At 44.6% G+C, this 46,419-nt stretch carries 45 protein-coding genes and 3 tRNA genes; 45 read left to right on the forward strand and 3 right to left on the reverse strand.

Translation table 11 applies throughout. The features are described from left to right. Nucleotides 1-191: 191 nt before the first annotated feature. Nucleotides 192-264 (reverse strand) — tRNA-Val (locus ABI430_03495). Between the two features lie 83 nt (nt 265-347). Here ABI430_03495 and ABI430_03500 point away from each other — a divergent pair. The 33 genes from ABI430_03500 (at nt 348) to rplK (ending at nt 32,873) form a co-directional block, all read left to right on the forward strand. After that, nucleotides 348-623: an acylphosphatase gene (locus tag ABI430_03500; GenBank protein ID MEO8637938.1), complete on the forward strand. Its 276-nt coding sequence runs from the start codon at nt 348-350 to the stop codon at nt 621-623. 8 nt (nt 624-631) lie between these two features. After that, a complete protein-coding gene (locus ABI430_03505; GenBank protein ID MEO8637939.1) occupies nt 632-1,501 on the forward strand; it encodes an RluA family pseudouridine synthase in 870 nt (289 codons plus the stop codon). Between the two features lies 1 nt (nt 1,502). Beyond that, a complete protein-coding gene (locus ABI430_03510; GenBank protein ID MEO8637940.1) occupies nt 1,503-2,306 on the forward strand; it encodes a rhomboid family intramembrane serine protease in 804 nt (267 codons plus the stop codon). Nucleotides 2,307-2,382: 76 nt separating this feature from the next. Continuing rightward, nucleotides 2,383-2,826 carry a 50S ribosomal protein L19 gene (rplS, locus tag ABI430_03515; GenBank protein ID MEO8637941.1) on the forward strand — a complete coding sequence of 148 codons (444 nt, stop codon included), beginning with the start codon at nt 2,383-2,385 and terminating at the stop codon, nt 2,824-2,826. 72 nt (nt 2,827-2,898) lie between these two features. Further along, nucleotides 2,899-2,980 (forward strand) — tRNA-Leu (locus ABI430_03520). A gap of 3 nt (nt 2,981-2,983) precedes the next feature. Continuing rightward, complete coding sequence (locus tag ABI430_03525; protein MEO8637942.1) at nt 2,984-3,265, forward strand: hypothetical protein; 282 nt, start codon at nt 2,984-2,986, stop codon at nt 3,263-3,265. 60 nt (nt 3,266-3,325) lie between these two features. Then, nucleotides 3,326-4,660 carry a hypothetical protein gene (locus ABI430_03530; protein MEO8637943.1) on the forward strand — a complete coding sequence of 445 codons (1,335 nt, stop codon included), beginning with the start codon at nt 3,326-3,328 and terminating at the stop codon, nt 4,658-4,660. 74 nt (nt 4,661-4,734) lie between these two features. Continuing rightward, a tRNA-His gene (locus tag ABI430_03535) sits at nt 4,735-4,808 on the forward strand. 353 nt (nt 4,809-5,161) lie between these two features. Next, a complete protein-coding gene (locus ABI430_03540; protein ID MEO8637944.1) occupies nt 5,162-6,250 on the forward strand; it encodes a Fic family protein in 1,089 nt (362 codons plus the stop codon). Nucleotides 6,251-6,539: 289 nt separating this feature from the next. After that, nucleotides 6,540-7,484, forward strand: a complete 945-nt coding sequence (locus tag ABI430_03545) for a M23 family metallopeptidase (GenBank protein ID MEO8637945.1) — start codon at nt 6,540-6,542, stop codon at nt 7,482-7,484. Nucleotides 7,485-7,660: 176 nt separating this feature from the next. Continuing rightward, a complete protein-coding gene (locus ABI430_03550) occupies nt 7,661-8,800 on the forward strand; it encodes a quinone-dependent dihydroorotate dehydrogenase (GenBank protein MEO8637946.1) in 1,140 nt (379 codons plus the stop codon). An 11-nt stretch (nt 8,801-8,811) separates the two neighbouring features. After that, nucleotides 8,812-9,783, forward strand: coding sequence for a D-glycerate dehydrogenase (locus ABI430_03555; protein MEO8637947.1), 972 nt, complete (start codon nt 8,812-8,814; stop codon nt 9,781-9,783). A 72-nt stretch (nt 9,784-9,855) separates the two neighbouring features. Then, nucleotides 9,856-11,385 carry a 2,3-bisphosphoglycerate-independent phosphoglycerate mutase gene (gene gpmI / locus ABI430_03560; protein ID MEO8637948.1) on the forward strand — a complete coding sequence of 510 codons (1,530 nt, stop codon included), beginning with the start codon at nt 9,856-9,858 and terminating at the stop codon, nt 11,383-11,385. Between the two features lie 24 nt (nt 11,386-11,409). Beyond that, on the forward strand, nt 11,410-12,219 hold the full coding sequence (locus ABI430_03565; protein MEO8637949.1) for a pyruvate kinase: 810 nt from the start codon (nt 11,410-11,412) through the stop codon (nt 12,217-12,219). A gap of 14 nt (nt 12,220-12,233) precedes the next feature. Then, nucleotides 12,234-13,511 carry a phosphopyruvate hydratase gene (gene eno / locus ABI430_03570; protein ID MEO8637950.1) on the forward strand — a complete coding sequence of 426 codons (1,278 nt, stop codon included), beginning with the start codon at nt 12,234-12,236 and terminating at the stop codon, nt 13,509-13,511. A 53-nt stretch (nt 13,512-13,564) separates the two neighbouring features. Further along, nucleotides 13,565-14,299 (forward strand): ZIP family metal transporter, encoded by a 735-nt coding sequence (locus ABI430_03575; GenBank protein MEO8637951.1) that lies wholly within the window; start codon nt 13,565-13,567, stop codon nt 14,297-14,299. 426 nt (nt 14,300-14,725) lie between these two features. Further along, entirely contained in the window at nt 14,726-20,947 is a 6,222-nt protein-coding gene (locus ABI430_03580) for a tail fiber domain-containing protein (GenBank protein ID MEO8637952.1), read from the forward strand. A 60-nt stretch (nt 20,948-21,007) separates the two neighbouring features. Beyond that, nucleotides 21,008-21,607 carry a hypothetical protein gene (locus tag ABI430_03585; GenBank protein ID MEO8637953.1) on the forward strand — a complete coding sequence of 200 codons (600 nt, stop codon included), beginning with the start codon at nt 21,008-21,010 and terminating at the stop codon, nt 21,605-21,607. Between the two features lie 9 nt (nt 21,608-21,616). Continuing rightward, a complete protein-coding gene (uppP, locus tag ABI430_03590) occupies nt 21,617-22,390 on the forward strand; it encodes an undecaprenyl-diphosphatase UppP (protein MEO8637954.1) in 774 nt (257 codons plus the stop codon). 134 nt (nt 22,391-22,524) lie between these two features. Further along, complete coding sequence (pyrB, locus tag ABI430_03595; GenBank protein ID MEO8637955.1) at nt 22,525-23,424, forward strand: aspartate carbamoyltransferase; 900 nt, start codon at nt 22,525-22,527, stop codon at nt 23,422-23,424. A gap of 1 nt (nt 23,425) precedes the next feature. Then, entirely contained in the window at nt 23,426-24,460 is a 1,035-nt protein-coding gene (locus ABI430_03600; GenBank protein MEO8637956.1) for a dihydroorotase family protein, read from the forward strand. Beyond that, entirely contained in the window at nt 24,460-25,092 is a 633-nt protein-coding gene (locus ABI430_03605; protein MEO8637957.1) for a phosphoribosyltransferase family protein, read from the forward strand. The genes ABI430_03600 and ABI430_03605 overlap by 1 nt, the downstream gene beginning before the upstream one ends. 102 nt (nt 25,093-25,194) lie before the next feature. Further along, nucleotides 25,195-25,998, forward strand: a complete 804-nt coding sequence (pyrF, locus tag ABI430_03610; GenBank protein MEO8637958.1) for an orotidine-5'-phosphate decarboxylase — start codon at nt 25,195-25,197, stop codon at nt 25,996-25,998. 107 nt (nt 25,999-26,105) lie between these two features. Further along, a complete protein-coding gene (locus ABI430_03615) occupies nt 26,106-26,375 on the forward strand; it encodes an MGMT family protein (GenBank protein MEO8637959.1) in 270 nt (89 codons plus the stop codon). A gap of 16 nt (nt 26,376-26,391) precedes the next feature. After that, the gene (gene mscL / locus ABI430_03620; GenBank protein ID MEO8637960.1) at nt 26,392-26,826 is read left to right on the forward strand and encodes a large conductance mechanosensitive channel protein MscL; all 435 of its coding nucleotides are present in this window, start codon (nt 26,392-26,394) and stop codon (nt 26,824-26,826) included. 112 nt (nt 26,827-26,938) lie between these two features. Beyond that, nucleotides 26,939-27,352: a DUF1761 domain-containing protein gene (locus ABI430_03625; protein ID MEO8637961.1), complete on the forward strand. Its 414-nt coding sequence runs from the start codon at nt 26,939-26,941 to the stop codon at nt 27,350-27,352. A gap of 254 nt (nt 27,353-27,606) precedes the next feature. Then, complete coding sequence (locus tag ABI430_03630; GenBank protein ID MEO8637962.1) at nt 27,607-28,125, forward strand: sigma-70 family RNA polymerase sigma factor; 519 nt, start codon at nt 27,607-27,609, stop codon at nt 28,123-28,125. Nucleotides 28,126-28,137: 12 nt separating this feature from the next. After that, nucleotides 28,138-29,331 carry a DUF5667 domain-containing protein gene (locus ABI430_03635; protein ID MEO8637963.1) on the forward strand — a complete coding sequence of 398 codons (1,194 nt, stop codon included), beginning with the start codon at nt 28,138-28,140 and terminating at the stop codon, nt 29,329-29,331. 228 nt (nt 29,332-29,559) lie between these two features. After that, the gene (locus tag ABI430_03640; protein ID MEO8637964.1) at nt 29,560-30,444 is read left to right on the forward strand and encodes a bifunctional 5,10-methylenetetrahydrofolate dehydrogenase/5,10-methenyltetrahydrofolate cyclohydrolase; all 885 of its coding nucleotides are present in this window, start codon (nt 29,560-29,562) and stop codon (nt 30,442-30,444) included. Between the two features lie 139 nt (nt 30,445-30,583). Beyond that, nucleotides 30,584-31,399, forward strand: coding sequence for an SIMPL domain-containing protein (locus tag ABI430_03645; GenBank protein MEO8637965.1), 816 nt, complete (start codon nt 30,584-30,586; stop codon nt 31,397-31,399). Nucleotides 31,400-31,625: 226 nt separating this feature from the next. Beyond that, nucleotides 31,626-31,802: a preprotein translocase subunit SecE gene (gene secE, locus ABI430_03650; GenBank protein MEO8637966.1), complete on the forward strand. Its 177-nt coding sequence runs from the start codon at nt 31,626-31,628 to the stop codon at nt 31,800-31,802. Nucleotides 31,803-31,894: 92 nt separating this feature from the next. After that, nucleotides 31,895-32,437: a transcription termination/antitermination protein NusG gene (nusG, locus tag ABI430_03655; protein MEO8637967.1), complete on the forward strand. Its 543-nt coding sequence runs from the start codon at nt 31,895-31,897 to the stop codon at nt 32,435-32,437. Nucleotides 32,438-32,450: 13 nt separating this feature from the next. Next, nucleotides 32,451-32,873: a 50S ribosomal protein L11 gene (gene rplK, locus ABI430_03660; protein MEO8637968.1), complete on the forward strand. Its 423-nt coding sequence runs from the start codon at nt 32,451-32,453 to the stop codon at nt 32,871-32,873. 156 nt (nt 32,874-33,029) lie between these two features. Here the strand turns inward: rplK and ABI430_03665 are convergent, their stop codons facing one another. Further along, entirely contained in the window at nt 33,030-33,548 is a 519-nt protein-coding gene (locus ABI430_03665) for a dihydrofolate reductase (protein MEO8637969.1), read from the reverse strand. Nucleotides 33,549-33,597: 49 nt separating this feature from the next. Between ABI430_03665 and ABI430_03670 the strand changes: the two genes are divergently transcribed. The 10 genes from ABI430_03670 (at nt 33,598) to ABI430_03715 (ending at nt 42,170) form a co-directional block, all read left to right on the forward strand. Beyond that, nucleotides 33,598-34,272, forward strand: coding sequence for a CYTH domain-containing protein (locus ABI430_03670; protein MEO8637970.1), 675 nt, complete (start codon nt 33,598-33,600; stop codon nt 34,270-34,272). A 149-nt stretch (nt 34,273-34,421) separates the two neighbouring features. Continuing rightward, complete coding sequence (dcd, locus tag ABI430_03675; GenBank protein ID MEO8637971.1) at nt 34,422-35,000, forward strand: dCTP deaminase; 579 nt, start codon at nt 34,422-34,424, stop codon at nt 34,998-35,000. Nucleotides 35,001-35,011: 11 nt separating this feature from the next. After that, entirely contained in the window at nt 35,012-35,986 is a 975-nt protein-coding gene (locus tag ABI430_03680) for a thymidylate synthase (GenBank protein MEO8637972.1), read from the forward strand. A 12-nt stretch (nt 35,987-35,998) separates the two neighbouring features. Further along, nucleotides 35,999-36,667: a thymidylate kinase gene (locus ABI430_03685; GenBank protein MEO8637973.1), complete on the forward strand. Its 669-nt coding sequence runs from the start codon at nt 35,999-36,001 to the stop codon at nt 36,665-36,667. 111 nt (nt 36,668-36,778) lie between these two features. After that, nucleotides 36,779-37,984: a serine hydroxymethyltransferase gene (gene glyA, locus ABI430_03690; GenBank protein ID MEO8637974.1), complete on the forward strand. Its 1,206-nt coding sequence runs from the start codon at nt 36,779-36,781 to the stop codon at nt 37,982-37,984. Between the two features lie 7 nt (nt 37,985-37,991). Next, nucleotides 37,992-38,954, forward strand: coding sequence for a gluconeogenesis factor YvcK family protein (locus ABI430_03695; protein ID MEO8637975.1), 963 nt, complete (start codon nt 37,992-37,994; stop codon nt 38,952-38,954). A gap of 4 nt (nt 38,955-38,958) precedes the next feature. Further along, nucleotides 38,959-39,447 (forward strand): HAD family hydrolase, encoded by a 489-nt coding sequence (locus tag ABI430_03700; GenBank protein MEO8637976.1) that lies wholly within the window; start codon nt 38,959-38,961, stop codon nt 39,445-39,447. Nucleotides 39,448-39,466: 19 nt separating this feature from the next. Continuing rightward, entirely contained in the window at nt 39,467-39,973 is a 507-nt protein-coding gene (locus ABI430_03705) for a hypothetical protein (protein MEO8637977.1), read from the forward strand. A gap of 199 nt (nt 39,974-40,172) precedes the next feature. Then, nucleotides 40,173-41,867 carry an arginine--tRNA ligase gene (gene argS / locus ABI430_03710; GenBank protein MEO8637978.1) on the forward strand — a complete coding sequence of 565 codons (1,695 nt, stop codon included), beginning with the start codon at nt 40,173-40,175 and terminating at the stop codon, nt 41,865-41,867. Between the two features lie 42 nt (nt 41,868-41,909). After that, entirely contained in the window at nt 41,910-42,170 is a 261-nt protein-coding gene (locus tag ABI430_03715) for a type II toxin-antitoxin system Phd/YefM family antitoxin (GenBank protein MEO8637979.1), read from the forward strand. 521 nt (nt 42,171-42,691) lie between these two features. Here ABI430_03715 and ABI430_03720 read toward each other — a convergent pair. Next, nucleotides 42,692-42,964: a hypothetical protein gene (locus tag ABI430_03720; GenBank protein ID MEO8637980.1), complete on the reverse strand. Its 273-nt coding sequence runs from the start codon at nt 42,962-42,964 to the stop codon at nt 42,692-42,694. 335 nt (nt 42,965-43,299) lie between these two features. Between ABI430_03720 and ABI430_03725 the strand changes: the two genes are divergently transcribed. Further along, on the forward strand, nt 43,300-43,890 hold the full coding sequence (locus ABI430_03725; protein MEO8637981.1) for a hypothetical protein: 591 nt from the start codon (nt 43,300-43,302) through the stop codon (nt 43,888-43,890). 155 nt (nt 43,891-44,045) lie between these two features. Further along, the gene (locus tag ABI430_03730; protein ID MEO8637982.1) at nt 44,046-46,259 is read left to right on the forward strand and encodes a DUF2339 domain-containing protein; all 2,214 of its coding nucleotides are present in this window, start codon (nt 44,046-44,048) and stop codon (nt 46,257-46,259) included. Nucleotides 46,260-46,419 lie beyond the last annotated feature (160 nt).

Below are 46,419 nucleotides of genomic sequence, written 5' to 3' on the forward strand. Positions count from 1 at the left end.
CTCAGCGTCGACAAAAAATTACAGGGGAATTTTTTGTGCGCGATGCAGGACTCGACCCTTACAGGGTCAGTACCCCAATTGGATATTTTTCTTCGAAAGCTCCAAAAATATCTCAATCGGGCTTCGAGTCCTGACGAAAGTACTCCCAGCACTTTCTCAGCGTCGACAAAAAATTACAGGGGAATTTTTTGTGCGCGATGCAGGACTCGAACCTGCGACCTTCGAAGTGTAAATTCGTTGCTCTACCAACTGAGCTAATCGCGCAATATATGAAGGAAATATAACAGGAATATACATACGTCGCAAGAAAATAGCGTAATATGAGCTTTTGGCATATAATTTTTTTAATGAAAAAAAGAATCGAGTGCAAAGTGGTTGGGCAGGTGCAGTTTGTGGGATTTCGCTATTTTACCGACAGAAAAGCGAAGCAACTTGGCATCGTGGGCACCGTAGGGAATCTCGATGACGGAAGCGTCCGTGTCATCGGGGAGGGAGAGGAAGATAAACTCAATGAGCTTGTTTCGTATCTCAAAAAAGGACCGGCATTTGCAAAAGTCGAAAATGTCGAAGTAGTGTCGACTGCTCCACAGGGTGTCTTCACAGATTTTCAGATTATCTTTTAAGCTGTATCGTGAAAAAAATTTCACTTCTTGATTCCATCGGAATTCTTTTTGAAGATGAAAACTATCTGGTGATTAATAAGCCAGCAGGTTTAGTAGTGCACTCTGACGGCAAAACTGAGCAGGAGACATTAACTCAATGGATTCTGAAAAAATATCCCGAGATGAAAGAAGTTGGTGAGCCGCTTAAAATAGAATCTAGATTCATGATTCACGATTCAAGACAAGATTCACGACAAGAGAATACAGACGATTCTTCTCCTGAATCTAAATTCATGAATCATGCGTCTACCCTTATCTACCGCCCCGGAATTGTCCACCGATTGGATAAGGAAACATCGGGGGTGTTGCTCATCGCCAAAAATCAGGAGGCGTATCTTTCGGCGAAGAAGCAGTTTCAGGGACGAGAAATAAAAAAAGTGTACAACGCCTTTATCTATGGAGAGATGAAGGAAGAAAAAGGGAAAATCGAAAGACCTATCGGGAGAAGCAAGAATGATTTCAGAAAATGGACTGCGCAAAGGGGCGCTCGGGGTGAAATGAGGGAAGCGGTTACGAACTACCGCGTCATCAAAAAATCAAAAGGTTTTTCGTATGTCGAGGTTTCGCCCGAAACTGGAAGAACCCACCAGATCCGAGTTCACTTCAAGGCAATCAATCATCCTGTTGTTTGCGACAAACTGTACGCGGAAGGCAAAGAATCCGCACTCGGATTTACACGGCTTGCTCTTCACGCCTGCTCTCTAGAATTTGTGCTCATGGGAGGCAAACGGCTCAAAGTGGAAGCTCAATTGCCCGAGGATTTTGTGCGTGCTCTCAATTTGCTTGATACTATGAGCCAGGAGCGTTATGCTATAGAAAATTATATTGAGAATATATAGGATGAGATTTTCTATCAAATCATCAATTGGAACTTTCGGATTAATTGTCGTCAACATTATTGTTTTCGTAATTTTTGGATTCACTTCATCACCTGAAAATGACGCTCAAGTATTGGGATGCTTAAAACAAAATCATCCAGAATGTGTTGCGGTATCTTCTATTGATGATTTCTCAAAATGTGCTGTCGCCAATCCTCATGGGAATCCAGATTTTTGCATCTATAACATTAAGAAAACGTGCCTAAACAGCCAGAAAGTTTTACATGACTGCTTTCCTCGTGAGGCAGAGGTGACGCAAAATTTAAGTTTTGTCCCTGCTCTATTTGGACAAGGTAAGAATCTTTATACCCTGATGACATCAATGTTTATGCATGTAGGTTGGGCACATTTGCTTAGCAATATGATATTTCTATTTTTGACGGGCATTTTCATAGAAAAAAGACTGGGCACCGTAAAATTTTTGATTTTCTATCTTCTAGTGGGAATCTGTTCAACGCTATTCTATTACGTATTTAATGAGTCAAGCGAGGTTGCCCTCCTTGGAGCATCTGGAGCAATTTTTGGATTGATGGGTGCAAATTTAATTCTTGATTTTTTCAAACCTGGACCAGATGATATGGGCACTCCGTATTTCAAAGTTCAAACTCTTGTTCTTATGATTTTTTATCAATTCGTTTTCCAGATGTTTGATCCAGGGGGAGCCATCGCATATCTAGGACACATCGGAGGATTTATTGCTGGAGTAACTCTAATTTTTTATTTTAAGAAAAAATACGACGTTTATACACCGACTCCTTCTTATTAATTTTAGCCGAATGATTTTCAAGGAGAAATGGCATGATTTGCCCGAATGGTACATCTGTGATAGATTGTCCGAACATATGGAAACAACAATTGCAAAAATTTCTCCCATTTCTCCCATTTCTCCCGTGAATATGGAAGCAAGGAAAAAGTGGGACATCCGAGCAGGGGACACGATAAAGGTATGGCAGAAAATCAAGGAGAAGGACAAGGTCAGACTTCAGCTTTTTGAAGGCTTGGTGCTTGCCGTCAAACATGGCAAGGAAGCAGGGGGAACATTTACCGTGAGAAAAATAGCGAGCGGAGTAGGGGTTGAAAAAATTTTCCCTGTGTATTCTCCTGTCATAGACAAAATTGAAATTGTAAAAAGAGCCAAAGTGCGCCAGGCGAAGCTCTACCACATTCGAAGAAAAGCCGCGAAAGAAATTCAGCGAGAAATGAGAAATATAAGAAGCGTGAAGGATGAGGAGCCGGTGCCGAACGAGGAGCCGAAAGAGGCCGTAACAGAAAAAAAAGCGGAATAATCAAAAAAGAGGCATTGCCTCTTTTTTCACAACGATTGAAATTCCGATAGTCTTTCTGCATAATACTCACATGCCCGGGTGGAGAAATTGGTAGACTTACTACCTTGAGGTGGTAGCGCCGAAAGGCATGCAGGTTCGAGTCCTGTCCCGGGCACAAATGGAAGAGCGAATTCAAAATTTAGAAAAGGAGATTGAAACCATAAAAGAGCGAAATCTCCGCGTAGAGGCAGATAAAGCTTGGGAAACAAGCAGTTTTCGGATTTTTTCCATTACCGGAATTACGTATGTCGTTGCGACTTTTGTTTTGTATTTTTTAGGCGCAAAAAATTATTTTCTAAATGCGTTAGTTCCTACAGTCGGCTATTTTCTTTCAGTGCAAACACTGCCTGCGATAAAGCGGAAGTGGATTGAGAAATTTTTGAATAGAAAATCGCAGTAGTTTTTTACCTGTTGAAAACTTTTCTTTCAGAGCGTGACATCTCATGGTAATATAGTACCTATGGTTACACCAGAACTTTTAGATTATATAAAAGGAGCGAAACAGCGCGGTGTGGGCGACGACGCTATTCGAGGAGTGCTCACAAAGAACGGCTGGAAGCAAACCGACATTGAAGAAGCATACAATCTTACGCCGAAAGAAATTTTTGCAACAGAGCCACCTCCAACGTCGAGACAGTTTCTCTCCGAGAAAAACTCTCCTCCGAAAGAGACAATCTCGCAACGGATGAATCTCGCGCCCGCGCAACCTCGCAAAAGTAGGTGGAAGGGACTTTTGATAACGCTCATCATTCTTCTTCTTTTGGCGGGAGGGGCAGTATTTGGATACTACAATTTTAGCGAATATTTTGATTTTCATCCGGAGAAAAAAATTTTTCAATCAGTTTTCAATCTAGCGGAGGTCACGGGTGCAACTGCCGACGGTTTTTTGTTGGTAAAGAGCGAGGGCACCGACGTTAAAATTTCCGTAGAAGGAGCTTTTTTCAAGCCAGCTGTCAATCAATTCAAAGAAACGGGTAAGGTGATTCTCGATGTGTTCTATACCCCTCCCGCTACTTTCGAGCCGAGTGATGTCGCTCCGAGCCCGATACAATTAACAGTTTCTCTCGATACGAGGATACTCGACAATGTTCTCTATTTGAGACTTGACCCAGTCTCCTCGCTCGGTGACCTTGGAAAAATGGGGTTCGATACTCTTAAGGGTCAGTGGATTAAGGTGCCCTTAAAGGAAGCCGAGGAGCTTTCGAAGGAAAAGGTTCTTCCGGAGGCCGATAAATTTGCGCCCCTTAGCAATGAAGATGTGGACGCGATAAACAAAAAGTACGCAAATGTGGACAGGCTCATTATTGATAAAAAAGGCAAAGAAACGCTAAATGGTGAAAGCACGAGCTACTACGTTTTTCACCTGAATCCCGAGATGCGATCTTTTCTTAAAGAGTTGCTCGACGAGTCATTGGTCAAGAAGGGCGCGAGCGCGCAAGACACGACAGACGCAAATACGAAATTTGACGAAAGTTTTGCCTCGCTTCTCGATCACAAAGTCGAGATGTGGATTGCCAAGGACGGTCTGCCTCGCAAAATTACGTTTGAGGCGACAGTCAAATCTCCCGCGACTGAATTTTCGGAAAGTAAGGAATCGCAAGTAAACAGTGAGGCAAGTTTCAAAGATTTCAACAAAGATATTACCGTTGATGCTCCACTTGAATCAAAGACTTTCGATGAAATATTGCAGACCATATTCGCCTCACCCACGGTGCCCATATCAGCCACATCTTCTCCAACGATGACCGGCTCGACCACAATACCGGCGTCAACAACCTCTTCTCCAACTCTCTAGATTTTCCCTAATTGCCATTTTTTTTCGACGTGGTAATCTAAATTCACGAAAGTTAACGAGTAATTTTTGATATGGTGACTATGGTGTAGCGGTAGCACACGAGCTTGTGGAGCTCTTAGTTTGGGTTCAACTCCCAATAGTCACCCCAAAATAATGAGATAAAGACGCTAGTGTTTAGCGATTATATTTTGGGAGTGAGTATTGTGAGTTGAAAGACGGAGGCGGTATACAAGAGAGCTTCTCTGCTTGTCGCCGAGTCGGGGTCGAGAGTACTTTGGCTTTTGACATTTTTCATGTCAAAAGACTTAGTAACTCGTGACCAACTCCCAATAGTCACCTCAATATAGCTCAACGGGGCTTTTAATTAGGGCTTATAAAAGCTTTATAAATAAGGGTTTTATGCTTATATGTCACTTTATCATCAAAAAGTTGACTTATTGGATGGACTATGTTAACCTAGTCAACATAAGATGGTTTATTGGTTAAATAAATCTATAGAAAATGACATTCAATAAAAATCATCCATACGACGACTTACCCAAACTTCCCCCTACTAGCGACTTAAGAGCGGAAAGATTTTCCTCTGCCCTAGTTAAGGCTCGGGCTGAACTCGCAGAATTAAAAGGTTACCTTCATTCTATTCCGACAAATCCCATGCTTATTATCTCACCTTCAATTTTACGTGAGTCTATTGCCAGTTCAGAGATAGAAGATATTCACACAACACTTGTTGATGTACTGCAAACTCAATTATTGTCAGATGAAATAAAAGGTTCAGGGGCAGATAAAGAAGTTTTGCGATATCGTGACGCGCTTGTTTGGGGTTTTGAAAAAATGAACGAGACAAGTATCTCTACTCGACTTATTTTAGGTGTTCACAAAAAATTGATGCCACATCTTCCCGAGGAATATCGAAAGGACCAGAATTATATTGTTGACAGAGCCTTGGGAGAAAAGTTGTATACGCCCCCATCTCCAACTGAAATATCACGACTTATGTATAACTGGGAAAACTTTGTCAATAATTCTGTCGATCACTTAGACCCCCTTATTAAATGTGCAATTGCCCACTATCAATTTGAAGCAATCCACCCTTTTGCTGATGGGAATGGGAGAACAGGTAGAATTCTCATTGTTCTCCAGCTCATTAAGGAGGGTTTGCTTCCATTGCCCACATTGTTCATCAGCGGTTATTTAATCAAACACAGAAGTGATTACTATAAGCACCTTCGTGAAATTACCTATTCAGGTGAGTGGGGCGGGTACATTTCTTTTATGCTTGATGCTTTTTATCATCAAGCTTTTGAGACTAAACGAGTTTTGCTCTCAGCTAAATATGCTTATGATTCATTTAAGAAAATACTCAAGATTGAACATTCATCGATTTATTCTGCTGATCTAGTTAACTCACTATTCTCTTTTCCAGTTATTAATCCAAATAAATTAGCCAAAGAATTGGGAACCCATAGGGTTACTGCTAGTAAGTATCTGAAGGCAATGACAAAAGCTGGATTATTGCGTGAGTATAAATCAGGTACATATCACCTGTATTTAAATTTCCGGCTTATGGATGCCATGCAAAATAAATAAAAATTAAAAGTTAAATATAAAGATATATGGAAAAGAGAAATGTAAAAAGTGCGGAAGTGAAAATATTATTATGGTTGAGTACGATATGATGCACCCGGAACATTACGATGGTGTAAGCGAAATAGATTGTCAAGATTGCACGACTCGAATTGGACGTTGGTCAGGTAAAGAATTAGATAAAGGTGAATCCGAAAAAAGAACTGGCAGGAAATAAATCATAAACAAATGACAAGCAGGAATCGCGCTTTTTCAAATTTGGAAACTTGCTCCAACACAACCTCTGATTAACATGAAAAAAATTTTGCTTGCATGTCTTTGCTTGGTGGCTGTCGTTTCATCAGTTTTGCTTTACAAAATAAATTTTACCGAAAAAATAGTTTCGGAAACTCGTCTTGTGGCTACCGTTTCTCCCACGGCTTACGAGACACAAAAAGCAAAACCCGTAACCCACATATCCATTAGACCAGAGAAAATTTATCCGGGCGACCCAGTTTTTATCACCATTGACTCTCCCGAGACTGTCAAAGAATTATTTTTCGACAAACAGAAAATTTCGGTTTTTGAATATGAAGGCAAGCCTCGAGGACTCTCTGCCATAAACTTTTCCGAAACAAATTTGCTTCATGAGGTGAAAGTAATTTTCACGGATGGGCAGATTGCTACAACTTCCGTGGCGATAGCGCCCCGAGCGAAGATAGAAAGGCCGGTAGGCATTCCGGAAAAGTTGGGAGGCAATACGAAAGAGGCGGGGAAGGCGCTTGTCACAAATTTGGCGATTGAAAATGCCGTTCTTGCAGACATAGAAACGACGGAGGCAATTTTGTGGAAAAACGCTTTTCAGTTTCCTCTCGACGATGTTTTTGTTACTGACCCGTACGGCTACAATCGCGATACGGTCGGGCAAACAATAGTACACAAAGGAACGGATTTTCGCGCCGTCGAGGGCACCAAGGTGATGGCAATGAACGCAGGTGTCGTGCGTCTAGCGAGGCAGTTCACGGTATATGGGAACACTATCGTTATTGACCACGGGCTTGGTGTCGCCACTCTCTATATGCACCTCTCTAAAATCAATGTGAAGAATGGGGACACGGTCACAAGAGGACAGGTAATAGGTGCGAGCGGGGAGACTGGGTACGCAGAAGCTCCGCATTTGCATATAAGCGTAAAGATAAAAGGTATTTCTATTGACCCTATGACATTTCTCGGGTTTTTCTCAAATCAGAGCGAATAAAGAACGGATGAGCATAGCTCGATTGCTAGTTTTTTTCAACTGTTCACAACTGGTTTTGCTATTTGTAGTCGTGGTATACTAGTTGCACTAGTTTGAAACTTACTAGTGAGGGTTGTATTTATACAGAGAACATCCCCAACCCCTTTCTTAATACCAAACAGAGTTACTATCAATCTATGAGTAACACAACTTCAATCAAAGACAGCAGTATCAAATTGAGAAACAGTATTTCTCACACGTTGTATAAGAATGTCCTTAAGCCGGTATTTTTCCGACGGGATCCCGAAGCCGTCCACGACCGCATGACTGGGCTCGGTGTGAGTCTTGGCCATTTCGCGTTGGGAAGGAAAATTACTTCCGGGCTCTTTGGCTATGAAAATGCGATGCTGAACCAAGAAATTCTGGGAATTAAATTCAAAAATCCCGTGGGCCTCTCCGCCGGCTTTGATAAAAATGCTCAATTGACGGACATACTGCCCTCGGTTGGTTTCGGCTTTGCCGAAGTCGGCTCGATTACGGGGGAGCCCTGCCTCGGGAATCCGAAGCCAAGACTGTGGAGGCTTCCGAAATCCGAAAGTCTCGTAGTGTACTATGGTTTGAAAAATGACGGATGCGAGGCGGTAGCAGAAAGACTCAAGGAAAAGCATTCGACAATTCCAATCGGCGTGAGTATTGCCATGACGAACTGCAAAGAAAATGTGTGCTTGAAAAATGGAGTTGAAGATTTTGCGAAGGCCTTTAAGGTAATGGAATCATTGGGGGATTACGTAACGGTAAACATCAGTTGTCCGAACACAGACGCGGGACAGCCTTTCATTGCTCCGCATAAGCTCGACTACCTTTTTGATATTCTCGATGAGATTCCGACTCAAAAACCTATTTTCATAAAACTTTCGCCTGATTTGTCACATAGCGAGATTGGCGCTCTCCTCGATGTTGCCCGCAAGCACAGAATCCATGGAATTATTTGTACAAATTTGACAAAAAAAAGAAGCAATCCAAAAATTGTTGATGAGAATGTTCCTGAAGTCGGCGGAATAAGCGGGAAAGTGGTAAAAGATTTGTCCGATAAATTGCTCGCTTATGTCTACAAAAAAGAAGGCGCTCGGTTCGTGCTCATCGGTTCCGGTGGGGTAAGAAGCGCAGAAGACGCATACAGGAAAATTAAACTCGGCGCGTCTCTGGTGCAGATGATAACGGGAATGATTTTTGAAGGTCCGCAGGTGGTGAGCGAAATCAATCGAGGATTAGTAGAACTCTTGAAAAGAGATGGTTTCAAAAATGTTGGGGAGGCAATCGGCGCGGAAAACTGTTAAGATGAGAGCGTATGACAAAAAAAATTTTCATCACAAGAAGAATTCCCGAAATAGGAATCAATAGACTCAAAGACCGCGGATACGAAGTGGACATAGGAAAGTGGATTGACCCGCCTACCTCTAAAGAGATAATTAAGTATCTTAAATATAAGCCTTACGATGCGGTAGTCACGCTTCCCACAGACCCAATTAACCGAGACGTGTTTGACGTCGCGCCTCAAGCGAAGATTTTTGCCAACTACGCAGTTGGTTTTGATAATATTGACCTTACAGAGGCGAAAGCGCGCGGAATTATGGTTACTAACGCCGCCGGTTCCTCGAGCTATCCTGTCGCCGAGCATGCGATGGCGCTCATCTTCGCGCTCTCGACAAGAATCGTTGAGGGCGATCGATTTATGAGGGAAGGGAAGTTTCGTGGCTGGAGACCGGAGCTTTTTATTGGGGAGGACGTGCATGGCAAAACGCTGGGTATTGTCGGCACGGGAAAAATTGGAGAAATAGTGGCTTCGATGGCGCATAAAGGTTTCGGCATGGACATTTTGTATTATGATATAAAAAGAAATGAAGCGATTGAAAGAAATGACTCGGCCCAGTTTGTCCCCACAGTCGAGGAAATCTTAAAAAGAAGCGACGTGGTTACGCTTCACGTCCCACTCAATGATTCGACGCGCCATCTTATTAACGAAAATCATTTAAAAATGATGAAGCCCACCGCGCTTCTCGTGAACACTTCTCGCGGGGGAGTGGTAGATGAAGTGGCACTTGTGAGAGCTCTCAAAGACAAAGTAATTAGGGGAGCGGGACTCGACGTGTTTGAATTTGAGCCGAAGCTTGCGAGGGGTTTGTCGAAACTTCAAAATGTTATTCTCACTCCGCACATCGCTTCTGCTCGACAGTCGGCAAGGGACGCTATGGCCATTTCAGTTGCGGAAAATATTGTGAGCTTTTTTGAAACGGGGAAAGCCCTCAATCCAGTGTACTGAAAAGAGTGTAACGTCTGAAAAGAGGGCAGGTGTAAGGTTTAAGGTGTTAGTATGAAAAGAGAGAAGAAAAAAATGGAAAATAAAAAAATCATATGTCTCATTGTGCTTGACGGCTGGGGTTACCGCGAAGACAAGAAAAATAATGCGATTGCTTCCGCCAAGAAGCCGTTTTTTGATTCGCTGTTGCTGAAATACCCCCATGCGCTCCTCCAAGCTTCCGAAAAGTATGCCGGTTTGCCCATGGGTCAAATGGGCGACTCCGAGACCGGGCATCATGTAATCGGCGCGGGGAGGATTCCGGAATCGGACCTGTCTCGCATTTCTCGAGCGATAGCGAGCGGAGAATATGGGAGAAGCCCGAGCTTCAAACGGCTTTTTGAACATGTGAAAAAAAATAATTCAGTCTTGCATGTTCAGGGGATGCTCGGTCCCGGAGGCATTCACAGCCATACCGACCACCTCTACTCATTTTTGCGCGCCGCCAAGGAGGCAGGAATCGCAAAAGTCGCCATTCATGTTTTTACCGACGGACACGATACTCCTCCTCAATCCGCCGCAGGATATATCCGCGAGTTGCAGGATTTTCTCGACAAGCTCGGTTTAGGTTTTATCGCCACGATTACGGGGAGATACTATGCAATGGACCGTGACAACAATTGGGACAGAGTAAAAAGGGCGGAGGAGGCGATTTTTGAATGCAAAGGCGCAGTGTGCAGTCCCAAAGATGGCGCGCTCTACATAGATGAACTGTATGAGAAAAAACATATTGATGACAATGTAATCGAGCCCATCGTCTGCCTAGATGAGAAAAATAATACGTGTGGAATAAAAGAAAATGACGGAATCTTTTTCTTTAATTTCAGGCCGGACAGGGCGCGCATGATTTCGAAACTCATTTTGGACCGCGCGAAAAAAAGCAATATCTATTTTGCCACAATGACCGAATACGACAAAGGTTTGAAAACTGACGTGGTGTTTCCCGCAATCGCGCTTCCCAACACGTTGGGAGAGGTGATATCGGCGCACTCTTTGAAGCAGGCGCATGTTGCCGAGTCGGAGAAATTTGCCCACGCGACCTATTTTCTAAACGGAGGGAGGGAGAAGCCGTATGAGGGTGAGGAAGATAGTTTAATTCCGAGCGTCAAGGAAGTGAAAGGCGTAAAGATTCACGGGTATGATGAGGTGCCGGAGATGCGAGCGGAAGGCGTCGCGGATGAAGCAATTCGACAGATCGAGAAAGCCACAGATTTTATTTTTGTAAATTTTGCCAATGCCGATATGGTGGGGCATACTGGGAATGTTCCTGCGATTATAAAAGCGATTGAAACTTTGGATGGGGCGCTTTCGCGAGTGATTTCCGCGCTTTTAAAAGCCGGAGGAGTAGCTTTAATTACCGCCGACCATGGCACTGCGGAATTGAATATTGACCCGAAGACAGGCCTCAAGCACACGTCACACACACTCAATCCCGTTCCCGTCATTCTTACCAAGGAAGGCGCGAAATTAAAAGACGGGGGATTGGCGGACGTTGCTCCGACGATTCTTTCGCTTTTTGGAATAGAGAAGCCGAAAGAAATGACGGGGGAGAATCTTATCGAGTGAAATTGTATCCTCACACTACTTTTTATGTCTATCTTGAAATCAAAAGCTCAAATAATTGCAACCATAGGACCTTCCTGTTCAGCCGTTCCCGTTCTTTCCGAAATGATTTCACACCAAATGGATGTTGGTCGGCTCAATTTGTCCTGGGGAGGATTTGATGAGCACACGCGATATATTGAGGCTATCCGTGAGGCAGGAAAAATCGCGGGAAGAAAGATACTGATTCTTCTTGATTTGCCGGGACCTAGGATTCAGACTGGAGGAATTCACACCTACGATAAGGAAGCGACTTCAGTTCTCACCGACGAGGACAAAAAATGTATTCAGTTTGCCGTCGACCAAAAAGTTGATTACATCGCTCTCTCTTTTGTCGGAGACGAAAAAGATGTTTTGGAGTGCAGAGACGTAATCAAAAAATGCGGGGGCAGACAACCTGTCGTGTCCAAAATCGAGCGAAAGAAGGCGCTCCAAAATCTCGATAGCATTGTCTCGATTTCCGACGCTCTCATGGTGGCGCGAGGGGACTTGGGCGGAGAAATTCCTCTTGAGCAAATTCCTTTCGCTCAAGCGGAAATAATTCAAAAAGCAAAGACGGCGGGAAAGCCCTCGATCACGGCGACGCAGATGCTTATTTCCATGATGGATAAAGTGACGCCGACGAGAGCGGACGTAACCGATGTGGCAAACGCCATACTCCAAGGCTCTGACGCGGTGATGCTCTCGGAAGAAACCGCCGTCGGAAAGTTTCCCATAGAAGTAATCACGATGATGGAGAAAATCGTCGTTGAGGCGGAAAAACATATGAAGGGTATTTTGCATGTGAACCCTTTATAACAGGAACTATTTTTATGCCTATCATTAAATCATTAGACGCTTTTGAGATTCTTGATTCAAGGGGGCATCCCACTTTAGAAGTGGTGTGCGAGTTGGAAAAGAATGTTGTAGCTCACGCATCCGTGCCGTCGGGCGCGAGCACCGGTGTGCACGAAGCGTTTGAGCTTAGAGATGGAGACGCGAAAAGATACGAGGGACTGGGAGTCTTGAAGGCAATTCTCAATGTGAAGAGCGAAATTGCGGAGAATGTTCGGGGACACGAATTTGACCAAAGAACGCTTGATGACACACTTGTGAAGCTTGATGGCACGGAGAATAAATCTCGTTTGGGAGCCAATGCTATTCTCGGTGTTTCTTTGGCATTTGCACGGGGGAACGCGCAAGAAAAGAAAATCGAGCTCTTTGAATATTTAGGCTCGCTCGCGGATAACACCCATTTTTCTTTACCCCAGCCCATGCTGAATGTCATAAATGGAGGCAAGCATGCTGACAGCGGACTTGATATTCAGGAGTTTATGATTGCTCCGCAAGGGTTCGATACCTTCCGAAGAAAAATGCAGGCGGCGGAAGAAATTGTCTCTTCGCTTAAAAAAATTCTGGAAGAAAAAGGGTATCCGACAAGTGTCGGAGATGAGGGCGGTTTTGCGCCCAAACTTTCGTCAAACGAAGAGGGGTTTGAATTGCTTATGGGTGCGATTGAGCGAGCGGGGTATCGTAGCGATGAGACGAAACTTGCCATTGACGTCGCGGCTTCGAGCTTTTACAAAGATGAAAAATATCATTTGAAAATTGACGGCAAGAAAAAAAGTGAAACGAGTGAAGGAATGATTCGGTGGTACGAAACATTGGTTGAAAAATACCCCTTAATTTCGATTGAGGACGGCTTTGCCGAAGATGACTGGCAGGGGTTCACCGATCAAATGAAAAAGATGGGAGAAAAAATTCAAATCGTCGGGGACGACCTGACGACGACGAATGTGAAGAGAATACAGACTGCCATTGAGAAAAAAGCCATAAATTCCGTGCTCATAAAACTCAATCAAATCGGAACACTTTCGGAGACGTTAGATGCCATTCAATTGACTAAAAAGCAGGGCTGGACGCCTTTCGTGTCTCATCGTTCGGGTGAGACAACGGATACCTTCATCGCGGACCTCGCAGTCGGACTTTCATGCCCGTATATAAAATCTGGGGACTTAATCCGTGGTGAGCGGGTATGCAAATATAATCGACTGATGGAGATAGAGGATATTCTCACAAATCATCAACGCGGGGGAAGTAAAAATTTTTAGATTTCGAGCAAGGCGATATCGAGCAATTTTCTTTTTACTCAAAACAATATTCCATGATTATTTTAATTTCATTCGCCACATTTGTCTTCACTCTTTTGGGCGGACTGTTCGCGCTTCGGCTTAAGGACAAGCTCCATCTCATTCTCGGTTTTTCCGCCGGTGCGGTGATTGCTGTGGCTTTTTTCGACCTGATTCCCGAGGCGCTCGAACTCGGAGAAACATTTTTCGAAAACGGAACGATTCTTGCCATTACTGCTCTGGGTTTTCTCTCGTATCTTGTTCTTGACCGGTTGGTTTTTATTCACGCTCATGCTCACGATGAAGGCGATGAAAATGGACATAAGGCGCACACGCATCGGGGTATTCTCGGCGCGGGAAGTCTTTGCATCCACAGTTTTCTTGATGGCGTTGCCATTGGACTCGCCTTTCAGGTTTCGACAGCGGTGGGAGCTATTGTGGCAGTTGCCGTTTTGACGCACGATTTTTCGGATGGAGTGAATACTGTGAACCTCATTCTCAAAAATAAAGGCGAAGGTCGTCACGCTTTTCGCTGGCTCATTGCCGATGCTGTCGCTCCTGTTTTGGGCGCCGTCTCTACGCTCTTTTTTGCCGTTCCGGAGCAGGGCTTGAGCATTATTCTCGCCCTTTTTGCGGGCTTTTTTCTCTATATCGGCGCGAGCGATCTTATTCCGGAGAGCCATCACGCGCATCCGAAATTCCTGACGACGGCTCTGACCATTGCGGGCGCTGGCGTGCTCTATGTGGCTATACATTTTGCGGGGGTCTAGTCGTTGGGAGACATTCTCTGAAGCGAAGATGAATTTGGATTACGCCCGCCCGTGCCGAAGCCACGTTCGGGCAGGCCCGCCCGTACCCCCGTCCGAACGGATGTCTCCGCCAGAACCCGTCCGAACGGAATTTCGTCCGGGCGGATGACTCTGTCGGGCTGGCAGCCGGGCGGGGAAGCCACGTTCGGGCAAGCCCGCCCGTACCGAAACGGCACGTTCGGGCAGGGATTATGGAATCTAAGATGTCGCCTTCTTCTTTTTTAAAGAAGAAGGCGACTTTTTTATAAAGGATTCAGCCGATTCTGATGTACCCCGTAGTGAATTTTGGCATTGCGGGAAGCGCATGTGAGGGGTGCCAAAATCTACTACGGGGTTATCCCCACTTTTTTTAAGTATTGCCAATGCTTCTATGATAAAATATGGCTTATGCGAAGGCGATTACAAAATACGGCCGGGGGTTTTTCAACTATTTTTTCTTTTTTAGTATTCGGAGCCACCTGTTGTATTTCTCTCTTCTCTTACTCTCTCCAAGAAGGATACCTAACAAGTGTTCTCACCGCTCTTCCTTCTCCTCTTGGCATTCATGTAGCGAATGGGGAAGGTAATTATGCCGCGTCCGTTGCGGACGCGGCCCTCTCCCCGCAATCTCTCTCGCTCTCCTCTCCTCCCATCACCCAAAACCCAATCTACGTTCCCCAATTCAATCTTGAAGAAGTCACCGAGTCTTACGCAACCTATCTCAACGCGCTCTACGTCTCTCTTCAAAATCAATTCACTACTCTCTCCCACCTCGCAATCATCGAAACAGCTCCTGTCGCAAGCTTCGTGAGCACTTTCGACAATCCGAGAGAAAAAATTAACTCCACCGTCCTCTCCGAAGACATTCCTGCCGATTCTTCACTCGCATCTCTTCCCCTTGCAGACGCTTCACTCGCATCTGTCCCTCTTGCTCTCGCAGACATCTCACTTTCCGACACCGCTTCACAACCCGCACGCTTATCCTGGTGGCAGAAGTTTCGATGCGTCATTGACCCCTTTGTTCCCTGGGCCACTCCCTCCTATTGTCCCAAAAAGAGCGAGCCCAATGTCTCCATTACTACAATCACGAACTCCGTAGCTTCAGTCACAAACTCTGTCGCTACAGTTACCGACTCTCTCTCGCTCACCCTGTTGAACTGGTGGCAGAAACTTCGATGTTTCGTCGACCCCTTCATGCCCGGAGCCACACCTGCATATTGTCCGAAACCAACCGTGCAAATCACGCCTGCGCCCATCTCTTCCCCCACGCCTTCTCCTCTCTTTTCTCTTTTTCAGAACAACCCGTCTACCACAAACATCACCCAAAACCCTACCTACTACACCACCTACACTACGCAAGGTGTCCCACAATCCTACGTCGACGCTCTTTTCACGAATCTCCAGAACCAACTCTACGGTCTTGCTCTCCACGAATCCCTCCAGACCGACCGAATTTTTGACAGTATCAGACGCTCAAACTCAAGCTCTAACTCAAATTCGAATTCAAATTCAGGCGGAAGCAGTGGAAGCGGAGGCACCCTCACCTCTCTCGATGCTTCCGGAGGCACAACAGGTCTCTCCTTTACCGGAGGCCCGATTACCACTTCAGGAACGCTTACCCTAAATGGCACCCTTGCCACCACAAATGGAGGAACTGGCACCTCCACCTCTCCTTCGCAAGGACAGCTTCTTCTCGGCAACGCTCTTGGAGGATATGACCTTGTCGCAACTTCGTCTCTCGGCATCGTCGGTGGGGGAGGAGGCATAACTGACTTGTCCACATTCACCACCGACGATCTTTCCCAAGGCTCAACAAATCTGTATTCGCAGTGGTTGACTTCCGGCTCCAACATATTTTACAATGCGGGCAATGTTGGCATTGGCACCACTACTCCCCAATTTGATCTTGACGTAGATGGCACTGCTCGCTTCGGCTCTCTCGTTACCGGAGGACAGACGATCGGTGGAGACTTTGCCGTAACAGGGAATACTACCTTGGACACATTGAACGGACTTCTCTTTGGCACGAACGGTCTCGTGGGAGCTGTTGCAACTTCTTCTCTCAACATTAATTCTGACAATCTCGTCCAAGGTTCCACCAATCTTTTCTTTTCCAATACTCTCGTCAATTCTTTCGTGAACGGCTCAACTACTATTCCCAAGACGTACACGGCCAACACCTTCACCGGCAATCAAACGTTCAATGGTTCCAACCTTTTCGGAGGCGCGGCTACATTCAACGGAGGACTCTCCATTGATGCATTGAACGGACCTCTTCAAGCCAATAACGGCACAGTCTCTGCCACCACATCAATCGGAGTGCTCTATGGAGGCACTGGAACTTCTACTCCTCCCTCACTCGGACAGCTTCTTCTTGGAAATGCATCCGGAGGATATGACCTTGTAGCGACTTCATCGCTGAACATTACCTCGAATCTCGCTAGCGTCTCCGGAACTCTCGGTATTGCTAACGGTGGCACCGGCGCGACTTCATTCGGACAGGGTTGGCTGTTTTCAAGCGGAGGCACAGGAGCGCTCTCGGCTTCGTCTTCTCCGACCGTTGCATACTTGACGGCGACCTCTACAACTGCGACCTCGACGTTTGCGGGAGGCATACGAGCTTCATGTTTTTCAGTCGACGGCATCACTTGTATAACTGGAGGAGGTGGAGGAGGGTCGGGCACAGTGGGCTCTGGCACAACGGGACAGATTCCTTACTACGCGGCGAACGGAACGACTTTGACCGCGACTTCATCGATCTTTCTCGCGCAGAATGGGAGAGTTGGGATTGGAACGGTGAGTCCTCAAGCTCTTCTTGATGTAGGCGGTTATGGAAGTCCTGTGTTTTCAGGAACGGCACTTGTTGTAAAAGCCAACAACACGAGTATCGGAGGCATTGAGGTATCTAACGCGGGAATTGGTGGGTATTCCGCACTATCGCTCTATGGAAGTGGTAGTGCGAGCGTGTCTATTTTACAGGGGACAGGGACAAATTTCGGCACGATTTTTGGCCTTAGTAACTTTGCTACTGCCCAAGTGGTCGCAACCAATAATCTGATTCTTAAAACAAACGCGGCGAACCCAATGCTTTTTGCAACCAACAACACAGAAAGGATGAGAATATTATCGAATGGCAACATTGGCATTGGCACCACGTCTCCTTGGCGCACGCTCTCCGTAAACGGCTCATCTGATTTAGGAACAAACGCTCTCGCCGGTTCATTTACCGCAACTTCCTCTAACGCCACTTCAACATTTGCGGGAGGAATAACGTCACCTTGCTTCTCAATCGACGGCATCACTTGTATAACTGGAGGAGGTGGAGGAGGGTCGGGCACAGTGGGCTCTGGCACAACGGGACAGTTCCCTTACTTCGCTGCGAATGGCACGACTTTGACGGCCACGTCATCCTTGTTTCTCGCATCATCGGGGAATGTGGGGATTGGTACTATAACTCCGAGCGGACAATTGTCCATAAATATCAATAGGGCTAACAGTGGGTATAAAACATGGGACGTTAGTAGTCAAGGTGTGTTCGATGGGTATCAAAACACTAGTGATAGCGTCAAAAGGATTTTGGATATAGTGGCTATCGGATCACAGGACGGAACCCAAGGAGGTGGTGTAATTCGTTTTATTACAAATCCAGCAACATCTAATACAGGTGTTGAGGCGATGAGGATTGATAGGACAGGCAACATCGGCATTGGCACCACTACTCCTCTCGCAAAACTTTCCGTGAAAGGTGCGGGTTCCACAACAGGCGTGAATTTCCAGACGACCAATTCAAGTGACACTCCTTTATTTACCATTTTAGATAGTGGCAACGTCGGGATTGGAACTTCTGCTCCTCAACAGCAACTAACTCTTTCAGGTACTTCAAGTGTAAGTATGCTTACAGAAATATTTTCAAACGATACAGCATCCGGAGGTATTTTGGGATTGAAAGCAAGAGGAACATTAGGAACTCCAGCAGTGCCACAAGCTAACGATAATCTCTTTAGTATTGGAGCGGGAGGATACAATACTGTGACTATGTACAACTACAATAAAGCATTTTTTGGTATGAAAGCTTCACAAACTTGGACTTCAACTGCTAATGGTACATATATGACTTTTGAAACAACTCCTAATGGTTCAACTACTCGAGCAGAAAGAATGAGAATTACGGATGCAGGCAACATCGGCATAGGCACCACTACGCCATCGGCAAAACTCCAGATATCTTCTGATACTTCTATTTTGCGCCTCTCAAGCTCGGTGGGGACAAATGGTTTTGACTTTGCTAGAAGTACAGTAACAGGAGGGCTAGAAATACAGGGCAATCAAGTAGGATTTAATAATATTATTCTCGCGCCTACTTCCGGCAACGTCGGCATCGGCACCACCTCCCCATGGCGCACGCTCTCCGTAAACGGCTCATCTGATTTAGGAACGAACGCTCTCGCGGGTTCATTTACCGCAACTTCCTCTAGCGCTACTTCAACATTTGCCGGTGGAATACGAGCTTCATGTTTTTCAATTGACGGCATCACTTGTATAACTGGAGGAGGTGGAGGAGGGTCGGGCACAGTGGGCTCTGGCACAACGGGACAGTTCCCTTACTTCGCTGCGAATGGAACAACCTTGACCGCGACTTCGTCAATCTTTTTGGCGACATCGGGGAATGTGGGGATTGGTACAACGACACCTGGATCAAAACTAGTAGTTTCTTCCGCTTCTGGCGGTACAGCTCCATGGTTTACTCCCGATCTCTTGATTCAGGGTCCAGGGGCCGGAGTTTATATGCAAAATACTGGTGCTGGAGGGGGCTTTGGACACGTAGGGGTTGGGGGTACCTCAGGAAGTCTTATAATGTCTTTCCCAAGCACTAAGACATTACAATTTCAGTCTACTGACGGGTCAATCTTCAATCCGAGGATGGTAATTGATGGAGTGACCGGCAGCGTAGGGATTGGAACTTCTGCTCCTCAACAGCAGCTAACTCTTTCAGGTACTTCAAATGTAAGTATGCTTACAGAAATATTTATAAACGATACAATATCCGGAGGTATTTTGGGATTGAAAGCAAGAGGAACATCAGGAACTCCAGCAGTGCCACAAGCTGACGATAATCTCTTTAGTATTGGAGCGGGAGGATACAATACTGTGACTATGTACAACTACAATAAAGCATTTTTTGGTATGAAAGCGTCACAAACTTGGACTTCAACTGCCAATGGTACATATATGACTTTTGAAACAACTCCTGCTGGTTCAACTACTCGAGGAGAGAGAATGAGAATTACGGATGCAGGCAACATTGGTATCGGGACGACGAATCCCAGCACAAACAAACTCGTAGTCGTCGGAGACATTCGAGTGGGCACCTCCGGAACCAACGGATGTCTCCAAGGATTTGGTGGCGCAGCTCTAGTTGGTTCTTGTTCTTCCGACATCAGATTAAAAAAAGACATCATTCCTTTCACTAGCGTTTTGGATAAGTTTACACAATTGCAACCCGTCTCTTACTCTTGGAGAAATGATGAATTCCCTGATCGTGGTTTTGGCACAAGCAGAGTATCGGGACTCATCGCGGATGATGTGCAAAATATCTTTCCAGAACTCGTAGGGGAAGACAGCCAAGGGTACAAGACAGTGAGCTACGGAGTTGGTTTGCAGATGCTTTCAATCGAGGCCATCAAGGAGCTAAAAGAACGCAACACCTCCCTCGCTTCTCTCGCCTCCACAACCGCAGAGTCACTTTCAACGAACGTCGGACTTTTGAATTCTTCCCTCTCTACATCTCACCAGACAGTTTCGAGTCTAGCTTTAGCTCTTGACGCAACTGACAAGAAAGTGAACGAAAACTTCAGCTCTCTTGACTCTAAGATTGCCGATATCGCAAGTACTACCAAAAATCTAGCATCATCACTCCTCACTCTCGACTCCGCGCTACCCTCTACGCTTGCCTCTACCCTCACCGCAAGCTCCACCTTCATAACATCCATCGCTTCCTCAACCGCTCTCCTTATTGCTTCTTCAACTGCCGACACCCTCGCTTCATCATCCCCATCGTTCATCACTCGAGTTGCTTCTGCTGTGCAAGAGCTTGTGCAGTCGGCGGGCGAATGGGCTCTCACCAAAATCACTGCCACTTTGGCAGTCTTCACTCACGTGGAGACGCAGACCTTGAAAACCGAAACCGCAGAGGTGACGAAGGGGCTGGAGATGACTGATGCGGCAACAGGCTCGGTGTATTGCGTCATCATCAAGAATGGAGATTGGGATAAGCGAGCGGGTTCGTGCAACTCGGCAACTTCGACCGCGCCAATTTCAATACCTCCGACAGTCGATTCTCCGGATACATCGAATTCTTCCGATTCTCTCCCAAAAGAGTCTTCCAATGAGTCTGCGGATGCGACTACATCGACAACTACGACCGAGATATCTGCGGAACAATCTGAGGGCGACACCTCAACTACCACGTCAGACGAGGGCGAAAATCCTTCGGCCCCTTCCGAAATTTTGACTCCATCTATTCCGCAATCGTCTGCTGAAACAGAGTCTTCTCCATCTGAAGCTATTCCTTCCGTTTCCGAACCAGTGTCCGAAGACACAGGTCGCTCCGAAAGTGCCGAAACGTCGTGAAAAATGTCAAGGTTAAACCTTGACATAGCGGTTAAAAAATAAATGAGATACTATAGCGCAATGGAAAGAGATGAAAAAAAGCGTGGAAGTATCGAGGTGCAGGATATTTATTTTGGAAAAGTCGGGCATTCCATCAAGAATCCGGTTGCAAAATGGCTGATTGATATTATTTGGAGCGACAGGGTAAGAAAGAAGGAATACGTTTTCAAATTTTTCGCGCTCTCATTTGCCGATTCCGAAGTTCCCTGGTACACGAACTTCATGAACGAATTTTTCTCTAAGCAGAAAGTGAAATGTTACTTCAACAAGAACAACGACACTTTTATTATCTATCCAGTAATAGGAAATTCACATCCCGAAACGTTTATAGAAATACCTAAAAAAGCGAATACGTATGTTCAGTCGAGGAAAGAAGTCTGGGAGAAAGTGAAGGGGTGGAAACTTGACCCGCTGTCGGTAAAGAAAGAAGAGGCAGGGGGGATGTTTAGTTTGGAGTTCAAAGGCGAATATGAAAAAGATGGTAAGACTTCCATGGTGCTCGAGCATACCGTATTTAAGGGCATGAAAAAGGTTGTTTTGCAGGCGTTTGTATCAAAAGGCGCCGACCCGAGGGCGATTGCAGATATTAAAAAGGTCGCCCAGTCGATTAAACTACTTTAGTGTGATTGTATGGATATTTTTCAAGTAATAATTCTAAGTATAGTCGAAGGAATCACCGAATTTCTTCCGATATCTTCGACTGGTCATCTTATTTTAGCGAGTCATATCCTGGGACTTTCTCAAACCGATTTTTTAAAAAGCTTTGAGATAGCTATCCAACTTGGAGCGGTTCTCTCTGTGATTTTTCTCTATGGGAAATCGTATCTCTTGAAGCTTTCGATGATAAAAAAATTGGTTGTCGCGTTTATTCCGACCGCACTTCTCGGGCTACTCTTCTATTCCTTTATCAAAAAGAATCTCCTCGGAAATGAATCTGTCGTTCTCTTTGCACTCGGAATCGGCGGAGTTCTTATTATTATTTTTGAGCTGATATTGAAAAAAAGAGAAGAAGAGCAGAAGCAAAATCTAGAGACCCTCACATACAAACAGGCTTTTCTTGTAGGTCTCGCCCAGTCTGTCGCAATTATTCCAGGAGTTTCAAGATCGGCTACCACGGTTTTAGGAGGGCGGTTTTTGGGGTTAAGCATGAAAAGCGCAGTCGAGTTCTCTTTTCTTCTGGCACTTCCTACAATGCTTGCCGCTACCGGACTTGATTTGGTGAAAAATTGGAGTTTATTCACTCATTCTGAAATTGGCGTGTTGTTTTTGGGCTTCATTTTGTCATTTACGGTTGCGGTCTTCTCCATAAAATTCCTTCTGACATTTATTAAAAAATATTCGTTTATTTCTTTCGGAGTTTATAGAATTTTTATCGCGCTTTTGTTTTGGACATTTTTAATATAGGATATATGGAACTTACGAATTTATAACGGGAGGAATCGAGCTTTCCATTGGAGTGGAGTTCAACCTCCAACTCCGCTTGTCAGCGGGGTCCTCATTTTAACAGCTACTCGAAGACTCGTAGGTAAAAATGGGACATGAAGCATATCGTAGAATCACAGCAGTTTAACCCCTCGATTCTCTCGGAAATTTTCTCTTTAGCGGATAAATTGTCGGCAAAGAAAGATAATTCGATGAGGGGGAAAATAATGGCATCTGTTTTCTATGAACCGAGCACTCGCACTCGGTTTTCTTTTGAGTCAGCGATGTTGCGCCTTGGCGGCTCCGTGATAACCACCGAAAATGCCAAAGAATTTTCCTCGGCTGCAAAAGGAGAAACGCTCGAAGACTCGATTAAGGTCATCAATCATTACGCGGACGTGATTGTGCTCCGCCATCCCGAAGCGGGTGCGGCAAAAAGAGCTTCGCTCGTCTCCTCTGTTCCCGTTGTGAATGCCGGAGATGGCGCGGGACAACATCCGACCCAGGCGCTTCTCGACCTCTACACGATACTAAAAGAGCTCAAAAAAATAGACGGAATCACCATTGCCATGGTGGGAGACCTCAAAAACGGCCGGACGGTGCGCTCGCTTTGTTATCTGCTTCGAAAATACAAAAATGTTCGTATCTATTTTGTTTCGCCGAAAGAGCTTCGCATGATGGATGATATCAAAGACGAACTTCGCAAATACAAAGTGGATTTTGAAGAATCATCTTCCCTCGAGGGCGTCATCTCAAAGTGTGACGTGGTGTATCAGACTCGAATCCAGAAAGAACGCTTCGCGTCTCTCGAGGAATATCAGAAGTTAAAAGGACGGTTCATCATTTCAAATAAAGAAGTGAAAATGATGAAGCCGAAATCAATCATCATGCACCCCTTGCCCCGAGTGGACGAGATTTTGCCTGAAGTGGACACATCAGAGAAGGCGGTATACTTCAAGCAGGCCTATTATGGGGTGTTGATTCGAATGGCACTTTTGAAACTTTTGCTAAAGTAACATGTTGAATAAATTTCCCAGCTTCATCGACGCTCATGTTCACCTCCGAGAACCCGGAGCGACTCACAAGGAGGATTTTTATACGGGCTCGCGCGCGGCGATTGCGGGTGGATTCACCTATATACTGGATATGCCGAATAATCCGACTCCTACCGTGAGTCTCGAGAGGCTTCAAGAAAAAATCGCGCTTTCAAAAAAAGCTTTGTGCGAAGTCGGTTTCCATTACGGCACAAACGGGAAAAATATGGATACATTTGAATCCATAAAAAACAACCCGCGGGTTTTCGGATTGAAACTCTATTGTAATCACACGACTGGGGAAATGCTCATTGAAGATAAAAAAATTCTGAACGCTGTATTTAAGGCGTGGAATTCTCCGAAGCCAATTCTCCTTCATGCCGAAGGTAATGAGCTTGCAATAGCCATTGAACTCGGAAGAATGAACAATAAAAAAATTCATGTCTGCCACATATCGCAAAGCTACGAAGTGGAAATGGTTCGTCAAGCAAAGAAAAAAGGTCAGATGATAACCGCGGGAGTTACTCCGCACCATCTTTTTATGACAGAGAAAGATCGAGAAAAGATGAAAGGATACGCAACGATGAAGCCACCCTTGGGAAGCATTAAGGACCGGGAAGTACTCTGGAAGGGCCTAATTGAGGGTACAATAGACATTGTTGAGACCGACCATGCTCCCCACACCAAAGAAGAAAAAGAGAAAGATCCGCCCGCCTATGGCGTGCCAGGACTTGAAACCGCAGTCGGACTTCTCTTTAAAGCGGTAAAAGAAAAAAGAATCAAAGTGGGAGACGTGGTAAAATGGCTTTACGAAAATCCAAAAAATATTTTCAAAATTCCTCAAGGCGCAGACACCTATATCGAGCTTGACCCCGAAAAACCCTACAGAATCGGCGAGAGCGGATACGAGACAAAGTGCGGCTGGTCGCCATTTGACGGGTGGGAAGCGTATGGGAAAGTCGAATCAGTCGTGATTGAAGGCAGGAAAATAATGGAGAATCATAAAATTTTGAACTAATGCAAGACATCATTTCAATTTTAAAAAAAGTGGGAGCAATTTTGCCGAACGGTCACTTTGTGGGGACTTCAGGAAGACACATGGATACTTACATTACAAAAGATGCTCTTTTTCCGCATACGCAGGTTGTTTCCATGATAGGAAAAATGTTTGCAGAAAAATATAGAGACACAGATGTCGAGGTAGTTGTTGGTCCGGCAATCGGGGGAATTATTCTTTCCCAATGGGTGGCCTTCCACCTCTCCGAGTTGAAAAAGAAAGAAGTGTTAAGCGTGTATACCGAAAAAACGGCGGACAATAACCAGGTTTTCAATCGCGGATACGGCTCTCTCGTAAAAGGAAAAAAAATTCTCGTAATTGAAGACACAGTGACAACGGGAGGATCGGTAAAAAAATCAATTGAGAGCGCAAAGAGGGACGGCGGAGATGTTATTGGAGTTTGTGTAATGGTCAACAAAGATCCTGACCAAATAAATGAGGTGGCTCTTGGAGCGCCTTTTTCTGCACTCGGAGAACTTGAAGTGAAAACCTATGAAGCAAAAGATTGCCCTCTATGCAAAGCAGGCGTGCCTATAAATACGACGTTTGGCCACGGTAAGAAGTTTTTAGAGTTAAGAACTTTCCACAAATAGAGCATTCGAATAAGAGAAATTTATTTGTGGCATTCGCCCGCCCGGATGGCTCGGTCGGACGGGGTACGGGTGGGCATTCATTCGTGGATTTGCATTATATTTATGAACCCTATCGATAAATACAGTAGAAGAGCCGATACGGTTAACTCGCTTCTTTGCGTCGGGCTTGATGCCGATTTTGAAAAAATTCCAGAAAAATTTAAAAAGTTTGAATTCCCCCAGTTTGAATTTAACAAATTTGTGATTGAAGAAACTCATGAATATACCGCGGCCTACAAACCGAACAGCGCTTTTTATGAGGCGAGGGGAGACAAGGGGATGAGGGAGCTCAAGATGACCTCGGACTATATTATCCAAAAATACCCTGAAATTTTTACTATTTTGGATGCAAAGCGGGCGGATATCGGAAACACAAACGAAGGATATGTATCTTCGATTTTCGATTGGCTCGGATTCGATGCGGTAACCCTGCATCCGTATCTTGGAAGAGAAGCCCTTTTGCCATTTCTTCAAAGGGAAGATAAGTGTTCTATCATTCTTTGCCGGACTTCAAACAAGGGCGCGGGAGAAATTCAAGACTTAAAAATTGATGGCAAACCAATTTGGCAAATTGTTGCGGAAAAAGTGAGCGCAGAGTGGAATGGAAATGAAAACTGCATGTTAGTCGTTGGTGCAACCTATCCCGAAGAGATGAAGTCAATTCGGGGCATCGTGGGAGACATGACATTTCTTGTGCCTGGAGTCGGCGCGCAGGGAGGAGATGTAGAGCGCGCAGTCAAAGTAGGCTTAAACTCAAAGAAACAAGGCATGATTATAAACTCTGCTCGAGGAATCATTTTTTCAGAAAATCCTAAGGGGGAGGCTAAAAAACTTCGGGACGAGATCAATGCATGCAGAAGAATGTAACATATAACATGTAACACAAAGAAGGGGAATTCTCCTTTCAAATGTTACATGTTGTATGTTATATGTTACATGTTGTATGTTATATGTTACAAAAATATTATAGAATTATGAGAGCCAATTTTACGCAAAAAGTATTTGAAGTCGTGAAGGGGATTCCACGCGGAGGGACCTTATCTTACGGCGAAGTGGCAAAGAGGGCAGGAAGCGCGAGAGCGTATAGAGCAGTCGGAAATATTTTGAATAAAAATTATGACCCGAAAATTCCGTGTCATCGGGTTGTAAAAAGCAATGGAGAAATTGGTGGATACAACAGAGGCGTGGAGAAGAAGATGCGAATATTAAAGGCAGAGAAATCAAAATTTTTGCAACTGACTTAAACCTACTAGTATGAAAATCTTCAAGGAATTCAAAGAATTTGCGGTTAAAGGTAGTGCCATGGATCTTGCCGTAGGCATTATCATAGGTTCAGCGTTCAATAAAATTGTTTCGTCTCTTGTGACTGACATTCTGATGCCCCCGGTGGGCCTCATTCTGCATAGGGTTGATTTTTCCAACCTATATATTAATCTAGGGGGGGTGAAGTACGAGAGTTTGAAAATGGCGCAAGATGCCGGGGCTCCAACATTAAATTTTGGTCTTTTTATAAACAACCTTTTGGCATTCCTTATCACTGCTTTCGCGGTGTTTCTTATCGTGAAGCAGGTTAATCGAATGAAAAGGAAAGAGGAGAAAGAGGTCAAACAAGATACTTTCAAGTGTCCTTTTTGCGACAGTGATATTTCTCTTAAAGCGACTCGGTGTCCCCATTGCACATCAGCTTTGGGATAGGAAGGAAAGCTATTAGCTGTTAGCTTTTAGCTTGCAGAGATACTAGAAGATTTTTTAAAAACATTATTAGAAGCTAACAGCTAACAGCTGAAAGCTAATAGCTTAAAAACACATGATAGCTCTTAACTGGTTTGCGATAATCGTTGCGGCAATTATTAACATGGCACTTGGATTTTTTTGGTACTCCCAGATACTTTTCGGAAAAAAATGGATGACACTCATGGGAGTAAAGGAAGTAGACATGAAAAAGGGGATGAGCAGTAATGACATGTGGAAGAACTACGGCTTAACTTTTGTGGGCGCAGTTATCACCGCTTTTGTTCTTTCCCTTTTTGCCTATTACAAGTCTGCTGACACCCTTCTCGAGGGGGCGCTTCTCGGAGCTTTGCTTTGGATTGGATTAGTCATTCCCACGAGCTTAAGTGGAGTTCTCTTTGAGAAAAAACCCGTAAATCTCTACTTCATCAATATGGGATTTTATTTGGTGAGTCTCATTGTTATGGGAGGCATTGTTGCAGTCTGGTGATTTTTGCACCACAAAAATCACGTCGAAATAGTTTCAATAGCGAAGCTATTAAAACTATTTCGACGCAGGAAAGTGTAACATGTAGCCTAAAAAAGGAAGCAATTCTTTCTTCTCACGCTACATGCTTTGTGTTACAAGTTACATTTGTGTGGCTCTGCCATTATACGTTTGCTGTGTTTGGGTGGTATTATTACCATTGAAGGTAGAAAAATACGGGGGCCGGTAAGGAATGCCGGTCTTAAACGTCTATATGCATGGTACATAATTTAGATAAAAATGACGAGTTTTTAAGGGTTTATGACGAGTTAAGCGACGCTTTATTTCGACGTTTTTATTTTAAACTGTCGGACAGAGAACGGGCTACGGACCTCGTTCAAGAGACTTTTACCAAAGCTTGGCAGTACATTCGCGAGGGTAAAGAAGTCAGAAATTTGAAGTCTTTTCTCTATACCATTGCCAATCACATGATTATCGATGAGTATCGGAAAAAGAAGTCCGTTTCGCTTGACGCCCTGTCAGAGTCGGGGTTTGATCCTGGCGAAGAATCGCAATACAAGAAAATGATGCTAGACATCGAGCTGGGGACGGTGCTTCAGAGTATCGAAAAGCTTCCGCCGAAATATCACGAGGTTATAACGATGCGATATGTTGATGGGCTTACTCCGGGAAAGATAGCCGAAATTACCGGCGAGACCGAAAATGTCATTTCGGTCAGGCTGAACAGGGCTATCAAAAAGATTCAGGAATTGTTGCATATCGATTTGGACGAGTAACAGAACATTTTGATGATTAAAGAAAAATTAGAACAACTTCACACAGAAATCACTCTTCACTCGAAGTCATTTGGAGGTGAACGAAAACAGGGGATACGGGAGAATATCCGTTCCTTTATGGAGGCGTATCCCATTTCTTTGGATAGAGAGGGAGCGGTTGCTTCGCCTTTTTCCTCGGATATAGTTACTTCTCACAATCGCTTCAGACTTTCTTTTTTAGGAAGGATGAGGGTCATGACCGGAATTCTCATAGTAGCTCTAACTTTGGGAGGTAGTGTTTCCTATGCGGCTCAAGATTCAGTGCCGGGGGATTCTCTCTATGGGGTGAAGACAAATGTGAACGAAAACTTGAGGTCTCTTCTCACATTCTCATCGAAGCAGGAGGCATCGCTCCATCTCGAATTTGCAGAGGAGAGAATAAAAGAAACAGAGAAATTGCTTGCGCGGGGTGCCATTGAACCGAAAATTGCCGAAGAACTTAATGTTAATTTTAAAAAGCAGGCAGAAGCTGTCGATGCAAAAATAGAAGAACTTGCATCAGAGAACAAACACGAAGACGCTCTTGAAATCAGTTCCAAATTTGAGTCTTCTCTCAAAGCTCATGAGTCTGTCTTGGGCGAGCTTAATGACAAGAATGCCTCAACCACGAATGCCACGAGCACGGTGGGCACGCTTCTGGGCTCTGTCGAGAATCAAATTGACTCTACCGAAGAGGCCCGGGCGACTGCGGAAAAAAGAATTAAAACTGACGCGATTATTGAAAAAGAAACGGCGCAGGCAAAAATGCAGTTAGCGAAAGATGCGATCAGTGAAGTATCCACCTTGATTGAACAATTGGAAGAATCGAAACTTATCGAAAAATCGAACAATGAAGCTGAAACGAGATTGAAAAAAGCACAGCGATCTTATTCTTCCGGCAGAGGTAGATACTTAAGAGAAAGCTTCAGCTACTCCTATGTTCTTTTTGAACAAGCCAACCAGGAGGCGGAACAGGCAAAAACATATCTCACAACGATTGTGTCTCTCGACACGTTGAACAAAGAGGCAACCGACAGTTCGGTTGCCACATCGACGCCATCTATGGCCACAACAACTGAAGCGATTGCGACCTCGACGGAGGCGCTGATAAACGCCACATCGACTACCGCGACCACGACAGATTCGTCTTCAAATGAAGCTACGACCTCTTCGAAGGTGAGTATTTAAAAAAAAAAGAATCAAGAGACGGTCCTTGACATGATTTTCTTGAGACGTGGGAGGGAGTACTTTCTTTTTCAAATCCTCTTTTAGCGCGCCGTCTACAGGTGTCGACTTCTATCTCGTCGACACGACGCGAGCGGAGCAAATTTAAGTAAAACTGTATGCGTGCTTTAAAAGGAAACGCACGAATGCTCCATTCTCGCTTTTTTGTTCTCGTACTGCTAAGATTTCCTTATGCATATTCTTGATGGAAAAAAACTTCGAGACGATATGAAAGAGAGACTCAAAAAAGAGATTGGAGGCTTAAAGAAGAAGCCCGCACTTCTCATTATCCAGATTGGGGACAGACCGGAATCAAATTCATATATTGAATCGAAGAAAAAGTTCGGGAAAGCTATCGGCGTTGGCGTCATTCATGAAAAATTTGATGAGAAAGTTACTGAGGAAGAAATTATCCGAAAAATTGGAGAAGCAAATGCCGACAAGGAGATTTCCGGTATCATTGTTCAGCTTCCCATTCCTAAATCGCTTGACCGAGAAAAAATAATGAACGAGATAGCGCCGGAGAAGGACGTTGACGGGTTGGGTGCAGTGAATGTAGGGAGGCTTTGGGAAGGGAGGAGTGACGCATTTGTTCCAGCGACAACCAAGGGAATTCTCACTCTTTTAGAAAAAAACGGAATTTTACTTTCCGGAAAGCATGTTTTGGTAATTGGCAGGTCTTCCCTTGTTGGGAAGCCGACTGTATTTCTCTGTCTCTCGAAAGACGCTACGGTCACGATAGCTCACAGTAAAACAAAGGATTTAGAAAAATACACAAAGTCCGCGGATGTTCTTATTGTCGCGACGGGTCATCCGAAGCTTATCGGCGTGTCTCATGTCCTGCCCCGACATGTCATCGTTGATGTTGGGATCAATCCGCAATCAAAAGCGAAAGAGAAAGATAGTAGTATGGCTCTTCAGGATGAAATTCTGGGGAGCACATTGGTGGGAGACGTTGATTTCGAAAACGTGAAAAATATTGTTCAGGCCATTTCTCCCGTGCCCGGTGGCGTCGGTCCTATGACCGTTGCGTCGCTCTTTGAAAATGTTGTGACAGCGTATCGACGGCAGGCATAGTTTACAATTGTGGGGTTTTTGATAGAGTAGAAGTATTAATAGTTACATATAATCCTTTACTTAGAATCAAATAACCTATGAGGGAGAAGTTTTTCCTGGTTATTCAGTGATTCAGTTATTGGTTATTAGTTAAAAAATTATGGACAATCAAACAAACGAAAGCGGATGGAGCGGAATGTATAGCGGAAATGCCAAGTGGCTCTTTATTTCGGTCGCTGCTTTTCTCTCGCTATTCCTATTGGCGAAAGCTCTGCATGAGTTCAGACAATTTGGAAATGAAGGGAGAACCGTTTACCCTTCAAATACTATTTCGGTGACAGGAGAAGGTAAAGCCAATGCGACTCCGAACATTGCATCGTTCAGCTTCTCTGTCATTGAAGAGGGAGCAACAGTTCCCGAAGCGCAGAAGCTGGCCACGGACAAAGGCAATAAAGCTATAAGTTTTCTCAAGTCAAATGGTATCGAGGATAAAGACATAAAAACTACCGGATATTCAATTAATCCGAATTACGAGTTTGAGCGATTTCCTTGTAATACTATTTCCTGCCCTCCCGAAAAAAAGACTCTAAAAGGATATGAAGTGAGTCAAAGCGTGAACGTGAAAGTTAGAAAAACGGAAGATGCGGGCAAAATCCTTTCCGGAATCGGATCTCTCTCGGTTCAAAACGTCAGCGGTCTTCAGTTTACTTTGGACGACGAGGATGCTCTTAAAACTGAAGCTCGCATAGCTGCGATTGGGAATGCCCAAACGAAAGTAGACGAGCTTTCAAAAGCTCTTCATGTGAAAGTGGTTCGAGTTGTGAGTTTCACTGAAGGAAGTCAGCCAATACCTTATTACGCGAAAGCGCAAATGGCTAACGATGAACGGTCAACCATGTCTGCTCCTGCGCCGGCGATACCCTCGGGCGAAAATACGATAACATCAAGCGTAACAATTACCTACGAGATAAAGTAAATAGAGAAAATCCCCGAGCAGTCGGGGATTTTTGCTAATTATGGAGTGACATTGACTTTTTTTTGTCAGGGGTGTACTATAATTGATGAGTCCCCGGAAGGGGTTTTTTAGTAAAAAACTTATAACCTATTACAAATAACTGAATGACCAATAACCAAGAGGTTAAAGATTATTTTTTTTCGTTATTCAGTAATTTGTTATTCAGTTATCAGTTATAGGTATACCTATGAACCTATCAAACTACATAAAGGAAACGCGGGTAGAAATGAAGCATGTGAGCTGGCCCACTAAAAAGCAGGCCATTCTTTACACCATATTCGTCATAATCATTTCTTTGGGTGTCGGGGTGCTTTTGGGTCTCTTTGATTACCTCTTTACTCTTCTTTTGAAACAGATCATATAACCCGATGCAAATCCACGAATGTATGCGAATGACACGAATAAAATCAGATTCTTCTTATTCGCATGCCCTATTCGTTAAGGGTTCTTAACATTATGAAGCAAAAATTAAAAGAAGAAAGAAATTGGTACGCAATCCACACCTATGCAGGGTATGAGAATGCCGTGTCGCGCAATCTGAAACAGCGCATCGAATCCTTAGGCATGGAAGACAAAATTTTCAATGTCCTTGTTCCTACGGAAAAAAAGATTAAGATAAAAGGCGGAAAGCGCATCGAGGAGGAGGAGAAAATCTATCCCGGGTATATCCTTGTCGATATGATTGTGACAGACGACTCATGGTATGTGGTAAGAAATACCCCAAGAGTTACTGGGTTCGTCGGCTCCGGAGTGTATCCGGTACCCCTAGATAAGGCGGAGGTGGAAACCTTATTTAAACGGATGAATTCCGATACGGTGAAGCACACGATTGACCTTAAAATCGAAGACTCTATCGTCATTGTGGATGGACCGTTTAAGGAGCTTGAAGGCAAGGTAAGCGAAGTTGACGAAGAGCGAGGCAAGGTCAAAGTGTTAGTCTCGATGTTCGGGAGAGAAACACCTGTGGAGTTGGACTATCTGCAGGTAAAGAAAAGCTAAATTAGAAAAAAATATGGCAAAGAAAATCACAAAAAAACTAAAGCTCATTATTCCCGCAGGCAAGGCTAACCCTGCTCCGCCTATCGGTCCTACTTTGGGTCAGGCAAAAGTGAATATTGGAGAATTTGTCACCAGATTTAATGAAGGCACAAAATCCATGATGGGAGACTTGGTGCCTGTGGAGGTTACCGTTTTTGAAGACAAAACCTTCACACTGACTTTCAAGACCCCGCCAGCAACAGACTTGATTCTGAAAGCCATCGGCAAAGAAAAAGGATCGGGTAAAAATGCAGTAGAAAAAGTTGGAACTCTTTCTCGCGCCCAAGTAAAAATGATTGCGGAGAAGAAGCTCAAAGATTTGAATGCGAACGACGTTGAGGCCGCGATGAAAATCATTGAAGGCTCGGCAAGATCGATGGGAGTGGACGTCAAGTAAGTTGAAAGTGTAACCCGCCCGAACGTGACCCGCCCGAACGTGCCGTTTCGGAACGGGCGGGAGTAAAAAGTGAAAAGTTGAAGCAAAAAACTGTCCGCCTTAGGCGGGCAGTTTTTTCTAACTTACTAACTTACTAGCATACTAACTTACACTCTCTTATCTCTCCAAATCAATCCAGGTGTAATGGAGACCGGTTTTAAGGTCGGAGCGGTTTTCTCTGAACGTTTCTTTTTTAAAATCACTGTGGTCGGGGAAAAAGACATCGCCCTCTGCATCAGATTCGACAAGCGTAAGGTACAATTTGTCGACGAAAGGGAGAGCCTCTTTGTATATCTCTCCTCCGCCTATGACGAAGATCTCTCTTCTCCCGTTGTCATTTCCGGATTGATTCTCAATTTCTCTGGCTTTTTCAATCGCTTCTTCGATCGAATGGAGGACAATAACTCCCTCCGGGTGGTAATCCTTGTTTCTGGTGACCACCAGATTTTCTCTTTCCGGAAGCGGTCTGCCGATGGATTCGAAAGTTTTTCTTCCCATGATGATGGGGTGGCCTCGAGTAATCGCCTTGAATCGCTTCAAGTCGTCGGGAATTCTGAAAAGGAGCTTGCCTCCCTGTCCAATGGCCGCATTTTTTCTGGTGATTGCAACTACGATACTGATTTTAGGTTTTGTCATGTTGATTTGACTTACGGGTCTATTATACTTACAACAATTATAAAAAACCATGGGACACCAATACGAAATAGAAATAAAAACCCTCCTCGGAGAGAAAAAGAATGCCGATGATTTTCGAGCGAAGCTTGAAGCTAAGGGAGCAGTTCCAGGTAAAAAAGGAAGACAACTTAACCATTACTTTGTGGGGAGAGATCTTTCCAGTTTTCGTGACAGACTTTTTCCTTTTATTGAGTCGGACAAAAAATCTCTTTTTACAGATATCGTAACTCGCGCTAAGGATTTTTCTATCCGCACAAGACAGACGGATGATACATTGCTTTTGGTAGTGAAGGCATCGGTTGGCGAGGGGTCAAGCGCGAATGCAGTTTCTAGAATGGAATTTGAATCTGTTATACTTGACAAAACGCTCGATGAACTCGACAAAATTATTTTAGTCTCTGGTTTGGAATACCAAGCGAAATGGTCCAGGGAGAGGGAAGAATTTACCGTGGGAGATATTACCGTGTGTCTTGACCGCAATGCAGGATATGGCTACCTTGCCGAATTTGAAAAAGTTGTAGATGATGAAAAAAAGAAAGACAGCGTTCGGTCTAATCTCGAGCTTCTTATGAAAGAACTAGGTGTAGAGGAATTAAAACAGGATCGCCTAGAGCGGATGTTTTCGCATTATAATCGGAACTGGCGGGATTATTACGGAACTGATAAAGTATTTAACATAGAGTGAGGTCTGCATATTTGGCGCTCTTCTTCGTTGCTTTCTCCGCATGTTCCCGCAGAGTAGCATTAACTACACTTTGGTCACATTGCTCGAAAGCGCCTCGAATAGCATCCAAATATGCAGACCTAAAAATATTAGCTTAACAAATCATTACGATGTTTCTCTCCGACGTTGACATAAAAAAAGCAATCAAAGATGGTTCAATAACCATTCGGCCTTTTCATTTGAAGCAACTTCAACTTGCAAGCTACGATGTGAAGCTTGGGAATGAGTTTGAAGTCACCAATCGCCATTCCACAACTGCCGTGGACCCTTCCAAAAAATTGTTTCCCATGACGCGCACAATTCGCATCAAGGACGGGGAGCCTTTCATTCTTCACCCCGGAGAAAGCGTCTTGGGGAAACAGAAAGAGTTTATCGGAGTAGATAATCATCATCTCATTTTACTCTCCGGGAAAAGCTCTCTGGCTCGGGCGGGGCTTGTTGTGCACAATACCGCGATGCTTTTTAATCCCGGGCACTATTTTTACCCGACATTTGAGCTTGTAAACACCAACAATGTTCCCTTGATTCTTCGACCGGGAATGGAAGTGGCCCAGCTTTTATTTGCCCGCCTAACGAGCCCGACCAGCAAGGACTATAAAAAAGTGGGAAGATACGATCTCATTAATTCTGCGCATTTTGCGCCTAAAGGGGCGAATTCAAAAAAACCTTCTCAAAAAAGAAAGAAGTAACTCTTAAAATTATGGAGCATCCAGAATACCAATATTTAAATCTTTTAAAAGAGATTCTCAAGAAAGGAGATCGGCAAGTTGATGCAGGGCATGGTCGCGCAACCTACGGAGTTTTCGGACGACAAATCCGCTTCGATCTATCGAAGGGCTTTCCGCTCATTACAACAAAAAAAGTATATTGGAATGGAGTTCTGCACGAGCTTAATTGGTTTCTTAAGGGGATGTCGAATATTCGCTACCTGGTGGAGAACAATGTCCATATTTGGGATGACTACCCCTTTCAAATGTATTCTGAACTGTCAAAAAAAGGAAAATTACCGGAATTGACTAAAGAGGAATTTATTTCAAAAATAAAAGGCGATGCTGTGTTTGCAAAGAAATACGGTGAGTTGCCACACATTTACGGTGAGCTATGGCGCAGGTGGCCGGCAAAAGACGGAAGAGTAATAGACCAACTTAATTTTGCGGTTGACGAATTGCGCAATGACCCTGGGTGCCACAACGCCATTGTTTCTTCTTGGAATCCGGAGTATCTCTATTCCATGGCAAAGCCGGAGGAGGTGAACCATTTTCCCATCTGCCACAATATGTTTCAGTTTAATATTAAGAACGAAAAGCTCTCGCTCCAGCTCTATCAGCGCTCGGCGGATATATTTTTAGGAGTGCCGTTCAATATCGCAAGCTACGCGCTTTTGTGCCACATCGTCGCGCGAATTCTTGGACGGGAGGTGGGCGAATACGTGCACACCTTCGGAGATGTCCATATTTACGAAAATCATTTTGACGCGGTCCGTGAACAACTTTTAAGGAAACCGAAAAAATTTCCAACTCTTTCCATTTCGAAAGAGGCCAAAAGTTTAGCCAATTTCAAGACTGAACACGTGGTGCTTACGGGATATAACCCACATCCGACAATCAAGGCGGAACTGACGGTTGCAGGATTGCGAAATCTCGACAACAAGCCGAGTGGCATAAGAAATGCATAATTTCATTATTGGATGAAAAAAGGGAAACTCATTGTCATTGAGGGCACCGATGGGTCGGGAAAGGCGACACAGGTTGCGCTTCTTCTAAAAAGACTTAAAAAAGAAGGAAAAAAAGTTAGTGCTCTCGACTTTCCTAGATACGAAAAGCCGTCCTCATATTTTGTGGGAAAATATTTAAGAGGGGAGTATGGAAAAGTCGGTCCCTACAAAGCATCTCTTTTTTATGCGCTCGACCGCTATGACGCGTCTTTCGAGATTAAAAAAAAGCTTGAACAAGGTTACACGGTACTCTCTGACCGATACGTGTCCGCCAATATGGGACATCAAGGAAGTAAGATAAGCAATCGAAAAAAGCGCGAGCATTTTTTGCGTTGGCTCGATAATTTGGAATATGAAATTTTCGGCATTCCTCGGCCCTCTCTTACCATATTGCTTAACATTCCTCCTCTCTTGGGACAAAAATTAGTGGACGGCAAGAAACGAAGGGCATATCTTGGAAAAAGGAAAAGGGATATCCACGAGGATGATATAGGGCATCTAAAAAAAACGTCCATGATGTACCTCTCCTTAGCGAGGAAATATCGCTGGACCGTAATCAATTGCACATCTGGAGACACTCTTCTTTCTCGCGAATTTATTCACGAAAAAATTTTTCAAGAAGTAAAAAAACTTCTTCCATAATTCTTGAGCATCTTGTTTCAAGGATTCCCTGCTACTAGCGACATATTGTTAGCGGCTTTTCTTTTTGGCGCGGATTGCTACAATACCTCCACTAGCCAACATATAGCTCCAATGAAGGATTTACAAGTCAAAAAGCTCATAGAGGCCGAGAAAAAAAGGCAGAAAAAAGTGATTAACTTAATCGCTTCGGAGAACTATGTGTCGAAGGATGTGCTTGAAGCTCTCGGCTCCGAGCTTACCAACAAGTATGGAGAGGGGTATCCGGGCAAGCGGTATTATCGCGGGACAAAAATCGTTGATGAAGTGGAAAAATTGGCGCAAAATCGAGCGCTTGAACTTTTTGGCCTAAAAGCAGAGGAATGGGCGGTAAATGTTCAGGCATTGTCCGGTTCTCCAGCAAATCTCGCGGTGTACTTGGCCCTCGTTCCCCAGGGCAATTCTTCTTCACAGGGAGCAAAGACCGCGCGCGGAAAAATAATGGGCATGAGCTTGAGCCACGGAGGCCATCTGACTCATGGGCAAAAAGTTTCAATGACGGGAAAATTTTGGGACTCCGTGCTTTACGGTGTTTCCGCAAAAACGGAGCTCCTTGAGTATGAGGAGGTGAAAAGGATGGCGATTGCCGAAAAGCCAACTATTATTGTTGCCGGTTTTACCGCTTACGCGCACATTGTTGATTTTAAAAAATTTCGCGAAATTGCCGACGCTTCCAAGGCACTGCTTATGGTTGATATGTCTCACTTTGCCGGGCTTGTTGCTGGCGGGGCGTACCCCTCTCCTTTTCCGTTCGCGGATATTGTCACCACGACTACCCACAAAACACTTCGTGGTCCTCGCTCGGCCCTTATTTTTTCTCGAAGGGACGCTCGAGAATTGTATAAAAAAATAGATAAGGCGATTATCCCGGGGCTTCAAGGCGGACCGCATTTCAACCAGATAGCGGCTGTGGCTGTCGCTTTAAAAGAGGCAAAAACTCCTGCTTTCAAAAAATATGCCGTCCAAGTAAAAAAGAATGCGAAAGCGCTTTCCGACAAACTTATGAGCCTCGGCTGGAGAATAGTGGAGGGTGGAACGGAGAGTCACCTTCTTCGCGTGGATGTTTGGAAAGGGGGAGAGGGAATCGGAGGCAAAGAAGCGGCGGAAAAACTTGAGGCGGAGGGCATTATTGTAAACGAAAACATGATTCCTTTTGACACTCGGAAACCTTGGGACCCTTCTGGCATCCGCCTCGGTTCTCCTGCCGAAACGACGCGGGGACTCAAGGAAAAAGATTTTATTGCGATTGCAAAAAGAATAGATACAATTCTCCGCAAATAATTCTTGTATGACAGCTCAACAGAAACAAAGAAAGGTTGTGGTTATTGGAGGCGGAACGGGGAATTCAAGCGTCCTTCGGGGCCTGAAGCGATATCCATTTGCAATTACTGCAATCGTTACGATGTTTGATTCTGGAAGTTCAAGCGGGATTCTAAGGGACGAGTTCGGCATTCTTCCTCCGGGTGATGTCAGGCAGTGTCTCATCGCTCTCGCGGAGGAAAAAAAAGAGCCTATGTTGAGGGAGCTGTTCGCATATCGGTTTAAAAATGGCGGAACATTGAATGGGCATAGTTTCGGCAATCTGTTCTTGACCGCCCTCACTCACATACTCAAAGACGACGCGAAAGCGATCAAGAAAGCGGGGGAACTTTTGAATATTAACGGCCAAGTCCTTCCTGTTTCTCTCGATAATGCCCATGTGCACGCCAGGCTTGAGGACGGCACAATCATTGAAGGCGAGACCAATATTTCCGTTCCCAAACATGATGGTAATCTCAAAGTGAAAGAGGTGTTTCTCGCACCGAGTGCCAAGCTATTTCTCGAAGCGAAAAAGGCAATCGTCGGCGCCGACTTGGTTATCATCGGTCCCGGGGGGTTGTATTCTTCTCTTATTCCCAATCTTTTGGTGGAAGGCATGAAGGAAGCGCTTCGGAAAAGCAGGGCAAAGAAGATTTACATCATGAATCTTATGACTCGATGGGGAGAAACGAACAATCTTTCCGCTTCCGATTGCGCAAGAGAAATTCTTTCTTACGCTCGCATCGAAAAGTTTGACTTCATTATCTGCAATAGCAAGAAAGTTTCCAAAAAAGTTATGGGCGCGTACGCCAAGGAGAAAAAATATCCAGTTGTCTTGGATGATGATTTGGCAAAATACGGAAAAAAAATTGTTGCCTCGTCGCTTTACAAAGGCGATGACCTCCTGCGACACGATTCCGACGCTCTCGCCAAAATTATCGCCTCTCTATAACGATATGAAGTCCACGAAACTCTACATTTTTGACCTTGACGACACACTCTATGACACGTCCTTCCGGCTTGACGAAGTCACGCCCAATTTTGAGACTATGAAATTATTTCCCGACGCTTTGGAAATTCTCAAAAAAAAGGAGCCGGAAAAAATCTTGGTCACGCATGGGGAGAGAAAGAGGCAGGAGAAAAAAATAAAAACATTGGGAATCCGCGGGTATTTTAAGGAAATTTACATCTGTGCAGACGGGACGGAGAAACTGGAACTTTTTAAAAAAATAGTGAAGGAGTATGGAGTAGAAAATCCCAAGAATTGTGTCATCATCGGTGATCGCGTTGATACCGAAATTCGGTTTGGGAACATGCTCGGGTGCGTAACCGTGTATCTTCCACGGGGGAAATACTCGAAGCTCTCGCCTGTGGACGCAATCGAAATCCCCACATATACTATCCATTCCTTTGCTGAATTGGAGTCTGCAATCGGTCGAGGCTAATTTGTGCTAAAATTACATAATGAAACAGGACATAAAATTCGTTCTCTTTTCCGTCATTTTTATAGGTGTTTGTGTGTCGGTATGGGCATCGGTATTTGTGATAAAAGGCGGACAGTGGAACCAAGCACCGGTGTCCTCCTTTACTCCCGTTCCTACTGTTCTTCCCGAGCCAAAAGCGGAGTCGACGGCTTCATCTCCGATTTCTATCGATATAAAAGCTGAAGAAAGTGATTTTGAAATATGTATGGATGAGGAGCAGAAGAAGGTCCAGGGCGTGGACTACGAAAAGGGGTCGCTTCTTGTTTCGTTTACAAGTAGCGCGACTTTTCAAAAAGCGCGCGCGGTTATCGAGTCCAACAAATTAACCTACCAGTCTCGAGAAAATATGGAAGAGGATTTTAAAACTAATCATTGGCTTGGAGTTGTCGTCCCGAAGAAGGAAGAGATAAAATGGATTTGTGTATTGAAAGGAAATACTGCCGTTAAAAATGCTATTTTAAACAGGACATTCGAGTTGCACGAGTAAAAACCACTCGCTCACGTTAAAAAAGAAAGCGCTCGTTTTTTCCAGCGAAAAACTCGCTAGTCCTCGCCCGCCGAAGAACCAAGCCGGCGGGCTGTGGACAATCTTTTTTAAAGAGAGCTCGCTCTCTCGAAAAAAACGCAGACTCTCGATCTCTTTTCATTAGGTTTTTCAGTGTTAAAATGGAAACCTGATAATAAATATGATCTACAAAGACCTAAAAAAACACATAGAAGAAGCTTTAAGAGAACTTGGAATTCCTGAAGGAGATTTTGTTTTGGAGCACTCGGACAATCTTCAAAACGGCGATTACTCGACAAACGTCGCGCTAGTGTTCGCCAAAGAGCTCAAAGCCAAACCGCGAGATTTGGCGGAGAAAATCGCCTCAAAATTGAAAGAGAAGAGAATTCCACATGTTGAAAAAATTGAGGTCGCGGGCGCAGGGTTTGTAAATTTCTTCCTTTCGAAAGATTTCTTTGCCGAGTCAGTGGACGAAATTATTAAAGCCAAAAAAAGTTTCGGCAAGGGTTTTTCGGGGAAAGGCAAGTGTGTACTTGTCGAGTATTCATCTCCGAACATCGCAAAGCCTTTCACTGTGGGACACCTTCGTTCCACCATTATCGGTGACGCCATTGCGAACATTTTGGATTTTTCCGGATACAAGGTCATTCGGGACAATCATGTGGGCGACTGGGGCACGCAATTTGGCAAGCAAATCGTCGCTTTTCAAAAATGGGGAAGCCAGACAGAGCTTGAGAAAAGCAGAAACAAAATGAAGTATCTTGTCGACCTTTACGTCAAATTTCACGCCGAAGCGGAAAAAGACCCGACACTCGAAGATGAAGCAAGAGAAGCGTTTCAAAAGCTTGAAAAAGGAGACAAGACTGCACGGAAGCTCTATAGCGAACTTGTCTCAATTTCAAAAGATTATTTTAGAGAAATATACTCGCGACTCGCTATTCGCCCGTTTGACACCGAACAAGGAGAATCATTTTATGAAAAAATGATTCCGGAGGTTCTCAAAGACCTCGAGAAGGCGGGAATAGTAAAAGAGAGCGAAGGGGCTCGGCTCGTATTTTTTGAAAATGAAAAATATCCCCCTTTAATGATTCAGAAAAAGGACGGAGCCACTCTTTACTCCACCCGCGATTTGGCCACAGACAAGTGGAGGAAGAAAAAATATGGCGACAAGATAATGATAGTAAACGAAACGGGAGTCGAGCAGTCTCTCTATTTCTCGCAGTTGTATGAAGTTGAGGAGATGCTCGGGTATTTTAAGAATGGAGAAAGGGTGCATGTTATGCACGGGTTTATTCGGCTTCCGGAAGGGAAAATGGCCACTCGAAAGGGCAATGTTATCTGGCTCGAAGAAGTTCTCGACGAGGCGGAGGTTCGAGCAGGTGAGATAAACAAAGAGACTGCAAAAGTGGTTGCTATGGGAGCGATTAAATTTAATGATTTGAAGCGCGAGAGTAGACAGGACATTGTTTTCAATTGGGATGAGATTATCAATTTGAAAGGGGACTCGGGTCCGTATCTTCAGTATTCTTGCGTCCGGGCAAAATCGATTTTGAAAAAGGCCGATGAAGAAAAGATAGACTACGGATCCAACTTGGAGGCGAGGCCTCCAAGTGGTTGGCGGAGTGTCGTTTTAGAAAAAATGCTCTATCGGTTTCCTGAAGTCGTTGAGCGAGCGGGGCGGGAATATGCTCCAAACTATATTGCAACCTACCTCATCGAGCTCGCATCGTCTTTCAACACGTTCTATGCGGAGGGTCAAATTGTCTCAAAAAGTGACTCATCTTCACTTTACAAAATCGCTTTGACTAAAGCGTTCTCGATTGTTATCGAAAACGGCCTGAATCTTCTTGGAATTCAGGTTCCGCCAAAGATGTAGCAGTGACTTGACATAAAAGCCATTTTGGCTATAGTAGCTACTATGAATAAAACAATTTTTACAGCTAAAGAGGCTAAAAACAATTTTGGGCGCCTACTCGATGAAGCCAGAGAGTATCCGATTTCTATAGAAAAGCACGGCCGAGAGGTAGCAGTTCTTTTGTCTGCTCGCGCATATCAGGAATTTAAAATGACACAAGATGCATACTGGGGAAAATTGGCATCTCTTTCTAATAAAAAAGGATATATTGGAACTGCAGGAAGCTCTAAGATTCTTAAAAAAATTATTGATGCTCGAGATTAATCTCTCTCGTGATTCCGCAAAGTTTCTTAAGAAATTGGTGCCAAAGCATCGGCGCCAAATAGCGGGAAAAATTTTACTGCTTGCTCATAATCCCCAAGTTTCTGATACACAGAAATTACACGGATACGAGAAATTTTATCGATCAGATATTGGGGAGTATCGAGTCATTCTTCGCTTATCTCCGAAAGTCTTGTTCATTGTCTTAATAGGGAAGAGAAATGACGATGAAGTCTATCGGAAATTCGATAAGCGACAGAGGTAACTGTTTGGGAGTTTTCTTTTCTTAAAACGATAGAGCGAGTACTTTCTTTTTAAAAGCCTTGCGCAGGCTGACGAGCCGAGCAGAGAATCCGCCAGCAGGCGGATATGCGTGCTTTTAAAAAAGAAATGTACGAGCGGCACTTGCATTTTTTTGTAGATGTGATATAATGCAGTCAGGTAGATTTTGACAGGCGAAACAACCCTTTTCCTCTCTTTTCGCGTCCACTATTGTGAGGTAGAAAGTGAAGAGGAGGGTTGTCTTAATTACTAGGCACATTGCGGGATAGTCTTCCGCAGTGCATTCCACTCTCCTTAATTTTCACCAAAATGAGAATTAACCGAGCCATTGGATTAGCTTTAGTAATTCTGCTCTTCCAATTTTTAGTTCCTAGAATTTTCAATGCGATGGAAGACGCAACAGTTTCATTCTTCCACACTTCCGGGACTTCGTTTGAAGTTTTAGAATCTTCTGTTCTTAAAGGAAGTGAGAAACTGCCTATTCCCACAATCAAATAGGCAAAGGGCTGATGCACACGCGTCAGCCTTTGTTTTTTTAATAAAATTCACCCCAGTTGACATTATGGTTTATTATAGTGTATAATATCATGAGAGTTTTTCTTAGACGATGAAGCGAGTACTTTCTTTTTTAAAGCCTCGCGTAGCGCGCCGGCGCGAGCAGAGAATCCGCCAGCAGGCGGATATGCGTGCTTTTAAAAAAGAAATGTACGAGCGCTTGCCAGTTCTTTAAGCTAACTTGTAATCGCCACAACGGAGAATTGCCTTAGAAGGCAATTCTCCGTTGTGGCGATGCGCTCGACACTCAAACCACCGCCCGTTAAAAAACAGGGCAAAACAAAAGAAAGGCCGTATGGCGAAACGCCTAGCCGACACAAATCAGAATCAGATACCAGCCGCAGAGCAGATAGATGCTTTTACAAGACTCACTCACGAACTTCATCAGAGTTTTTTTAATGATGAGGTGAATCGCGACCGAGTTCTCGACGGATTACGAAAGCTCAACAGAAAAAAGCTTCACCTCGACTGCGGCGTCGAGCCGGAGATTCCCGGCTGGGCTCACAAAGGGGAGTCAATCAAAACACATTCTTCTTGCGGGATTGTTGATCTATCGATGATTGCCGCCGAAAGCGTCTTTCGTGGAGAGGTCAGTCTCTCTGGCGATGAGTATCTCGCAAGAGTGCAGGAAGAACTTCCTTCCTTTCTTCCCTTGAATGCCTGCGCCCGCGATTTCTTCGTGAAGTCCGAAAACTGGAAGTTCCTGGCGCACCTTCCGACCCGGATAGATTTCCTGATCTTTCCAGGGACTGTTTTTAACGGTGCGGATAAAAACCTCTACGTGCCGGATCTCCGTCGCATTGGGCTTGAGTGGCGTGAGGGTGAGAGCCGAATCAAAAATGCGTTGATGTACCCTCGCTTTCTAGTGGCCGTGGTCCCAAAGTAGGAAAGCGGGCATTCTGTTTTCTTTTTTTAACGCTCTTGAGCGTTCAATTCCAGCCCTGCACACGCGGGGTTTTTTCATGTAAACACCTCGCTTCGCCCCTTTTCATTGGCGGTAATCACTATATAATTAAAGCATTATTATTATCCTCTAAAAATATGAGTGCTCTACTAATAGTGATTCTCTTCATAATGTTCTTTTACTTATTAAGCCGGGTGAAAGAAGTCGAAAGGAGAATGGGCGAGATAGGTAATGTAAAAAGCGCGCCTCGGGAATCATCGGGAGAGACTCAGTCACAGGTGCCTCAGCAGGTTATTTCGTCGACTCCTTCTCCAATGTCGAGTCCGACACCTGTCGTTTCGCAAACAATGCAAGGACAGCCAGCTTCTGCTGTACTTCCCACAAAGAAAAAGGAAGGCGATGGAAATACCGAATTCGCCCTCGGAAGCAAGGTGATGACGGGTGTGGGTGCGCTCGCGCTTCTTCTCGGAATTGGTTTCTTTTTGCGATACGCATTTGAAAATAATCTTATTTCAGAGTTGAATCGGGTAATCTTCGGAGTTATTTTCGGCATTGTTGTGGTTGGGCTCGGACATTTTTTGAGGAAAAAATATGCAACCTATGGCTACACTTTGGTGGGGGCAGGACTTGGCATTCTATACCTTTCACTCTACGCGGCATATAGTTTCTATTCGTTATTGTCTATGCCTGTTGCGTTCACTCTTCTCTTTGTGGTTACGGCTCTCGGAGTTGGCGGGTCGCTTCTCTATGACTCCAAGGTTCTCGTTTCCTACTCCTTCTTGGGCGCATTTATTATTCCTTTTATCCTACCTCTTTCTCTCTCCGTCCACGTCCTCTTTGTCTATCTTCTGGTCATAAACTCGGGAGTGCTTCTTGTCGCTCGATTCAAGGTTTGGCCCGAGCTTACGCTCGGCAGTCTCTTGGGGACGAGTCTGATTTACCTTCGATGGGTGATAGGTCCTTATACCGATGCTCTCTTTGCGATTACGCTTTTTTACTCCACCCTTCTTTTTCTCATTTACTTTACAACCAGCCTCCTGAATTTCGTGTTTCGCGATAGGCAATACAAAGGCATAGACGGCTTTCTTCTCTATGGAATCCCAATTATTTATTTTCTTCTCAATCTCACTATCATTCGTGGCAATAACGACACGGCGCTTTTTGCCCTCCTTATCGGTATTTTCTACATAGCAATTTCGCTTGGGGTGCGAGCGGGTTTTTCGGCTGTGGGAGAGCTGACGCGATTTTCGAATGCAATGCTTTTTATTGCCACTCCTTTTATTGCTCTCGCAACTGCGATTCATTTTGACGGCTCGACTGTAACGGTAGTGTGGGCAATCGAGGCCGTGGTCATGGTGCTGGTGGGATATCTTCTTAAAACTTCCTCGAACAGAGTGGGCGGAATAATTCTCGCCATACTTACAGGAATGAAGATGGTATTGTTCGATTTCGGAATGCCCTTAAATGCGGTCGCTATTTTTAATTCCCGCTCTGCGACAGTGGCCATCGTTGCTCTTATGTTCGCGACTTTGATGTGGGTGTATATGAAAATCGAGAATATCGGCGGAGATGAAAAAACAGCGGGGAGGTTTGTAGGTTCGATTGGTCTTTTTGCGACCCTATTTCTCTGGTTGAGCTTCGAAGCTCACGATTTTCTCCCGGATTATCTTCTCTATCTCCCGCTTATCTATATTATTTTCGGAACGCTTGCCCTAAGTTTCTCTTTCGTCGTCCGGGAGAAAATAATACGCTTCTTGTCTTACCTAGTCGTATTTCTGGCGTTTAGTTTTGCTCTCGCATTTCAGTCCGACCTCGATCTTTCAAGATTTTCCTCTCTCTTCAATATCCGAGTTCTGACGGGGCTCGCGGCCGCGCTTTTCACCGCATTTCTCATGTGGCTTTTCAAAGCAAATGCAGTTGACGTGTCAAATGATGAAAGGAAAATCGTAAAGGTGTTTCTTACCGCGGCAAACCTTCTTGTTCTTTGGGCGTTCACTTCTGAAATTCTCGGATACTATAATATGAAATTTCAGGTATTAAATGATGTGGGCATCGAGAACACGAAGAGGGTAGTGTTGTCTGGATTCTGGCTCGTGTATGCGCTCTCCGCGATGGCAGTCGGCATTTTCCGCCGGTCGATTTTTGCCCGATACCTCTCTATCATTCTTTTTGCTGTCACCATTTTCAAGATTTTCCTCTACGACACGGCGAATCTAAGCGACGTCTACCGCTTCGTATCCTTCATCTCACTTGGCGTGATATTGCTCATCACCGGTTTTGCTTACTATAAATTTAAAGATAGAATCACAGAGTTCGTGAGAATTCCCAATGAGCCGGCAAACAAAGTCTAGTTAAAATTCATAACTTTCTCTCAATTTACAACTCCTCGCAGTCAAGGTTTAGCCTGACAGTGCAGGGCTGTTTTTTGGTTGAGGAGTGACAAGGTCATCTCTCGCGACTGCATAAGGCCAGATACATATTGCACTCTTTGGTCTCTCCAAAGCAGTGAGA

Source organism: Candidatus Taylorbacteria bacterium (assembly GCA_039934295.1).
Taxonomy (GTDB): domain Bacteria; phylum Patescibacteriota; class Minisyncoccia; order Phycocordibacterales; family HO2-43-120; genus HO2-43-120.

Excerpts from the sequence above, each read along its gene's own strand:
- ABI430_03500 (MEO8637938.1), top strand. The coding sequence starts at position 348 with ATGAAAAAAAGAATCGAGTGCAAAGTGGTTGGGCAGGTGCAGTTTGTG.
- ABI430_03510 (MEO8637940.1), top strand. The coding sequence starts at position 1,503 with ATGAGATTTTCTATCAAATCATCAATTGGAACTTTCGGATTAATTGTC.
- rplS (MEO8637941.1), top strand. The coding sequence starts at position 2,383 with ATGGAAACAACAATTGCAAAAATTTCTCCCATTTCTCCCATTTCTCCC.
- ABI430_03525 (MEO8637942.1), top strand. The coding sequence starts at position 2,984 with ATGGAAGAGCGAATTCAAAATTTAGAAAAGGAGATTGAAACCATAAAA.
- ABI430_03530 (MEO8637943.1), top strand. The coding sequence starts at position 3,326 with ATGGTTACACCAGAACTTTTAGATTATATAAAAGGAGCGAAACAGCGC.
- ABI430_03540 (MEO8637944.1), top strand. The coding sequence starts at position 5,162 with ATGACATTCAATAAAAATCATCCATACGACGACTTACCCAAACTTCCC.
- ABI430_03545 (MEO8637945.1), top strand. The coding sequence starts at position 6,540 with ATGAAAAAAATTTTGCTTGCATGTCTTTGCTTGGTGGCTGTCGTTTCA.
- ABI430_03550 (MEO8637946.1), top strand. The coding sequence starts at position 7,661 with ATGAGTAACACAACTTCAATCAAAGACAGCAGTATCAAATTGAGAAAC.
- ABI430_03555 (MEO8637947.1), top strand. The coding sequence starts at position 8,812 with ATGACAAAAAAAATTTTCATCACAAGAAGAATTCCCGAAATAGGAATC.
- gpmI (MEO8637948.1), top strand. The coding sequence starts at position 9,856 with ATGGAAAATAAAAAAATCATATGTCTCATTGTGCTTGACGGCTGGGGT.
- ABI430_03565 (MEO8637949.1), top strand. The coding sequence starts at position 11,410 with ATGTCTATCTTGAAATCAAAAGCTCAAATAATTGCAACCATAGGACCT.
- eno (MEO8637950.1), top strand. The coding sequence starts at position 12,234 with ATGCCTATCATTAAATCATTAGACGCTTTTGAGATTCTTGATTCAAGG.
- ABI430_03575 (MEO8637951.1), top strand. The coding sequence starts at position 13,565 with ATGATTATTTTAATTTCATTCGCCACATTTGTCTTCACTCTTTTGGGC.
- ABI430_03580 (MEO8637952.1), top strand. The coding sequence starts at position 14,726 with ATGCGAAGGCGATTACAAAATACGGCCGGGGGTTTTTCAACTATTTTT.
- ABI430_03585 (MEO8637953.1), top strand. The coding sequence starts at position 21,008 with ATGGAAAGAGATGAAAAAAAGCGTGGAAGTATCGAGGTGCAGGATATT.
- uppP (MEO8637954.1), top strand. The coding sequence starts at position 21,617 with ATGGATATTTTTCAAGTAATAATTCTAAGTATAGTCGAAGGAATCACC.
- pyrB (MEO8637955.1), top strand. The coding sequence starts at position 22,525 with ATGAAGCATATCGTAGAATCACAGCAGTTTAACCCCTCGATTCTCTCG.
- ABI430_03600 (MEO8637956.1), top strand. The coding sequence starts at position 23,426 with ATGTTGAATAAATTTCCCAGCTTCATCGACGCTCATGTTCACCTCCGA.
- ABI430_03605 (MEO8637957.1), top strand. The coding sequence starts at position 24,460 with ATGCAAGACATCATTTCAATTTTAAAAAAAGTGGGAGCAATTTTGCCG.
- pyrF (MEO8637958.1), top strand. The coding sequence starts at position 25,195 with ATGAACCCTATCGATAAATACAGTAGAAGAGCCGATACGGTTAACTCG.
- ABI430_03615 (MEO8637959.1), top strand. The coding sequence starts at position 26,106 with ATGAGAGCCAATTTTACGCAAAAAGTATTTGAAGTCGTGAAGGGGATT.
- ABI430_03625 (MEO8637961.1), top strand. The coding sequence starts at position 26,939 with ATGATAGCTCTTAACTGGTTTGCGATAATCGTTGCGGCAATTATTAAC.
- ABI430_03630 (MEO8637962.1), top strand. The coding sequence starts at position 27,607 with ATGGTACATAATTTAGATAAAAATGACGAGTTTTTAAGGGTTTATGAC.
- ABI430_03635 (MEO8637963.1), top strand. The coding sequence starts at position 28,138 with ATGATTAAAGAAAAATTAGAACAACTTCACACAGAAATCACTCTTCAC.
- ABI430_03640 (MEO8637964.1), top strand. The coding sequence starts at position 29,560 with ATGCATATTCTTGATGGAAAAAAACTTCGAGACGATATGAAAGAGAGA.
- ABI430_03645 (MEO8637965.1), top strand. The coding sequence starts at position 30,584 with ATGGACAATCAAACAAACGAAAGCGGATGGAGCGGAATGTATAGCGGA.
- secE (MEO8637966.1), top strand. The coding sequence starts at position 31,626 with ATGAACCTATCAAACTACATAAAGGAAACGCGGGTAGAAATGAAGCAT.
- nusG (MEO8637967.1), top strand. The coding sequence starts at position 31,895 with ATGAAGCAAAAATTAAAAGAAGAAAGAAATTGGTACGCAATCCACACC.
- rplK (MEO8637968.1), top strand. The coding sequence starts at position 32,451 with ATGGCAAAGAAAATCACAAAAAAACTAAAGCTCATTATTCCCGCAGGC.
- ABI430_03665 (MEO8637969.1), bottom strand. The coding sequence starts at position 33,548 with ATGACAAAACCTAAAATCAGTATCGTAGTTGCAATCACCAGAAAAAAT.
- ABI430_03670 (MEO8637970.1), top strand. The coding sequence starts at position 33,598 with ATGGGACACCAATACGAAATAGAAATAAAAACCCTCCTCGGAGAGAAA.
- dcd (MEO8637971.1), top strand. The coding sequence starts at position 34,422 with ATGTTTCTCTCCGACGTTGACATAAAAAAAGCAATCAAAGATGGTTCA.
- ABI430_03680 (MEO8637972.1), top strand. The coding sequence starts at position 35,012 with ATGGAGCATCCAGAATACCAATATTTAAATCTTTTAAAAGAGATTCTC.
- ABI430_03685 (MEO8637973.1), top strand. The coding sequence starts at position 35,999 with ATGAAAAAAGGGAAACTCATTGTCATTGAGGGCACCGATGGGTCGGGA.
- glyA (MEO8637974.1), top strand. The coding sequence starts at position 36,779 with ATGAAGGATTTACAAGTCAAAAAGCTCATAGAGGCCGAGAAAAAAAGG.
- ABI430_03695 (MEO8637975.1), top strand. The coding sequence starts at position 37,992 with ATGACAGCTCAACAGAAACAAAGAAAGGTTGTGGTTATTGGAGGCGGA.
- ABI430_03700 (MEO8637976.1), top strand. The coding sequence starts at position 38,959 with ATGAAGTCCACGAAACTCTACATTTTTGACCTTGACGACACACTCTAT.
- ABI430_03705 (MEO8637977.1), top strand. The coding sequence starts at position 39,467 with ATGAAACAGGACATAAAATTCGTTCTCTTTTCCGTCATTTTTATAGGT.
- argS (MEO8637978.1), top strand. The coding sequence starts at position 40,173 with ATGATCTACAAAGACCTAAAAAAACACATAGAAGAAGCTTTAAGAGAA.
- ABI430_03715 (MEO8637979.1), top strand. The coding sequence starts at position 41,910 with ATGAATAAAACAATTTTTACAGCTAAAGAGGCTAAAAACAATTTTGGG.
- ABI430_03725 (MEO8637981.1), top strand. The coding sequence starts at position 43,300 with ATGGCGAAACGCCTAGCCGACACAAATCAGAATCAGATACCAGCCGCA.
- ABI430_03730 (MEO8637982.1), top strand. The coding sequence starts at position 44,046 with ATGAGTGCTCTACTAATAGTGATTCTCTTCATAATGTTCTTTTACTTA.